This window comes from Bacillus cereus group sp. BfR-BA-01331 (assembly GCF_022663915.1).
Taxonomy (GTDB): domain Bacteria; phylum Bacillota; class Bacilli; order Bacillales; family Bacillaceae_G; genus Bacillus_A; species Bacillus_A mycoides.
In genome coordinates this window covers 1-57,671 of the sequence record NZ_JAKUGJ010000013.1, presented here as the reverse complement: position 1 = coordinate 57,671, position 57,671 = coordinate 1, and the positions used below count along the sequence as shown (strand labels likewise).

The following is a 57,671-nucleotide window of genomic DNA, read 5'->3' as shown; positions in this document are numbered from 1 at the left end:
GTTAGGTAATACGAGTGTTTCACCGATTGTAAATAAAATTACACAAATGAATAGCCAATATGGGTGTTGAAATAAAGGAATGAGTAAAAAGGAAATACTCATTAATAAAACACCGTATTTAATAATTGAAAGTGTGTTGTATTTGTGAAATAGTTTTCGGAATAAAACCATAAATATGACGCCTGTTATTGCATTCATCGTAATAACTAGTGTAGCAAGCTGGTTGCTATTACTAATGTTTTTCATATGAAGTGGAAGTGCGACGGTAAGCTGAGTAAACATAATATAGAAGAAAATCATAATAAATGAAAACAAAAGGAAAGATTTGTTTTGTAAGATAGCCTGTAGCCCTAATGTAATAGACGTGTTTTCAGTAGTGACTTGGAAGTGATTTTTAAGTAAGTAAAAGATAAAAGCGAATAACAGCATAAGAGATCCTGTTAGAGAAAAAGCATAGATTGGATCGAGTAAGAGTAAGAACCCTCCTGCAATTGGTCCGATTATTGCTCCGCAATTAAAACTAAGGTTTAAATATGTAAATAAATTTTTTCTCATATGAGCTGGTTGTGAGCCGAATATGGCGCGCGCAGCAGGTTCGTAAAATGCAGTTCCGAAGCCAATAAGTGCAGAAGAAATAGAAATTGTATAGAAATCAGAGCATATTCCTAAAGCGATAAATCCGATTCCTCTTAAAAATAATCCGGCTATCATCATAATGATATAGCCTATTTTGTCAGCAATTAATCCTGAGAATAATGGGATAACTCGTGATGTGATTGTCATAACCGTCAACACTGTTCCTACTTGAACAGCAGAAAAATGAAGAAAGCTTAATAGATAAATAGCTAAAAATGCGTATACTGCAAAGTACCCAAAAGACATAAAAAATGAAGAAATAAGCATGAAACGTATCGGTATTGAGAAACTTTTCATAGAACTCCTCCTAATATTGTAACCAGTAAAATTATTTAGTGGTTAACTATTTTATATTATAATTATACATAAAGTCAGAAAAAAGTAAATTTTAAGAAGAAGGTGGATGGAATTGAATCAAAATGCACCAAATGAATTAGAATATATTCGGGAATTTTTAAATACATGGAAAATACCAAACGATACGAGAGAGCCAATTGATATGCTGCAAACAGAAGAGGATATCATGCTCTTTATGAAAGAATATTTTCATGAAGAGGTTCCATTTCATACGATAGAGGAATTAAAAAGTTTTCGAGAAGATATTCGGTTAACGGTTGAAGGCGAAGGATCATTGCAAAAGTGGTTAGAGAAATACCCATTTCATGTACATGTAAAGGAAGATATGAAAGGTATTACATATGAGCCTGTGCACGAAGAGAATGTATATACAAAAGTATTAAGCGTTGTGTTAATGTCAATTCAAGAAAATTTGTGGGGGAGGTTAAAAGCATGCCCAGATTGTCGCTGGGTATTTTATGATCATTCGCGAAATGGAAGTAAAAGATGGTGCGGTATGTATGCTGGAGAAGAAGGAGGAAGAGCGTGCGGAACGATCGCGAAAGTGAAAAATTACCGGGCGAAGAGAAAAGGGAGATCGGGTTATAATGTTTAATTTATATTAGGGGAAGAAAATTGGATGGGGGAATGTAGAATATGAAAGGTACACAAATGTTAGCTTTAAATAAAAAGTGTTGGGATACAGTTGCACCTTATTTCTTTCAAGTGGATTGTTTACCGAAATATGGTCCATATACAGCGTCTGAAGATGATATTCACTTGTTCGATTCAATCAGAAATAAAAAGGTTCTTGATATTGGATGTGGAAGTGGGCATTCGTTGCAATATATGGCAGAACATGGGGCAGAGGAAGTATGGGGTCTTGATCTTTCAAGTGAACAAATTAAAACAGCGAATGAAACGTTAAAGTGTTGCAATCCAAAGTTAATATGTGGAGCAATGGAAGAGGAAGTGGATATTCCGAAAGGGTATTTTGATATTGTATATTCCATTTATGCATTAGGTTGGACTTCAGATTTAAGAAAAACTTTGGAACTGATTCATTCATATGTAAAGCCAGGAGGAAGCTTTGTTTTTAGTTGGGAGCATCCGGTATATTCAAATTTACAGTATGGTACAGAAGAAATTGCTTTAAAGTCTTCTTATCATGAGGAAACTCCTATTACGTTTGAAACATTTAAAGGAGAAAATGTACAAGCGACATTATATAAGAGAAAAATAAGTACATACATAAATGAGTTAAATAGAGTGGGATTTACAATTGAGAGAATAGAAGAGCCTGAACCATCTAGCTCATTTGATGAAGAACTAGCTGAGCCGTCTACGAAATATTATTCTTTATATAAAGCTAGAATGGTGCCAACGACTTTTATTATTAAGGTGAGAAAGTAAAGTGCTTTATAAAAAGAAGCCTATCATTTCAAATAAATGAAATGATAGGCTTCTTTATTTTTTAAAAAATGAGGTCAAAGATGTACTTTTCATATAAAAATGCATTTCATATAAAAAGTGTAATTATTTTGGGGAAGGGGGATTGTTGTGCGTCATCATAGAAAGTGCAAAAAATTTGGAGTGGCACTGCCTCTTCCGCTTGAAGGAGCAACTGGCCCTACTGGTAACAGTGGTCCAACAGGTCCAACTGGAGGGCATGAAGGTCCGGTCGGGCCTCCGGGAATCACTGGACCTAGAGGCGCAACTGGTCCACAAGGTCCTCAAGGTATTCAAGGAATCCAAGGTCCGCGAGGGACAACAGGAGCTCAAGGAATACAAGGTGCCGTTGGTGATACTGGAGAGCAAGGTGTAACAGGTCCAGTTGGTTTGCAAGGTCCTCAAGGATTAATTGGAGAGCAAGGTCCAGTTGGTGATATTGGATTACAAGGACTAGAAGGTATACAAGGGATTACAGGACCTACTGGTAGTCAAGGGCTACAAGGTCCCCAAGGAATACAAGGAGAGACAGGAGAGCAAGGACAAACTGGCGCACAAGGAATACAAGGAGAAATGGGGGGGACTGGGATATCAGGTGTAACAGGTCCTCAAGGTCCCCAAGGAGCGCAAGGAATACAAGGAGAGGATGGAACTACAGGCATACAAGGAGAAGAAGGCCCGCAAGGAATACAAGGAATTACTGGAGGGCAAGGACCACAAGGTGATCAAGGGCTACAAGGTGTAACTGGCCCAACTGGTTCTACTGGAATACAAGGACCTCAAGGTATAAGTGGAATAAGGGGGCTAACAGGTGTAATAGGTCCTCAAGGTCCACAAGGTGTTCAAGGAATACAAGGAATAAATGGATCCACAGGTTTTCAAGGAGCAAAAGGAGTACGAGGGATAACAGGAGCAACAGGGAGTATTGGTACGCAAGGCCTAGAAGGACCACCGGGTGGTCCAATGGGCACTACTGGTCCAATTGGTCCATCTAGTGGAGTGACTGGTCCATCTGGCCCACCCGGTCCACCTGGTGGACCAACAGGTCCAGCGGGGGAAACTGGTGCACAAGGTGTAACAGGTGTGACTGGTGCAATAGGTATACAAGGAATACAAGGGATAACTGGTCCGAGTGGTCCTCAAGGTGTAATAGGTCCTCGAGGTTCCCAAGGTGTAGTTGGAGCAGTTGGAGTACAAGGTGCACAAGGTCCACAAGGTAACCAAGGAATAACAGGAGCAACCGGTGTAGAAGGTCCACAAGGAATACAAGGTCCAAAGGGAGAAATCGGTCCAACTGGTGCAGAAGGTCCTAAAGGTATGCAAGGAATACAAGGGGGAACTGGTCCTACAGGAGCACAAGGAATACAAGGGTTACAAGGAATAATAGGTCCCACAGGCACAACAGGAGCGGCAGGAGTCCAAGGTCCCCAAGGAATACGAGGGGAAACAGGAGCAGCTGGAGCACAAGGAATACAAGGACCTCAAGGAATACGAGGAGAAACAGGAGCAGCTGGCGTTCAAGGGATACAAGGACCTCAAGGAATACAAGGGGAAAATGGATTGACTGGTCCACAAGGTTCTCAAGGAATGCAAGGAGTTCAAGGAATAACAGGTCAGGCAGGAGCAATTGGTTTGCAAGGGTCTCAAGGAATACAAGGTATAGTAGGCCCAACAGGAGCGCAAGGCTCTCAAGGTATGCAAGGAATACAAGGAGTAACAGGTCCAACAGGTGCACAAGGAATTAGAGGTCCCCAAGGGAATTTAGGAGAAAACGGGATAACAGGTCCACAAGGAGTGCAAGGTGCGCAAGGTATTCAGGGACCCGAAGGACCACAAGGAAATGTTGGGATTACTGGTGAAACTGGAGAAACAGGCCAGGCGGGAGTAACAGGAGTAGCTGGAGCACAAGGGTTGCAAGGTGTTCAAGGAATTATGGGGATACAAGGAAGTACAGGAATGACAGGACCTATCGGTGCAACTGGAGTAACCGGAATCCAAGGTGTGCAAGGTATTCAAGGAATACAAGGCCCAACTGGAGCAAGTGGAATAACAGGGGGAAGCGGTAGTCAAGGGCCAGCTGGAGCGCAAGGTAGTCAAGGGCCGATTGGAGCTGTGGGACCTACTGGAGCCATTGGTAGTCAAGGGCCTATAGGTTTTTTAGGAATTGTAGGTGCAACAGGAGCGACTGGTTTACCTAGTGGTGGCGGTTATTTCTTTTCTACTTCAACGAGTGCAATTGCAGCGAATGCGTTAATACCAATTAATTCCGGATCTACAGTTTTTGGTTCTGAGGTCAGTTTAACAAATGCAACAACTGTAACGTTAAGTACGCCGGGAATATATTTAGTCAGCTATTATTTTCAAGGTGATCCAACTGCTGGAAATGAAACGATTTCCGTGAGGCTTACGTTAAATGGTACGCAAGTCGCAGGGAGTTTTATTTTTTACGTCACGGCAGGTTTTGTATTAGAACCAGCGATTTCTAATACGATGGTCATTAATGTTGCTTCTTCAAATGCTACTTTATCTTTGCAAAATGGTCCATTAGCTATTGGTCATGTAACAACATTATCTGGTGTGATAACAGCTAGTTTAAATGTATTAAAAATAGTTTGATATGTTATAACGGGGGGAGATGCTTGTGAAGGAGCAAGATAAGTGTAGTAAGTTTCAAGCACCTATTCCTTTTCTGCCTTCAGGTATTACGGGACCAACTGGTCCAACCGGTCCGACAGGTTCTTTAGGTGGACCGACTGGACCGCAAGGAATACAAGGCGTTCAAGGGCCAATTGGTCCAACTGGTCCGGCCGGAATTCAAGGAGTGCAAGGGGTGCAGGGAGAAATCGGTCCAATAGGCCCAACAGGTTTAACTGGGCCACGAGGTTCTCAAGGGAGCCAAGGACTGATGGGGGAACAAGGTCCACAGGGAATTCAAGGTGTTCAAGGTATACAAGGAGAAAGGGGGCCAGCCGGTCCAACCGGAATTCAAGGAATCCAAGGAATACCTGGTCCAATGGGAGAAACAGGTCTAACAGGAATACAAGGCATTCAAGGTATGCAAGGTGAAATCGGGCAGGCGGGTCCAACAGGAATACAAGGTATACAAGGAGTGCAAGGCGAATTAGGTCCGACTGGTCCAACAGGAAATACTGGTATACAAGGTATGCAAGGGGATTTAGGGAGTAGTGGTTTACAAGGTGTAACAGGTATACAAGGTATTCAGGGTCCGATTGGTCCAACCGGTCCAACAGGCTCTCAAGGAATTCAAGGGGAACAAGGGCCAATGGGACCAACAGGAGCAACTGGCGTTCAAGGTTTACAAGGGTCACAAGGTGAGATGGGTCTAACTGGTCCAACAGGTTCTCAGGGGATACAAGGAGTGCAAGGTGTAATAGGCCCAACAGGAGTAACGGGCTTGCAAGGGGATCCAGGTCCAACAGGCTCAACAGGCTCAACTGGGGGAATCGGCCCAACTGGATCTGCAACCGGTCCAACAGGAGCAACCGGTCCAACCGGTCCGCCAGGAGGCCCAACCGGCCCAACTGGTCCAGCAGGATCTCCAGGAGGTCCAACTGGTCCGACGGGAGCAACTGGGGCAACCGGAGTGACAGGAGCAACTGGGACGACTGGAATCCAAGGCGTACAAGGAGTGATTGGCCCAACCGGAGTAACTGGTTTAACAGGTTTGCAAGGAGTACAGGGACCGATGGGGGCAACTGGTCCAACGGGTGACCAAGGCATTCAAGGTCCGCAAGGAGTAATGGGAGTAACCGGTCCAACTGGATTACAGGGTTTACAAGGAGTACAAGGACCGATAGGAGCAACAGGCCAGGCTGGTCCACAAGGAGTGCAAGGGGCACAAGGTCCAATTGGTCCAACAGGCCCGCAAGGAATACAAGGAATACAAGGTGAGCAAGGGGTAATGGGAGCAACCGGACCAACAGGTTTACAGGGTCTACAAGGAATGCAAGGTCAGATTGGTCCAACCGGTCCACAAGGAGTGCAAGGGATACAAGGGCCAAGTGGTATAACGGGTCCAACCGGTCCTCAAGGAATTCAAGGGATTCAGGGCCCGCAAGGAAGCATAGGTCCAACAGGTTCACAAGGAATACAAGGCGTACAAGGTCCAGAAGGTTCAACAGGTCCAACCGGTGCAACCGGACCTCAAGGAATTCAGGGAATACAAGGGATACAAGGCCCAACAGGTCCACAGGGCATTCAAGGTATACAAGGAATTCAAGGTCCGATTGGTCTAACAGGCCCAACTGGACCTCAAGGTATACAAGGAATAACCGGATCAACAGGTTCAACAGGTCCAACAGGAGTGACCGGACCGACGGGAGTAACGGGTCCACAAGGTCCACAAGGAATCCAAGGTCCACAAGGGATAACGGGGCAGGCAGGAGCAACAGGCCAGGCGGGAGTAACAGGTCCACAAGGTCCACAAGGAATTCAAGGCCCACAAGGTGCCACGGGGCAGGCTGGAGCAACCGGGGCAACTGGAGTAACAGGTTCTCAAGGAATTCAAGGAGTGCAAGGTCCACAAGGAGTGACCGGATCGACTGGAGCAACTGGATCGACTGGCTCAACAGGTGCGACTGGACCGACAGGGATACAAGGAATAAGAGGAGTAACCGGTGCAACCGGTTCAACCGGAGTAACGGGTCCAACTGGTGCAACCGGTTCAACTGGATCAACCGGTCCAACTGGATCGTCTGCAATATCAGCAGGTGGCGGCTATTTCTTTTCTACATCAACAAGTACAATTGCAGCAAATGCCAACATTCCAATTAATTCAGGATCTACTGTATATGGAACTGGTGTATCTTTAACTAGTGCTACAACTGTCACGGTATCCACACCAGGAATATATTTAGTAAGCTACTATTTTCAAGGGGACGCGAACGGTGGGAATGAGACTGTATCTGTTAGGTTACTATTAAATGGAACACAACTAACAGGGAGTTTTATACAAAACGTAACGACATCAACTGTAGTAATCGAACCAGCTATTTCAAATACACTTCTTGTGAATGTGGCGAGCGCAAATTCAACGTTAATATTACAAAATGGTCCATTAGGTGTTGGGCATGTGACCACTATTGCAGGAACAATTACGGCAAGTTTAAATGTGGTGAGGATATTATAAAGGTAGCATAGGAAATAAAAAAAACACAAGGTGTGTCAATGAAGACATTCCTTGTGTTTTTTTATTTTAAATGAACATTTTTTTATCTTTTCGGCTGAAAAATATGCTGAAAGAAGTATTTGTGATGTAAGTTATCTACAACTTTATTTGCTTGATATGTGCGGTGTTGTTCGAGTCGAAGTCTTTGCTCCATCATTTTTATTGCGTGATCTGATAAACGTAACATTGTACCAGTCTCCTTTTCTATAAATATAGTTTTCTGATTGTTATCGATTCCATATTTATAACTAAGGAGGCAAAGTGTGTAACATAGGCAAAAAGCACCTTCCTCTCCCATTACGCTTACGAGGTTAGCTGTCGGACTCGGGAAGTGAGAGTTTCCCTACTTAAAAAAGATTCGCCCCAAGTAGCATAGCTACAAAAATGGTTCCCCCGCTCCAAAATTTGGACTCAGCAAAAGGTTGTATAAAGTAAAAAATAACATAAATAAATAATTAAGTCAAACTATTTTGTGTTTTCTGTCTTTTAAGTTGCGTAAGAATCATGCCATCAGGTAGTGTTGTATCTGTTACTTCAATGAAGCTGTGTTTTTTATATAATGTGAGAGCTGGAGTATTGGCTTTACCTGTTTGTACAATGTATGTCATTGAAGACGAGAACATGTTAAATATATAAAGTAGCAGTTTCGTTGCGATTCCTTTTTGAAAAAAATCGGGCGATACAACTAATCTGTGGATATCGATTAGTTCTTCTTCTTGTATAAAAGAAATAAAGCCGACGAGTTTATTTTCAGAGAAATATCCATAGAATGTTTCATCACAATTTTGAATATCGTTTACAGTATCATATAAACGAGGTATTGCAGTACTGTTTAAAAAGTCTGCTTCAATTTTATAAGCTGGAATTTGAACATTTAAAATGGATGTTGCTACTTCATAAGAAGTGGGAAGTAATTTATGAATCATAGATAATAACGCCTCCTTTAAATATGATATATTAATATAATTGATTTGTGGGTAAGTTTGACAATTTTTTTCTTTTTTGCATATAATATATGTATCTCCATACATAAAATGTTCGTAGGTATATTTCTATAGTAGGATATGGTTAGCGTAGATAAATACGTAATCTTATATAAGAGTTTAGCTACTCTTGTATTTGATAATACAAACTATAATAGAAATGAGGGACTAAAAATGGGATGGATTATTACATTAATAGTTGGTGCTATTATAGGTATAATTGCTAGTTCTATAACGGGTAAAAATTTTCCAGCTGGTATGTTTGGAAATATAATTGCTGGTTTACTAGGAGCTTGGTTAGGTAGTAGATTATTTGGATCTTTTGGGCCATCGTTTGGTGGGATTCATGTCGTACCAGCATTATTAGGTGCAATTGTGTTAATTCTTATTGTATCATTTGTAGTAAAAGCTGCAAGGAAATAAAGGCTATTATTAATTATTTCATAAAGCCCTTTTTAGGGCTTTTCCTAATTAGAGAGGTGGTACACTTGGAGAAAGTAAATATAAGAAAAAGAGATAAGTTGAAAAAGTTTTTTAAAGAACAAAATTATTTAGCTGTACTACTTGGATTCGCGTTGCTGTTTGTAAATATATTATTACTTACAAAAATATCATTCGTTTTTACACCGTTCGTCGTATTTTTAAAAACAATCTTTTTCCCAGTATTATTAGCGGGAGTACTATTTTATATATTGCATCCATTCGTTTCTCTTTTAGAAAGAAAAGGTGTGTCGAGAATTGTGTCAATTGCCTCGATATATATAATTGTTCTTGGATTATTTGTTTTTCTTGCGGTCACGGTTATTCCAATTATTAAAGATCAAGTAAATGCTTTAATAGATAACTTACCATATTTCGGGCATGAAATCGAAAGGGCAGCACGTAAATTTGGAGAAAGTAATGTAATTGGTAGAATGCAGGAAAGTTTAAATATTGATTTTGCTAATATCGTAAAAGATTCTACAATGAACTTTACAAAATCATTATCATCAGTAACAGGAAATGTAACTGGATTTTTAAGTACAATTACTGAAGTTGTTTTAACATTTGTAATGGTTCCATTTATTTTGTTCTATCTTTTAAAAGATGGTGAGCAATTACCGAATCATTTTTTAAAGTTTATATCTGAGCAAAGACAACCAGCTGCGAAGAGAATACTAGATGATATGCATTATGCGATTAGTTCGTATATTAGAGGACAAATTATTGTTAGTTTATTTATCGGTATTATGCTATTCATTGGTTATCTAATAATCGGCATTAAATACGCTGTATTACTTGCTATTTTGGCGATGATTGTAAACATTGTTCCGTATGTAGGGCCAATTATCGCTATAACGCCAGCGTTAATTATCGCTTTTATTGACTCGCCAGCAATGATTTTAAAAGTAATTATTGTCATGATGGTTGTACAATTAGCAGAGGGGAAATTTATTTCACCACAAGTAATGGGCAAAAAGTTAGACATTCATCCAATTACTATCATTTTTATTATTTTAACGGCCGGAAATTTATTTGGAATTATGGGGATTATTTTAGCAATTCCAGGATATGCGATATTAAAAGTGTTAGTTACGCATAGTTATAGATTTGTTAAGTTGAATACGTGAAAAAAGAGCTAAAACAGATAAAACTGTTTTAGCTCTTTTTCATTAACAATTGATTTACGTATTGGCGTGCCCATTGATCAGCTTCTAATATAGCATCGAGTGAAGGATCTTTTACGTTATGATGAGCTTCAATTGTATTGTAAATTGTTTTTTCGATATCGAAAAATGCAATTTCATTTTTAAGAAATAGTGCATTTGCAATTTCGTTCGCTGCATTTAATACGGCTGGAGTTGTACCACCAATTTTTCCACATTCAAATGCATATTGTAGACAGGGGAACTTCTCTAAATTTGGTTTTTCAAAATGCAAACTACCAATTTCTAATAAATTTAATTTTTCATAGGATGAAGGTAGTCGAGTAGGGTAGTGAAACGCATATTGAATCGGCATTCTCATATCAGGAGCACCGAGCTGTGCCATGACTGATCCATCAATAAATTCCACTAAAGAGTGAATGATACTTTCTTTATGAATCATAACATCAATTTTTTCATAAGGAATATCGAATAGCCACTTAGCTTCCATCACTTCAAACCCTTTATTCATTAACGTGGCAGAATCTATCGTTAGTTTTGCGCCCATTAACCAGTTTGGGTGTTTTAAAGCATCCTTGGCTTGTAATGTTTTCATTTCTTCACGTGTTTTATCACGAAAAGCGCCGCCAGAAGCTGTAACAATTAATTTTTCGATTTCCTTATTATTTTCCCCATTTAAACATTGGAAAATAGCTGAATGTTCACTATCAACTGGAATTAGGCGGCATCCGTTTTGTTTCGCTAGTTCGGTGACGATATGCCCAGCCGCAACTAAAGTTTCTTTGTTAGCGATAGCGATATCTTTCTTCGCCTTTAGTGCTTCAATTGTTGGGAGTAAACCTGAAACACCGACAACTGAACTTAATACAAGATTTGTATCAGGATAGGTAGATACTTCAATTAAACCATCAGTTCCATATGTAATTTTTGTATTTGTTGAAATACGAGAACGTAATGTGTCCGCTAATTCTTTTGTCGCTACGCTTACAATACGAGGCTGAAAAGATTCGATTTGTTTTTCGAGAAGATCGATATTATAATTTGCGGTTAAACCGACGATTTTAAAATGTTCAGGATGAGCGGAAACGACATCTAATGCAGATGTGCCAATGGATCCTGTTGAACCTAAAATGGATATATATTTTACCATGAAAAAACCTCCAAAGTTGTTTCGAGTATTTCTGCAAACCTATATATTATTAGACAATTAAGGTAGAAATTCCTGCTATATAAAACAGAAAATTAGGGTTTAATTGGAAAGGGAATGTGATAAACTGTAAAAAATAACTAAAAAGCAATGAAAGAGAAGAGTACATATTCGAAACTTTTCAGAGAGCTGATGTGTGGTGGAAATCAGTAAGGGATGAATATGGAATGGGCTCTGGAGCTTCTCACTGAAATGAGTAGGTAAAGACGGTTACTTCACGTTATCGAAGTATGAAGTGAGCTAATGATAGCTAATTAAGGTGGTACCGCGGGAGTCTCTCGTCCTTTTTATAGGATGAGGGGTTCTTTTTATTTTTATGTTGAGGAAGGAGGAGTTAGTGTCAGTGAAAAAATAATGTTAACAGGAATTAAGCCGACAGGTTATCCGCATTTAGGAAATTATATTGGTGCAATTAAACCAGCATTACAAATGTCAAAAAATAATGAAGGAAAAGCATTATATTTTATAGCTGACTATCATGCGTTAAATGCTGTGCATGATCCGAGTCAGTTTAGTAGTTATACGAAAGAGGTAGCAGCTACTTGGTTATCACTTGGACTTGGTGAAGAAGTTATTTTTTACAGACAAACAGAAGTGCCGGAGATTTTAGAATTAGCTTGGATATTAGCTTGCCTAACTCCGAAAGGTCTTATGAATCGTGCTCATGCGTATAAAGCGAAGGTGGAGCAAAATAAAGAAGCGGGTTTAGAGGTAGATGCGGGAGTGAATTTGGGGTTATATACGTACCCGATTTTAATGGCAGCTGACATATTACTATTTCAAGCTACTCATGTACCAGTTGGAAAAGACCAAATTCAGCATATTGAAATTGCGCGTGATATTGCGACGTATTTTAATCATACATTTGGCATGACATTTACGCTTCCGGAGTATGTCATACAAGAAGAGGGTGCCATTTTACCTGGCCTTGATGGAAGAAAGATGAGTAAAAGTTACGGAAATGTAATCCCATTATTTGCAGAACAAGAAAAACTACGAAAATTAATTTTTAAAATCAAAACAGATTCTTCACTTCCGAATGAAACGAAAGAGCTAGAAACGTTATTTACAATTTATAAAGAATTTGCGACAGAAGATGAAATTCAGTCGATGCATGAAAAGTATGAGATCGGCATTGGATGGGGCGATGTGAAAAAAGAATTATTCCGTGTTGTTGACCGTGAATTAGCAGGTCCTCGGGAAAAATACGAAATGTATATGAATGAGCCGCATTTATTATATGAAGCGTTAGAGAGAGGTGCTGAGAGGGCACGAGCTATCGCGAAGGTGAATTTAGCGGAAATTAAAAAACGAATTGGATTTGAGAGGGAACGTTAAGCGTTCCCTTGTTTTTGCTGGTAATCTGTAATAATCCTATCAATAACAGGAGGGAGATTACTAGGTAATTCATCAAGTGAAAAGAAGCGCAGTTCTTTCGATTCCGTTTGATCGCATACAAGCTCACCGTGGAATTCTCGGCAAATATAAACAGCGAGTACACCGTGTACTTGATCGCCGTTTGGATAGATTTGAAAGAAATCAGGTCCTGAGTATGTACGGAATAGTTCTGGATTTTTAATGATAAGTCCGGTTTCTTCATATACTTCTCGATTTAAAGCGTCTTCTAACGTTTCGTTATATTCTAAGGCGCCACCAATAATACCCCAGCGGTTAAAATCTGTACGGAGCTGCAGTAATATTTCATTTTTCTCATTTAATATAATGGCGTGTGATCCGATTAAAATGAGTGGATGATTTCCTACTAGATTTCTCATGTCTTCAATATAGCCCATAATTCTTCTCCTTATATTTAATAATAATTAGGCAGTTCTTTTAACATTTTTTCTGTTTTACGTGCTGTAAATGCTAAGTTATGATCATCTTTTGTTCTAAAAAATAATGTGCGTAAAAAGATTTTAATGTTTGCGCATAAAATACAATACTCATTAAGGGAAAGGCGTTTTCTAATTTGAGGAAGCCTTTTTATTTTTTTATAAATAATTGAAATTAACTCATCTTGCGGGAAGTCATGATATAGCATAGATAGTAACGGTGTAACAATTCGTTCATCTTCATTATTATGAAAAAGATCCGATGGGATGAAAATTTTATTTAATAAACAATGAATTAATTCCTCGTACCATTCAAAGGTCGTATAGGAATTGTGAACAATTTCAGAAAAGGCATCAGATACGTGGGCAAGACAATGAGCCCATCCTTTATTTTCAATATAGCCTCGAAAATCCATTTCTAAGTTTGTGTATGTAATGAGTTTGTTTTTTATTTCTTCGATATCCTCCTCTGTAAAAAAGTAGTGCGAGTTAGCGAATTGGAGTATTAATGCAAGTAACGAAACAGTATAAGAACGTGTGAAAACCCCATCTGTAAGTGGGGAGTGAATGTCACAATATAAATACTCATCACTTAAACAAGTTTGTAGAAGTAATTTCAGTTGATCGTCCATAAGGAATTCATGATGAATGAAATGTGCAAAACATTTATATATAAGTTGGTAACGAACGTAACTATCAGTTGTTCCGATATATTGAAGCATATTGAGCGTTAACTCATTAATATCTATATGTTGCAGTTGCGTATAGTCATTTTGTTGTATAAGCTCTAACTGTTGTTGCAGCGCTGTAATATCCAATGGAGAACCTCCTCCGCACTTTAAAGATGCGATGTTTTCTAGTATTCTATATATTCAAGGACAATCCTGCTCATGCAAGGAGAACAAGTAGAAATTCGAGTATGACATAGATGAGGGAAGTATATGATGACTATAGAACAGTTAGAAAAACATTTTAAAATAAGAAGAAATGCTTCTTCTATCATGATAAAAGAAAATAATGCAGAGGTTTTTACAGAAGAGCAATTAGAAGAGATAATGCAATATTGCGTTGCTGAAGCTGAAAAAGATGGAATAGAAGAATTGCAATTTGAGATTTCTTCAAAAAGCCCAAACTATGATGTGTATAAGAAATGTTTCGAAACGTATTCATTTGAATATATTACTGAAAATATGATTGTATTTAAGGATATATATGAAGTAGAAGATATAGAAAGTGAAATTGATTTTAAGCTTATTGAAGAGATAGGCGAAGCCGCTTTTTATTCACTGTGGAATGAAGTGACGGGAGAACAAATCGATTATGATCAATTTGTAAATACGATGCTACAAGAAATAGGTGGGCAATGGAAAGAACATTGTTTAACAGCAAGTATCGATGAAGAGCCAATAGGAATTGTAATCCCGCATATTGAAAGAGGTACGTTAGAAGAAGGAAAACTTATGTATTTCGCAGTCGCTCCAAATATGCGAAATAAAGGGTATGAAGCCGCATTCTTTACAGGGGCAATGTTTGTCTTGAAAGAAATAGGTGCATCTTATTATATTGGCGAGACAAATGTACAAAACGAGTGGATGAAGGATGTCTTTGAAAAGAACGGATGTCAGTTGCTGAGTTGTACTGAGCGATATGTGAGGAAGTTTTAGGAGGATGAATGGTGTATACTCTCGAACTCGTATAGCGGGAGGGGACTATATATGTTAAAGCAATCCATGCATTCATTCGTTTTACTGTATCCACATGTATTGTTAGAGAATTGGAAAGTTGAAAAGGTTTCAGAACGTTATGAAGGTGAAAAGTGGGAAACTTTTTGGTTTCAGGTTGTTACTCCAACTGGAATGTTTCGTGTAAAAGAGTTTTTTCTAGATATAATGGAGCCGGTATTTCCAGATAGTTGTATTTCTCAAGCAAAAGGAGCTTGTTTTCAATATAAAGGGCTTGTGTATTGGAAAGGTGTAAATTATAAGGCAAAAGAAAGTTACGTTACATCTAAATGGAAAACACAAATTGAAATTTCTATTGATCGTGGATATGTAAACCAAGATGAAATGGAAAGATTTCTATTTGGGTTACAACCTGTAAATATGGAGTTGGCGAAAACGATATTACATACACCATTTCATTTATTAAGCTTTCAAGCGAAGAGAGGTGAAATGGGTGAGATAGGAAGATGCCGTGAGTGGAATGCTCCCGAAGACGTATCCTATGTTAAATTATCAATTCATGGAAAGTTAAGTTGGAAACTTGAATCAGTTGGTTGCGGAAATGATGAAATACAGTATGTATACTGGGATGAAGATAGTAAACTATATGCACTTTGGGTTTGTCGGCATAAAAACAAAGTGTACTATCCTGTTTCTTCTTGGACAATGAATTATGGCCCAAAACAAATTATAAATGGATTAGAGTTTTATTCGCACCCTGATCGCGGGACAGTTGTATATGAAGATTTAGGTGATGAACAAATCGCATACGTATTTCGAGGGAATCCGTGTACAAATTTTGAACAAGTAAAAGAACTTTTTGCCTATTTGTAAGATAAAAAGAAAAATGAGAACGACAAAATGGATATTTCTATAATACAATAAAGAAAGATTCGATTATATAAGAAAGCGTTGGTGAAAGAATGGAGCAGCAAAGAAATTGGTTACAAGCGACTGTAGAAAGAAATGAAGATAATACGTTATATATAAAGTGGGAAAATAATATAGAAGAAGTTCGTATTTACTGGAGTACTTCACCAGATCATATTGAAGAAAATGGAGAATTACTTGCAACAGTAAATGGAGAATCATCATGTACAATTGAAAACCCTAGTGAAAATGAGCGTCCATATTTTAGACTAGTAGGAAGTAATGGACAAGCAGTGACAGTAGCTGAGCGTAGATTGCCATTACAAGGCGCGTTTAACTTCCGTGATATGGGAGGATATGAAACGACTGAAGGCCGTAAAGTAAAATGGGGCAAGCTGTACCGTTCTGAGGAATTAGCAGGACTAACAGAGTGGGATATCGACTATTTACAAAAGTCTGGCTTAAAGCTAATTTGTGACTACCGTACAGACTTTGAAGTGAAGCATAAGCCGAATCCAGAGATTACAGGTGCTCGTCAAGTGTGTTTACCAGTTATGCAAGATTTAGCGAAAGACTTAAACATAAATGAATTTTTCCAAGTTGGTGACCTTTCTATGTTAGGGAAGCCAGGTGAGTATCTTGTGAAAATGAATCAAGATTTCGTAAGTGGTAATGAAGCATTCGTGAGTTTCTTAAACTTAGCGCAAAATCCAGAAAACTTACCATTAGTAAACCACTGTACAGCTGGAAAAGACCGTACAGGATTTGGCTCAGCATTATTATTACTTTTACTAGGTGTACCGGAAAAAACAGTAATGGAAGACTACTTACTAAGTAACGGTTTCCGTGAAAAGTTAAATGAAAAAATGATGGCGTTTTTAGGTGCGAAATTACAAAACGACGAAAGTAGAGCAATATTAGGTGCGATGTTTGAAGCTCGTGCTGAATATTTACAAGCTGCGATTGATGAAGTTAAAAAGCAATACGGATCAGTGGAAGCATACGCTGAAAAAGCTCTTGGCTTTACGAAAGAATCGCTAGAAGAAATGAAAGTGTTATTGCTAGAAGATAAAGTGAAACTTTAATCAGTGGGGGGGTTCATCCCCACTGATTATTAGCCTTCACCAATCAGGCGTTAATGCGGGATAAATAATGAGGAGGGAGGCTAATTGGATTAGCCTCCTTTTATTATTGTTGCTATAATTTTGTTTATGAGGATTGTTGTACACTGGGGAGAAAATGGATGAAAAGAACTTAAGAATCGGGGGATAAAATGATTCATACACGTGTAAAAGCAGAGGAGTTAAGAGGAAAGTTAGCAACAATACTAAGTCAAGATTATAAGGAACTAGCTGTTCAGGATTTAAAGGTGATTGGAACGGGAGTGCAAAATATTGTTTTTTGCGGAGATTCAGAAAAGGGACCTTTAGCATTTCGAGTGCCGTGGGAAAGAGAAGTAGAAAATATAAATGAAGATTTATTTAATAGTCGGATTTCATTGCAAAAGGAAACAGAGCTTTCTAAGTTTTGTTATTCAAAAGGTATTCCAGTGCCAAAGATACATGGATTGCATCTTTCTGCCGAACTTGATTTTTTAATATCGGATTATGTATCTACTGATCATATGCCAATTTCTGCATGTAAAATAGGGAAGTTAGTTAGTGAGCTTCATAGTATACCAATCGATGGTTTACAATATGAGCAGAACATTAGAGAGCCTATTAGTAAGTATATAGCGGAACGCATTGTGAAACGGATAGAAGGTTTTAATACAATTACGAACTGTGGAATTAAACTTCCAGAGACAAAAACAATTGAACATATTCTTAGTACAGCTGATCATATAAAGAGTTTATTGCATATGGACATTCGACCAGCCAATTTAATTGGATATAACGGAGAAATTAAAGCGATAGTGGATTGGGATAACGCTCTAATTGGTCATCCATTATTGGAGCTTATGAGAATAGCTGAAACGAATGAGGTGAATTGGGACGAATTTGAAGAGGGATATAAGAATGATAGTATCTTTAACGCTCCCCCGCATATTGTTAGTTTATTTTATAGGTTAGATACAGCAGTCATGCTTGCAAACTTATTTATAGCACATTTGAAAATAGAAGATAAAGGTGTATTCTATAAAGAGCGAGTCAAAGCGCTTTATAATGAAATATATAAAAGCTTATAATTAAGCTATAAGAAGTGTTTAATATAGGAATTGAGGCGAACATCATGAAATACAAAGTAATACTATTCGACGTAGACGATACATTATTAGATTTCCCTGAAACAGAAAGAAACGCATTACATAACGTGTTTGTACAATTTGGCATGCCTACAGGGTATAATGATTATCTTGCAAGTTATAAAGAGATTAGTAATGGATTATGGAGAGATTTAGAGAATAAAATGATTACGCTAAGTGAATTAGCGGTAGATCGATTTAGACAATTATTTGCTCTTCATAATATAGAAGTAGACGCGCAGCATTTTAGTGACGTATACCTTGAAAGCTTAGGAAAAGAAGTACATCTTATAGATGGTGCAGTGCAATTATGTGAGAACCTTCAAGATTGCAAGTTAGGTATCATTACGAATGGATATACAAAAGTGCAACAATCTAGAATTGGAAATTCGCCTTTATGTAACTTCTTTGATCATATTATTATTTCTGAAGAAGTCGGCCATCAAAAACCAGCGCGTGAGATTTTTGATTATGCGTTTGAAAAGCTTGGGATTACTGATAAATCAAGTGTACTAATGGTTGGAGACTCGCTAACTTCTGATATGAAAGGCGGAGAAGATTACGGTATTGATACGTGTTGGTATAATCCGAGTCTGAAAGAAAATACGGCAGGCGTTAAGCCGACCTATGAAGTGGAGAACCTGCTACAAATTTTAGAAATTGTGGAAGTGGCGGAAGAAAAGGTAGTCTCATTTTAATCTTGTTAAGATTTGTCGAATAGTTGATATATTGTAAGTTACGGTAGATGTATTTGAAAATCGTGCATATAATTTCATATACTAAGATATGAGACAAAAAAGATGGCACCAAGTCAAAATAATTTTACTGAAAGAAAACAGAAATAAAATTAGAACCATTTAAACAAGCTGGAATTGAAATTGAGGATTAATGTGGAGAAGGTTTTGGAAAACAGAAATAACACTAAATAATATATTTAGCTGTTTGTAATTGGTCATTACAAACAGCTAAAAAAAACGATTGCCTCTTAGGATCCAAGCAATCGTTTTTTTATTTTTTTGGGAGATGAAATTTGTATTTTTATACCCTATCTCCATCAAGTTTAAAAAATGTTTGTTCCCCAGTAATGAAAAAAATGAATTTAATTCTCATAAATAACTGTAAAGTGGTAAAAATTTCGTTTTGGGTGTAATTTAAAATCTCAAGTTAATGGGCATGGGGTGGAACCCTTTCCTTGTTTAGACCGGATATCCGCCTGTTGGCGGTGGCCAAGCACTAAATAATCTGCGAATCAGCACAATTTCTCCTAAATGGTAGGAGTTATGAGATGCAATATTTCGTAGAACACCGCCAGGGGTTTCATCAGGCCATTCCTCCAATGTTTTGTCCAAGTGAACAGTTTGGGCGATCGTGCATGCCTGTTCAATCCCTTGAAGAAAATACTGAATAATCTGTTGCCACTCTTCCTCACTGCCAGGGCATTCTTCTTCAGGCCAGCTCTCTTTTACATGGGCAGGCAATGCAGGTTTCTTCCCCTGAGCGGATAATAAGAGAAAATCTTGCCAATAGGTCATGTGTTTCACTAATTGATAAATAGAATAAGGCAGTTCCTCTCTGCGTTTTCCCGCAAGCGCCACGTCTATATCCGACAAAGCATTCTTGATGGGAAGATGTCCTCGTTCCCCTCTTAACGATTTTACTAATGCCTGGCTAAACGCTTTATTTGATTGCTCCATAATAACTGACTCCCATCCTGTTTTATTTTCTAATTTGCTGATTTTATGATTCCGTCTTTTTTATATGTACTAAATAAATTATAGAAGCTTTACGACTATTAAGAGAAAGTAAAATAAGGCAAGAATCACTGACTTCTTAACGTACAGGAAATCGTAGGTTTTTATTTAATTAGTACCTTAATGTACAATTGTATTAACAGATAAATCAAAGGTTCGAATGACAACATTCAGGTCTGCGTTAATATCAGCCACTTTTGATTTTAGCTTTTCCGATCCCTCCTGAATTTTATCCAATTGATTTTATTGTGAATAAACTATGAGTTGATTATAATAATTAGAGTGAACTCTAAGTCAAGAAAAAAATAATAAAAGGATAGTTATTCTATTATGAGGGAGTTCGCGAAGCAAAAATAGCGCTACTATACTAAGGTCATTCACATTTTATAATGCGATAATTAAATATTTATATATACATAGTTTCTCAGAGTGATGCGATGTCATGTATGAGCTGTGTAACAACTAGAGGTGAGTGAAGGATGTTAATGTTTTTATTTGAGTTAGACAAGGCTATCCCGCAGAAGGATGAGCCACGGTATGCCGCTTATGCAAATGGCTTTATTGAAGGGGATTTAACGATTCGCGTGAGTGACAGCGTATTTTTTCGGAAGTCATGCATGAAGGTTGCAGAGCTTGGCATTTATTTAGGACAGTGGATGGAACAAGTGCAACATGGGCAGAAAGAACAATTGAATTATGAAACGAGTGACCGTGAGGAAGTAATTCTCGGATTCGTATATGAAGAGGAAGATCAGTGGAGAGTTTTTTCCAGTTGGCAGCAATTTGAACTTCAAGAGCGTATATCAACTACAACATTAGTAGAGAGCGTCGGGCGTTATTTATATGAGCTAAATAAGGAACTGCGCGCGATAGAATATCCTGTGACGTTTGATCAGTACTTAAGAGGGGAGCGAATGATGCAGCTTTCTTATAAACGACTGTGTGATAGTAAAGCGGATACGACTTCGATAGAGGTTTACAATGGAAGCGAAGGAGTAGGCGCAGTACGGGGCTATTATAAAAATACGTTGATGAAAGTGCTAGACTTCATTCCGAAAGTCGGTAGTAATATCATTTATGAAATAAAGGATAGTAAGAACAATATTCGCGTCATTGCAAAGGATGTAAGTAGGCAGCGTCAAAGAAGGATTTTAGTAACGTACGTCGATAATAATGATGCAGAGCATGAAATAATGGTATGTGACGGAAAGTTATTGGATGCAAATTTCTTATTTACCTTTACATATAAGAGAGAAGAATATGTTGTTCACAAAAATTCACTTGGGATTGGAAAGCTATTACGAAAGGGCTATGTAATCGCAGATTGGAATATTCGTCTTGAGGAAGATATGTATTATATCGAGATGAGTGTATATGATGAGGATTATATAGAGGATCAATACTTACTGTTAGGCGTATTTCATGCGGTTTTGTATGGGTGATAAATGAAAAGTACTGGTATTCTTCATGGGAAGGATACCAGTATTTTTTTATGTGGTTCTGGAAAAAGTACAGTATTTTCGTTGCAACATACTGGTCGCTTTGATGAATGCAGTGATAAAAACCATAAAAAATAGGCGTATCAAGCAAAGTGTTGATACACCTTAAAACTACATTGTTAAACAACATGCGTCGTCTAGTATATATTTAATTACTTTAGATTCAGTATTATGTATTAAACTTGGTGCTCTTTATTAATCCTCAAAAATAAAAATCTCATCAATCGTACTATGAAGTGCCCTAGCTATATCGTGAGCAAGCTGTAAGGAAGGATTATATTTTCCTTTCTCGAGATGGCTAATTGTTTCACGGCGTACACCAACGCTTTTCGCTAAATCTTCCTGCGTCATATGTACTTTGGCACGATATTCTTTTATCTTCGTTACGAACGCCATGGTGCATCTTCCATTTCATCAACTGGTTTATCGTAAAAGAACATAGAGAAGCCGAACGTAAGAATGAGTGTGCTGAAAATAAGAGCAATATCAATCTCTTGTAGTGTAGGATTCGGAAATAACATTTCAATAAACATAATGATAGCGGTAGTTAATAACGTAACGATAAAGGCGTTGCGGCAAGATTTATTGACGATTTGTTCAAAAAGCTCATCGTGATGAACTTTTCTATACGTCGTGAAAAAGGAGAAAAAACAAAACATAGTAAACAATCCTTTTTCATAAAAAAATCCGAGAAACCCAAAGAAACCGAGAAATCCTAAATATTTTATCCAAGTCGTTTTCATGATAGATTCTCCTTTCAATGTTAGAAATAAAGTGAAACTTTAATCAGTGGGGTGTTCATCCCCCACTGATTATTAGCCTTCACCAATCGGGCGTTTACGGGCAGCAGGGCTCCCACCTAACTTCTTTGCTCCAGCCGAATTTTGAGGTGGGAGTCTTACTGCTCACAAATAGCGGGATAAATCACTATATGTTATAAATATATCACATATGGAAATTCATAGTAATAATAGTTTTACGATTTATTTCATAATAATAGTAAAAAAGGTTAAATATTCTGTAAAATAAAAAGGGAAATATCGTAAAATGGATGTAAGGAGGGGGAGGAAGAAATGTTAACTGGGATAATGATTGTTATATTACTTGTAGTTATTACTGTAATTGGAACGGTGTTAATTGGGCGAAATGGTGATGCGAATTATAGTAAAGCGACAACAGGAAATATTAAACGACTTACGATGATTTATATAATACTAGCCGTTGTTTTAATCGTTGGATTAGGAATTTATATTTATTTTAAAGGTTGAAAAAACTGAAAAATATAAAAATCTAAAAATATAAGTATGCTATAATGTTAATATAGTTAATTGGTAATTAAGGAAAGGATTGGATGTAATGATCGAAATTTTGAATGTGTCAAAAAGTTATAATGGATCTAACTATGCAGTAAAAGATTTAAGTTTATCTGTACCGAGCGGAGAAATCTTTGGGTTTTTAGGACCGAATGGTGCGGGTAAATCAACGACAATTAAGATGATTACTGGTATTCATGGGGTGGACAAAGGAACCATTACAATCAACGGTAAAGATATTATGAAAAATCCGATGGAAGCGAAGAAAACATTTGGCTATGTTCCAGATAGCCCGGATATGTTTTTACGATTAAAAGGGATTGAATATTTAAACTTTATGGCTGATATGTATGAAGTACCGAAGGAAGTAAGACAAGAACGAATAGAGTCATTAGCGAAGAAGTTTGATCTGTACAATGCTTTATCTGATCAAATTCAAAGTTATTCACACGGTATGAGACAAAAGATTGTTATTATCGGTGTGCTCGTACATGAACCAGATGTGTGGATTTTAGATGAACCGTTAACAGGTCTTGATCCGAAATCTGCCTATATTTTAAAAGAAATGATGAGAGAACATGCAGATAAAGGGAAGATTGTATTTTTCTCGACACACGTATTAGAAGTAGCTGAAAAAATATGCGACCGCGTCGCGATTATTAATAAGGGAAATCTTCAGTTTAAAGGGAATTTAAATGAAATGAGAGACCATTTTGAATCCAATGAATCACTTGAAAAAATGTTCTTGGAGATGACGGGAAATGAGTAAAATTTGGACGTTAACGAAAGTATTATTGAAATTAAATTATGCAGATTTCATAACAGATAAAAAGAAAAGATGGGCGTATTTATTTTCATTTGCAGCCATTTTATTTGTAGGTTTTTTAATATTTGGTTCGATGACCCATGGAATATATGAAGGAATGATACACCTCGGGCAGGATCCAGGAATTGTTATTGCGATGGGATTAGCAGTTGCTAGTATATGGGTATTTTTGATGAGTATTATGAACATTTTAACAGTGTTTTACTATAGTAATGATGTTGAAATGTTGCTACCGTTACCGTTAAAACCAGCGCAAATTATTTCGGCAAAGTTCTTTACAGTGTTAATTACACAATACGTAATGAGCTCGTTTATTTTATTGCCTATCTTTATTACTTACGGTTTAAAGAGTGGTGCTTTCATTACATATTACATTTATATGATTGTCATTTACTTATTCTTCCCGATCATTCCGCTAGTTTTAGCTTCGTTAATTATGACAATTATTATGAGGTATACGAATATAGCGAAAAATAAAGATCGAGGAAGTATATTTATTGGAATCGTAAGTATACTATTTATCGTCGGAATCAATGTATTTATGCAATGGAGAAATAAAAGTGCAGTATCTGGAGCTGGAGATTCGGTTGCGAATTATCTTGCAAATAATGAATCCTCACTTTTCATACAAATGACAAATTATTTTCCAACTACATATTTTGGAGCGATGGGATTAGTAGAAAATGCATCGTGGAAGGGAATATTATACGTACTAATATACATTCTTATTTCTATCGCATTTTTCGCGCTGTTTTACTACATTGCAGAGCGTACATATTTGAAAGGAGTTATTGGACTTTCAACGAGTACAGCAAAGAAAGAGGTAATTTCAGCAGAAGGTTTACAGAAATCAACGGTACAAAGTTCGCATTTAAAAGCATATGTGAAAAAAGAATTTAAAACGTTATTCCGCACGCCACAATTTTTCTTAAATTGTATTGTGCAAACTTTCGTTATGCCAATTATGCTGTTCTTTGTTTTGTTTGTACAAGATGGAAATTTGAAATGGATTACAGGGTATATTGATAATCCAGAATCAGCAGGTTTCGCAATTGGTGTTGGCCTTTGTGCATCCTTATTTTTAATGGGGAGTAACGTTATTGCAACAACGTCATTCTCACGAGATGGAAGCTCTTGGTTTGTGAATCGTTACTTACCAGTAAAGGCTTCGGATATCTTTTTTGCGAAAGCAATAACTGCTTGGTTAATTAATGTGGTCATTTTAGCAGTATTCGGTATTACGATGGCAGTTGTAGCAGGTATTTCGCCAGTCTTCATGATACTTTGGTTCTTACTAAGTGCGAACGGTTTATTGTTAATTAATTTAATAGGTACACGCTGGGATGCACAAACTGCAGATATACATTGGGATACAGAGCAGAAATTATTTAAAAGTCGATATACAACTTTGTGGAATTTTTTAGCTAATATTTTAATAGCTTTAGTTATTGTAGCAGGTGTAAGTGTATTATACTTCTTCCTTCAAGTAGGACTTTGGATTATGTTTATCGTTTTATTTGTAATGTTTACGATTGTAAATTATATCTTTATTAAAATTTTAAAATTAGGCGCTGAGCGTATATTGTCAAATATTCAATAAGAAGGTAGATGGAGGAGAAAAGGTGAGGAAAATAGCAATTGTAACAGGGGCAACTCGTCTGAATGGAATTGGTGCAGCTGTATGCAAGGTGCTTGCTCAAAAGGGGATAGACGTCTTTTTCACGTACTGGCCTCGGTATGATAAAGCGATGCCATGGGGAATGAATGATCAAGAGCCCTTTTTGTTGAAAAAGGAAATTGAAAGTTACGGCGTTCGATGTGAAATGGCAGAAATCAACTTATCGCAGTCTTATTCGCCTAATCGTGTATTGTTTATGGTATCAGAACGTTTAGGTGATCCATCTATTCTTATTAATAATGCGGCGTATTCTACTCCTACGAAAATTGAAGAGTTAGATGTAGAACAGCTAGATAAACATTATACGGTTAATGTTCGTGCTCCTATACTATTAAGTTCATTATTTATGAAACATTTTTCACTCAAAACAAGTGGTAGTATTATCAATCTTACTTCTGGGCAGTCATTAGGCCCGATGCCAGATGAACTGGCATATGTAGCGACAAAGGGAGCAATAGAAGCATTTACTAAGTCAGTTGCACCAGTAGCTATGGAGAAGGGGATTACAGTCAATGCTGTTGATCCAGGACCGACGAATACAGGATGGATTACAGAGGAATTACAGCATCATTTAGTATGGAAATTCCCGCAAGGTAGAGTTGGAGAATCGGTGGATGCGGCACGTTTAATTGCTTTTTTAGTAAGTGAAGAGGCGAAGTGGGTTACTGGGCAAGTCATTCATTCGAACGGTGGTTATTCATAAAAATGTTATGTTAACAAGTGTTGAGAAATAAAAAAATTAGTAATTATTTTGTTTTTTTTATAAATAAAATGTCAAGAAAGATAAAAAATTGATAGGAGAGTATGTTGTCATTTGTAGATTGTAAATCTTCATGTGACAACATACTCTTTTTCTTTTGCTACAGAGGAGGAAAATGTAGTAGAAAAAACTCGAATATTAAAATAAATTTATCATTTTTTGTACGTATTATTATGAAGATTACTGTCGGAAAGATGGTGATTCGTATGAAAAGGGATTTTTTAAGGGGAAATAGAATCGTAAAGAGGAGGATAAAGTGAAACTTTAATTAGTGAGGGGGTGTTTATCCCCCACTGATTATTAGCCTTCACCAATCGGGCGTTTACGGGCAGTTAATCTCGCACCTAACTTCCTTGCACTATCCGACTTCTGAGGTGGGAGTCTTACTGCCCGTTAATGCGGGATAAATTATATAAACATAGGGGGATTTATATGAAAATGAAAAAGGTCGCTATCGCATCAGTAGCAATTGGTACAATGCTTACAATGGCAGCTTGTAGTACCTCCACAGATAAAGATGCAGCAAAGAAGGATCAGGCAACTGCACAAAATGAAGAGCAATCGAAAACGACAAGTGCAGATGAAGCGTCAAAAACAACGAAAGATACTGAAAAAGACACAAATACTTCTTCGAATGAAAAAACAGATAAGGATGCAAAAAATACAAAGGAATCAACAGGAACAGAAAGTAACGGCAAAACAACTAAAGAAAAAGAAACGACAGGAAAAACGAATGATCAAACTACTAGCGGGAAAACAACAGATCAATCAACTAGCGAAAAAACGACAGACCAAACGACAAGTGGAAAGACAACGAAAGATCCGAAGAAAAGCGTAGCTGTGAAAACAAATGTAAAAGAAGTAGTTACATTAATTGAAAGCTTAGACAAGCAATTAGCTGCAAATCCTAAATTAGAAACAGTTAATAAACTTGGAAAACAAATTAATGAGAAGTGGGATGTCATTGAAAAAGAATTAGAAGCATCACATCCGACTGAATATAAAACAATTGGCCAAAGTATGTATCCGTTAATTGTAGGAGCGGAGAAAGAAAAGATAGATGTTAATAAGATGAAGTCATTAACGACGAAAACGAAAAAGGATTTAAATCAATTATTGACGAAGCTTTCATAGTTTCAAAAGCCTACTCGTGTGAGTAGGCCTTTTTAGTTTGTTGAGGTAGTATGTGAGGCTAAAGTTGTTTCAAAACAAATTAAACATGATGAAACGGTGAATGAAGATGGAAGGCAAAAATTAAATAGCGCCATTTCAAAGTTAGAGGTACTGATAAAAAACGCTATAAAATAGTTATTTAATTAAAAAGTAGTTAGCTGTTGCTAACTGCTTTGCTCCCTGAAGAGTCCTCGTTATGTAATTTAGATGAAGATATTAGCTATTAAAAATATAGCTCCTATCAAAATTAGAGATTCAAATAAAATCAAAAATTGGTTTTTCTTTGGCTTTTGAAATTCCTTTATTAAGTCAAATACTGCACTTATACCGAAAACAATATATAGACAGATTATTATGGTTTCTAACATTTTAAACACTCCTAATATATAGATATTTTAATCATACACCAAAAATAAAATTTATGTAAGATTTTAACAAAAACCTTATTTGAGGGTCATTTAAAAGGGATTAGGGATATAAAAAGGCTGTAGAGGATAAGCCAACTACAGCCTGAATATGAAAAATTTCATAAATTATCCACTTTAATTCAATATTCATAGTATGAAACATGAAGACAAAAATATATGCAGAGGTGAGGTGAATAAAGAATGTTTTTCAATTATTTTTACAATGAAACGCAAATGCGCCCTTTAGGAGGGCAGGGTCCTGCGCAAAGTACTATTCAAGCTGTTCATCATGCTATACAAGCACAGCAACAAGCATTACAAGCGCAACAAATGCAACAAATGCAACAAATGCAACAAATGCAACATAGTTATTATCCATCACAATCGTTTTATTCATTACATTCGTATTATCCATCACAATCGTATTACATGATGTAGATTGCACAGGATGGAATGTCTTTTTGATCGTTACCGTATGAAACTGTATATGTTTTATAGCGAACAATGACAAAACAGAAATAGTTCTTTGATGGGGAACAAAAACCTTTTTAACTTGATGGAGATAGGCTACAAAGACACAAATTTCATACCTAAATAACTCAAAAAAAGATTGCCTGTATCCTAAGAGGCAATCTTTTTTGAGTTGTTTGTAATGGCTAATTACAGGTTTTAAATACTATTTAGTGTTATTTCTACTTTCCAAAACCTGCTCCATATTATTGGTCGCCCATTCCATCATTAAAAGGATAATTGGACGTAGTGACTCACCGAGTTCGGTTAGCGAATATTCTACTTTAGGAGGCACTTCACGATATACCTCCCGATGTACGATGCCATCTGCTTCAAGTTCTCTAAGTTGAAGTGTTAACATTCTCTGGGTGATATTAGGTTTCAACCTTTTTAATTCATTAAATCGTTTTTTACCATCTAACAAATGATAAAGAATAACCCCTTTCCATTTCCCACCAATAACCTCGACGATAGCTTCTACGGGACAAGAATATTTATTTAAAAATGGATAATTTATATCATCTTCTTTTGAACTAATCATAAAAAGACTCTCCCTTAACAATAGTATCTTTTTTGATACTATAGCACATAAATGTGCGTACTTGTAACGTTGATACTTAAAAAATATAATTTAGTTGAGTAATAAATTAATGAAAAGAGGATTTTTTATGACTAACACAAAACAAAAAATTATAGAAGCTTTTAACTTTAGACATGCATGTAAAGAATTTGATCCTATGAAGAAAATTTCAGAAGATGATTTTAAATTTATTTTAGAAACAGGAAGATTATCTCCTTCTTCTTTTGGATATGAGCCTTGGAAATTTATTGTGGTACAAAATAAAGAATTAAGAGAAAAACTATTACCATATTCATGGGGAGCAGGTGGGCAACTTTCAACAGCAAGTCATTTTGTCATTGTTCTTTCAAGAAACATCAAAGATATGCACTATGATGCAGAGTATATTCAGCACATGATGAAAGATATTATTGGATTGCCTGAAGAAGCCCAACAAATGAGATATGAATTCTTCAAAAAATTCCAAGAATCGGATTTTAAATTGTTAGACTCCGAACGTGCTGTATTTGATTGGTCATCAAAGCAATCTTATATTGCTTTAGCTAATATGATGACTAGTGCAGCTCAAATCGGTATTGATTCTTGTCCAATGGAAGGATTCGATAAAGAAAAAGTAGATTCTTTACTTCGTCAAGAAGGAATTTTAAAAGATGATAATCTTGAGGTGTCAGTTATGGTTGCATTCGGATACCGTAAAGGAGAACCAAAATTTAATAAAACAAGACAAACTATGGATACTATTGTTGAATGGATTTAATAAGATAAATTTGTATCCATATAACGAAAAAAACGCTACCCTTTCTATAGAAAGGATAGCGTTTTTTTATGTCTGTTTTTAAATTTAGCGAGAATGCTTTGTGAATAGTTGAATTGCTTTTTCAGGGACATAGAATTTCCCGTTGCTTTCTACAACGATGCCTCCTAATTCATAATCTTTCCCACCAATATAGATAATGTTTTTATTAACAAACAATTTGGCCGCCGTATTATTGCGTTTTACTACAAGCACCGGGTTTCGTACATCTTTTTTGTCAATCGTTACAGTTGCACCAATTTGTTTAAAGGATGTTTCAGCATCTAAGAATAATTTCTTAGATAATTCTCCTAATTGAAAGCCCATTGCTTTGGCCATTATTTTCGCAACGTCTGTATTTTGGACTAAACCGTATGGCTTTTGAGGACCGTAAGAGTATAAGAATACATCTTCACCCGTATGACCACCAGTTGTAAAACCGATGTTCGCACGGTTGGCCAATAATTTAGTAAGGATTGGACCTACATCAGCTTTCTTATGTGCAGCGTTTAACTTTTCTCTTTCATCCTCAGTTAGGTCGTCTAAACCGTAAAGAGCAGCGACCTCTTTTATATTAGATAAATCATCTTTTAGTTTATTTGTAGCACCCTCAAGTGTCATTTTCGCCTTTTTCAGTGGAGCAATGTAAGCTGATACTGGTGTGGTATCATATCCTTTTGTAGTATTGCTGTTGCCAATGGAAATACCGCTATTACCATGATCCGCTAAAGCAATGACCATAGTGTCACCGTCTTTTTTCGCAAATTCTAATGCTTCTGTAACCGCATCATCAAACGCCAATATATCGCTAATCATCCCGATTGGGTCATTTGCATGTGCTGCCCAATCTGCCTTACTGCCTTCTACGAATAAGAAGAAACCATCTTTATCTTTTGATAATGTTTGAATGGCTTTTCTCGTCATCTGGGAAAGAGTTGGCTGATTAGGATTGGTTATTCTACGATCCATATCGAACGCAAGGGCAGTATTAGAGAAAGCACCCCAGATTTTATTTGATTTGGAGTTTAATAACGTATCTTTTGTTTCGACAAAGTCGTAGCCTTTGTCTTGAATCACTTTTACTAAATCTTCGTTGTCTTTACGAATTCCGTTGCTTGTCGTAGGCTGAAGTGCCGCCTTGCCACCACCTAATACAACTTCTATATTTTGATAAACTTGCTGTTCACCAAGCACTTCAAAATTCTTGCGGTTAGCATGGTGGGCAGAGAAACTAGCCGGAGTAGCATGTTGAATTTCTGATGTAGCAATGATTCCTGTCGCGCGGCCGGAACGTTTAGCGCCTTCTAAGACGTTGGCAACTGGACGAAACTTGCATTCTTCTTTAATGGGTTCTAAGCCAGGTGAGTTCACAACAGAAGGTAATACGCCCACGTAGCCTGAATTTGATTTATTTCCTGTCGCTAAAGCTGTGGCTGCTGGTGCAGAGTCCGTAATAGCTGATTCTGCCGAATACGTACGAACACCTCCGGATACAATTTGATCTAGTGCAAGAGGTGAACCTTTGTACCACCGAGCTAATGTTGTAGCGGAAGAACTTGTCCCATCTATAACCATGAAAATTACATTTTTAGGTTGCTTTCCTGCTTTTTTTACCTCAGCTTTTACCTCGTTATCGTTCATTATGCTTCCTGTTGCTAATGTAAATAGTGCTACCGTTCCCGCTAATGTTAGTCCCATTATTTTTTTTCGAAGAGTAGTCATTGTGGTTCCTCCATAGGTCGTTTTCGATATCCAAATCTAACGTTCGTATGTAAACAAGATTTATTATTAGTAGTACCCTATTGCAACGAAACTAACAATAACTATGGAGTCAAAAAGTTAAATTTAAGCTACTTACTCAGCAATCGCTTCTCCTCATATAAAACCTCTGTGCACCCTTAGTTGTACGGTCTTTCTTATAAAAAGAATCTTCTTTTTATTTTAGGGGAAACATTTAAAAAAGGATGGTGGGAACATGACAATTGATCGAGTTTGTACAATTGGGCCAGCGAGTAATAATGAAGAAACATTAGCGCAGTTAATAAACAATGGTATGAAAATTGTTCGGTTGAATTTATCACATGGAACGCATGAAAGTCATAAAGACATCATTCGTTTAGTGAAATCGTTAGACGATTCTATTAAAATTCTAGGGGATGTACAAGGTCCTAAAATAAGATTGGGTGAAATGAAAGAGGAACAAATTACACTTGAAGCAGGGGAGTTATTTATTTTACATACCCATCCAGTTGAAGGGAATAAAGAAGAAGCAAGTGTTGATTATGTGGGGATTGCGAATGACGTGAAAGTTGGAAGTAGAATTCTTATTAATGATGGAGAAGTTGAGTTAATCGTTGAAAAGGTAAGTACGGAAAAAATAGAAACGAGAATAAAAACCGGTGGAAATATTGCCTCTCATAAAGGGGTAAACTTACCAGGTGCAATTGTTAGTTTACCAGCTATTACGGAGAAAGATAAAAAAGATATTCAATTTCTTTTAGAAGAGGAAGTTGATTTTATTGCGTGTTCTTTCGTTCGAAAACCTAGTCATATAAAGGAAATACGAAGTTTTATACATGAACATAAAGAAACTTCCCCAAATTTAATTGCAAAAATAGAAACGATGGAAGCAATCGAGAATTTTCAAGACATATGCAAAGAAGCGGATGGCATTATGATCGCAAGGGGAGATTTAGGTGTGGAATTGCCGTATCAATTTATTCCACTGTTACAAAAAATGATGATTCGTGAGTGCAATCGAACGAATACATATGTCATTACAGCGACACAAATGCTTCAATCTATGGTAGATCATTCTATTCCTACAAGAGCTGAGGTGACAGATGTATTTCAAGCTGTATTGGACGGGACGAATGCTGTTATGCTTTCTGCTGAAAGTGCGTCAGGGGAGCATCCAATCGAAAGTGTGAAAACGTTACGTCTCGTTTCGGAATTCGCTGAGCATGTGAAAAAAGATGGGCCTTTTGCGATGAAAGATGTACTGGAATTGCTGCATAAGTCTCTTTAGTTTATATAGAAGGATTTATCTCTCATCCTAAAAACGTACGGAAAGGAATCAGGATAGGAGGTGCTATTTTAGTATTTACTTACAGATTGAAAGGGGGCATTTCAGCTGCCTATATGAAAGAATCATTATGGGACATGGAGGTCTTTCGGAAATCTAAAGAAGAATTTTAAATTAATTAATCCAATTATCTCATTTAAAATATGTTCATTCCTATTCATAAATGATATCCTTATAGTTGAATACTTTTGCTGAATCAGCAAGAATTTGTTGTTCTTTCTGTATGAATTCAACTTTTTTATGGAAAGATATGTTAGTAAGTGTGCAATTTGAACGTTTTATTTTTTAGAGTATGATAGGAGGAGAATGAATATGGAAGCAATTGAAGTAGGCGAAATTTTTAGTCTTACCGATGAGAATAATGAAGAACAGGAAGTTGAAGTGCTTGGAGCGATGGATGTCGAAGGTGCAGAATACATTGCGGTTGCCTTTGTAGAAGACATTCAAACAGAAACTGAGGAAGACATTGATATCTTCTTTTTAAAAATAGAAGAAGATAATGAATTCTCATACATAGAGAATGACGAGGAATTTGAAAAAGTATCTGCGGCGTTCGAGAAGATTATGGACGAGCAAGAACAAGAATAATAATAAAAAGAGTTAGACAAAAAGAGGGAGATGCATATTTGCCCTCTTTTTTTTATATGGTTGAAAAATATTTCTCTAATTTCTGTTTTAATCATAAAATTCTTTTGTGTTCACGGAAGCCGCATCTAATAGAAGGAAAATCGACGCTATAATATGTATAGCGATTTGTATATAGGGAAAGAAAGCAACTAGAATAGTGAGGATTCCTATATAATTAGCATAGGTTTTCATGCCTTCCTTTTTAGCTAATAAAATTGTAATGATATGTAAAGTAATTACTATAAGTAGTGGTATCCCGTATAAGTCAACTAGTCCTTGAAATAAATAACAAGGAATTAATAAAAGGTGGGAGATACCTGTAGTCCACTTCAATACTTTTACGACTGCCCTCAAAGTTAATTCCTCCTAAATAATATGTACGTATGAATATGTTACCAAATATAGTGGTGAATGGATATGTTTTTGTGATTCCTACTTATAGAATCTTATAATAATATTATGTAAACTGAATAGTTCTTTATTTGTGCACTAGAAAAACCACCCAAATGAGGGTGGCGCTTATTATATATAGTTATTAAATGTGTTATTTTCCAAGGAAGAGAGGGGAATCTTCACTTCAGTACCTTCCTTCATATTACGCAATACAACTGTTTCTGTAGATAGTTCCTCTTCACCAATTATTAGCACATACGGGATATTTTCTTTATTTGCATAATTAAGGGCACGTTTCAATTTACGTCCGGCTAGTTCAAGTTCGACTTTTAAGGAAGTAGTAGAACGCAATTGCTGGGCGATTTGTAAACATTGTAATTCTGTCCCGAGTGGAATGATAAAAAGATCTGCTGTAGATGATGTTGTTGCTTTCTGTGATAGAGCTGTATAAATGACATCTAATCCGAATGAAATACCGACTGTTGGATAGTTCATATTATCACCACGGAATGCTCCGATAATATTATCGTATCGACCACCGCTACCGATGCTAGATGTAATCGTGCCATCTTTTAGAAAGATTTCATACACAGTGCCTGTATACATTGTGAGTCCTCTTGCTAAAAACGGATTGAATATCGTATTTTCATTTATTCTGAGAGCGAGTAAGTATTGCTGTAGTTGTTGTAGTTCTTCTACTCCATCGGCGACAAGTGTATTATTGAAAGTGTCTTTAAAGTCGGCTATAGGGAGCTTTAGGCAAGATAAAACAGTATTACATATTGTATCGGCCATTTCTACAGTAATCCCGCGCTCCAATACATCTTTTCGTACGCCATCAATCCCAATCTTTTCGATTTTATCTAATGATAAAATTACGTCACTCGTTAGTTCAGTAGGGATGTTAATAGACTGGAGAATACCGTTTAACAATTTTCGGTTATTATATTGGATCGTTACTTCTAAGTTTAACGTTCGGAACAGCTCAAACGCCATGCTCATGAGTTCAGCTTCCGCCATGACTGATTCTACACCCACTATATCAACGTCACATTGAATGAACTCACGGAATCTTCCTTGTTTAATTGGCCCATCTCGAAATACTTTCCCAATTTCATAGCGTTTAAAGGGTAGGCGGATGTTCGGATTCATCGCCACGACTTTTGCGAATGGAATTGTTAAATCGTAACGTAAGGCACGATCGCGTTTTCCTTGATCCTTAAGTGTATATATTTCTTTTAAAATTTCATCACCACCACCGTACTTGTAAGACATAAGCTCATACATATTTAACGTTGGTGTCTCTAACGGTTTACAGCCATAACGTTCAAACGTATCTTCACAAGCTCTTTTAATTTTATTTCGTAGTACTTGTTCCTCTGGTAAATAGTCCTTTGTCCCTTTTACATTTTTCATTTCCACTATAATCACTCCTCTTTTAAATTAAAAAAAGCTATGCGGGTATAAAAATACCCACATAGCTTTATGAACGCTTCGTGGGTCAACAGGAATAGCCCTGTACCCACGAAGAAAAATTTTTCTTCGGATACACGGCGTTACGTATGATGATGAAGTTGGAAAGAAGTATTAAAAGTTCGCATTACAAATCTCTCCTTAACATAAGTTTTTCCAAATTATATCAGATGAATTTGGAAATATCAATATTTTCAGTTTTGAAGAATACGTGAAGTTATGTAGGAGAAATTGAAAAGAGTGTATAATAAAAGAAAACTTAATAATATGAAATAACTTTTTAAGGAGAACACTATGAAAAAAGATAAAACAAATGCGATGCGAATATTAGATAAAGAAAAAATTGAATATTCGATGATGTCATATGATCCGGACGATGGGAAAATTGATGGCGTATCAGTTGCTGGGAAAATTGGTAGAGAAGTGAGAGAAGTATATAAAACACTTGTCGCTCAAGGGAATAGTAAGGATTATCATGTGTTCATTATCCCAGTAGATGAGGAACTAAATTTAAAAGCAGCCGCAAAGGCGGTCGGTGAAAAGAAGATAGAAATGATTCCTGTTAAAGATATTACGAAAGTTTCAGGGTATATTCGCGGCGGTTGTTCACCAGTAGGAATGAAGAAGTTATTTTCTACATGTATTGATGCGAGTGCTCAATCGCTTGAAACGATCATTGTAAGCGGCGGGAAAATTGGCGTGCAAATTGAGCTAAAAGTTGATGACTTGGCGAAAGTGACGAGAGCGCAGTTTGGTGAAATAACGAAATAAGTATACATAGGAAAAGAAGTTCTAATTTTATTAAATTTAGATAAAGATTTATAGGATAATTAGTCGATTATGAGGGCGGATTATCCTTTTTTATTTACATAATGAATGAAACGAAAAGAGATTGAATTTTCAGTTTAATCAGTATAATATGGATGTGTAATTATAATCATTTGTTTGGCTTTAGGAGGAGTACAATGCCTCGTTGCAAGGACTTTAAATAAACAAGCAGAGTTACTCTTAAAGATAGACAAAGGACGGGAGAGTGTTTTAATGAGGGTTTAAGAAATACCCATAAGAAAGCACATATTGGGGGATGCCAGTATTTTGGAAAAACCCCCACGCTAAGAACATGCAAGATTTTATAAAGTTTTTTGGCTAATCTAGTAACAAACAAGAGCCCTAAAACCATGCCAGGATAGGAATGTATAAAAAAATGTATAGATTCATAGAACTAAAAAAGAAGGTTCCCTTGTGAGAGCAGGGTTCTCCTTTTTCCTTGCTACCGATAATGAGACGTCATGTTAACCGAGTATGTATACAATATTCAACCGAAAACAAACAACATATCAACTCTCTCAAATGGTAAAATAGGGAAAAGGACATTCTAAATAATACCTTTAGAAACCACTATTTATCACATAGGGGTTTCCGAAAAAAAGTAAAGTAAAGGGGGAGGCATAAGTGAAATATATTAATGGATTGTACATATCACTTATATTGATGATGTTCATTAATTTACTTAATATTACAATGTTTGATAATAAATACTCAGGGATAACAATGTATATCTCTTCCGTTATATTCACAATTGGAAGCGCATTTTTCATAAATGTAAAAAGACTTAAAATCAGTGAGAAAAGATAAAACCTCTTGCAACTCAAAATCACTTAAGTCCTCCAGTTAAACAATCTGAAGGACTTTTAATAGTTTTCTAAATACATTGAGTCCCGATAATAGGATGTTATGTTAACTAGAGATGTATGGAATATACATGTCACTTTTTATATCTACAACATGATACACTGGGGAAAAAGAGAAAGAAGTGATTGGATTGAAGATTAAAACATATATGTTAAACGCCTTCACTAAAAATACAAAAGGTGGGAATCCAGCTGGGGTTGTTTTAGACACAAAGGATCTTACAACAAAAGATATGCAAGCTATTGCAAACAAACTAAATTTCTCCGAAACTGCATTTGTACTTCCTTCTGTAAATTCTGATTACGAAATTAAATATTTTACACCAAATGAAGAAGTTGCCATATGTGGACATGCTACAATTGCCACTTTTTCCTTATTAGCCCAAATGAAAGAAATAAATTCAAAAGTGTATACAATAAAGACTAAAGCGGGGATGCTTAACGTAAAAATTGACGAAAATAAAATGATATCTTTACAACAAAATCTCCCTGATTTCCTTACAACACTTCCTTGTAAAGAAATTATTGAATCTTTAAATCTAGATGAAAAACAACTAATACCTGATATGCCTATTCAAATCGTATCTACAGGTTTACATGATATTATTATACCTGTCAGAAAACTTTCAGACCTGTTAAAGATTATTCCTGATATGAAGAGGATTGCTGAAATAAGTAAGAAATATAATGTAATTGGTTATCATGTATTTACACTGGAAACACTATATAATTCTACAGCTCATTGCAGAAACTTTGCACCTTTGTTTAATGTTCCAGAAGAAAGTGCCACTGGTACATCAAATGCAGCACTAGCATGTTATTTAATAAAACAAAATAAAAATTTTAAAAAACATAATACCTTCACTTTTGAGCAAGGATATGTAATGGATCAGCCTTCAGAGATTATTGTAAATGTATCAACTGATTTTAATAATATTATAGATGTTCACGTAGGAGGCTTTACTTCTAATTTTCAAGAAAAATATATTATTATTTAAGAAAAATAACTTCCACTTTCGAAAATTATGTAAATGAGCTGTCCATATGGACAGCTCATTGTATTTTTGCTTAGCGTGTTTTTTTTGATGCATGTTGATCGTTTTTATCGTTTTGGGGTAACTCGTCCTTGTTAGCTTGATGGATATGGGGTATTTGCATTTCTTATCTTGATGGCAATGTGAAACTATCCCTAATATAAAAATACTTTGTCTTTACAAATAATACTCAAACATTTTTGCAACCTTTTCTTTCATTTTTTCTTTTATAGATAATTGATTGACGTCAGAGGATGTTACTTGCTTTGAATTTTGTAAGTCTGCATTAATCACTGGTTTTATTCTCGAAATATAGTTAGGGTCATGAATATAACAGTTCATTTCTTCATTGTTCACTCAAAAAATTAAAGGTGAATGACTTTTATAAAAGTACTACTCATTCTACAATCAAACATTTCAATAATTACATAGAACAAGATCATCGCTATGTAAAGCGCCGGTTTGCTAAATCCTCAGGATTCTAACACTTTGAATAAATCTGTCCTTATAGGTCAAAATATGTAAGGTATTGTGCTGGAATGCACTTGCCTATTCTAAATAAGGAGTGAGATGAGTGGCTGATAAAAACGAACGTAACCGTGTTGATAATGATGCTGGTGAAGCGGTAGGAACTGGTGTCGGTGCTGTTGCAGGAGCTGCTTTGGGTTCTGTTCTTGGTCCACTTGGTACCGTTGCAGGAGCTGTTGCAGGAGGAGCGATGGGTAACAAAGTCGGCGAAGGTGCCGATGAGGCTAATGACAGTGTTGCGAACCGAGAAGATTAGACTTTAACCAAAGTGACACTGAATGAATTGGATTCCCAAAAAGGGAGTCCTTTTTTTTATTAAGTTAATCCAGATTTTTCGAGTAAATTACCGGTGAGATTTTGAATCAATTCACTTAAAGTAACGGGTGCGTTAGCTCAACAATCTATAAGCAGCAATCATATTCATTTTCTTGATTTTCCGCAATCGGGCGCCTGAATAAACCTTAGATTGTTATATTTTTGAGTACAGTGAAGTATCTTATATTGGAAATTAAACAACTATATTTTAACCCCGTCCTAAATTTAGAACGGGGTTATGCTTGTTTTAGCTTTTAAAATTTAATAGCACCACCTAAATGGAAGTTTTATCTCGCAACGAAGAGGTAACTCCAGTTCTAAAAGAAGGGCCTGAAGTATTTTGGAGTTTGTAGAGTTGATAGCTGCTTTAAAATATGTTTCACCAAGTCGTGATAAACCTTTTAAAGCTTATAAGCATATTACTGAAAATTGGGATGATAACTGGGATAGTGTAAATTCACAGTAGAAAAGTATAATTGGAGGATTATCAATTTCTAGTGTCCAAGGTGAAGCATTCAAGGCAGTTGCTAGTACCATAGAATGTTTCTTTAAGGAACAGGAATGACTTAATAGTCATTCCTGTTTGTTTTTTTGCGGTATCAAGTTAAGAAGCACATTCTTCCCCAAAAATCATAAAAATGAACTTCGGTGCTATAAAAAAATTCCATTTAGGGGGTACTTTAAAATCTTAGCTTGATGGGCATGTGGCGGTACCCCATCACCATCAAGCTAAGAAAAGCAAATACCCCCAAAACGAAAAAATAAGCTTTTTATTACAAGTTAGCACAAAATCTCATTGTGGGTAGTTGTATTTTTTTTACCTGATAGCAATGTGACGGTACCCCTGTAAGAAGTTCCATTACGGCCTTTTCAAACTCCTCAACGGTAATAGAATAGGCTAAAGATCATCCGTTTTTTCACGGACTTCCCTTATCATAGGAAATACAAAACTATCAAGGACTTTAAAATAACGATGCTCTAAATGATGTTAGATTTTAGCCAATTCTATAATAGAGCTCCAAGTTTATAAGTTTAGTGTTTACAAAAATATGATTTAATTCAATTTTGAATTAAATCATATTTTTGTAAATGCCCCGTTGAAAGTTTACCTATACCGATATAAGGGTTTACATTTCTGAAAATTAAATCTATTATTAAGGGTGGAAAATTAAGTAAGAAGGATGTGGTTATGTGTCGAAGAAAATCATTCTATCAGGCTGGGAGCTAATTATTCATCTATTGTTGTCGTTTGTCGGTATACTAGCGGTTGGCTCTCTACCAATTCTATTCAAAGGGCTTTCAATAGATATTCCAGGGTATTTTAGTAGTATTTATAAAATTTGCGAGAAGATAATACTACATGCTTCATCTATGCAGTATGGTATGAAGATTAAAAAGGATTTGTTCCCACAAATATTTTTTCACTATAAAGAGACGATGGTTATACTCTCAATTTCACTGATTGTTTCATTAATAGTGTCATTTATACTAGTACACGTAATCTTAAGGGTTAACGAAAAATGGCAGAATAGGATTAAAGAATTCATGTTATTTCTTCAATCTTTACCTGACATATTGTTTATTGTTGGTTCCCAATTGTTGGTGGTATGGATATTCCAGAAAACTGGTGTCATGGCAGCACAAGTAGCAGGAATTGGAGACCAGAAGGTGCGACTCTTACCGATTATCTGTTTTTGTATACCTACCGTTATCATGTTTGTTAAGTTCTTACTTCTAAGATTTGAGGATGAGTTGAGAAAGGATTATGTGTTGTTCGCTGCTTCAAAGGGTATGGATCGTCTTCATATTTTAAACCACCATGTACTAAGAAACGTTCTATTAAGTACTTTGTTCTTTGTAAAAGCTAATATATGGTTTATGCTCTCTAACTTATACATAATAGAATCGATTTTCAATACTCTCGGATTCTTTGTTTTTATTAAAGAATACCAAAGTGTTGAGGTATTCACGGTTGGATTAATATTAATTTACTTACCTATATTCTTATTTTTTAAATGTTTCCATTGGTTGGTACCTACTGCGATGAAGGAGAAAATATAATATGTGGAATTATTTAAAACGTGATAAACGGTTCTGGTTAGGTGGTTTATTTTTAACAATATTAATGGTCCTAAGTATAGGAAATACTGTTTTTAATGACGGAAATATACATAAAGTAATCCTTCAATATGATAAAACTGGTTATCCTGAAGTGCCTCCATTTCCACCTTCAATGCAATTTTTATTTGGTACCGACAGAGCGGGGTACGACTTACTCAATCTGATAATTGAAGGGGCAAAATGGACTATTGGGTTTGCAATCGTAGTAGCCATATTACGCATGGTGTTAGGCGTTATAATCGGTTTTTTACTTGGTGCATATGTTAAAAGAGGGTTTAAAAAAATTGAAGCATTTTTTGATAGTTTTACAATCGTACCAATGGTTATGATTTGTTATTTCATATTATCAGAAGTACTTATTTATGCTAATGGGACGATACCGGCTCCATTTTACCAAAGACTTCTATTCCAATTGGCTGTGATTGTTCTTTTAAGTGTTCCCACTCTATCATTATATGTTGCAAATGAAGTAAGGAAATTGCAAACTGAAGAGTTTGTTGAAGCTGCAAAGATCCTCGGTGGCGGAAAATTATACATTGTTGTTAAGCACATTCTTCCTCACCTGGTTCCAACGTTTATAATAATGCTTATGCAACAATTCGTACAAACACTAACATTGTTGCTTCATTTAGGTTTAATAAATTTGTTTTTTGGTGGAACAGTTCTTTATGGTGATGAGGCTGATTCTGTAACACATGAGTGGACTGGTTTAATTGGGATGTACTATCCTTCTCTATCTGCTGATACTTGGATTCCAATGGTTCCGATAATCTTCTTTAGTTTGACTGTTCTAGCTGCGAATAAAATAACTGATAGTATTCAAGATTCTTTAGAAAGAAACAGAACTGCCAGTATCTCTGTTAAAAATACTAATAAGAGTGTTTTGCAGGTACCTGAAAATGAATTGTTTACATTCAAACATCAAGCATAAACACAGCTTTAATTCTCACTTACAGGGGGTATCATCATATCGCTACCAAGTTAATAAAAAGAAATGCCCCCTAAAATGAAAAAATACGCTATTCTTTCTGTAGAATCATAGGAAAGGATGGCGTTTTTTATGTCTGTTTCTGTGTCTGACGAACTACAACTATTTGCTCAAGAGATTCAAAGTTTTTTATCTCCAAATATCTTACGAGATCTTGCTAGAGATGTTGGTTTTGTACAACGAACCAGTAAGTATCAAGCAAAAGATTTGGTAGCTTTATGTGTATGGGTGAGCCAAAATGTAGCTATGACTTCTTTAACTCAGTTATCTAGCTGTTTAGAAGCATCAACAGCAGTACTCATCAGTCCTGAGGGACTGAATCAACGATTTAATAAGGCGGCCGTCCAACTTTTACAACACCTACTAGCCGAACTACTAAGCAAAAAATTGGCCGCATCTATGCCGATTTCTTCTCCATACACTTCTGTTTTCAAGCGTATTCGTATTTTAGATTCAACTGCATTTCAACTCCCGGATGTATTTTCATCGGTTTATCCAGGTGCAGGAGGCTGCAGCCATACAGCTGGGATAAAAATTCAACTTGAGTATGATTTGTTAAGTGGACAGTTCCTTCATATTCATACAGGTCCAGGTAAACAACATGATCGCACTTACGGCTCTCTGTGTGCCCCAAGTGTGACAGCGAATGATTTATGTATCCGAGATTTAGGTTGTTTTCATTTAAAAGACCTTCAATATAGACAAGATAAAGAGGCCTACTATATCTCTCGTATCAAGTCGAATACACGTATGTATCAAAAAAATCCTAACCCTGATTATTTTCAAGATGGAAGAATTAAGAAAGGTACAGAGTATATACAGTTAGATATGGAGACGTTAATGAACTCCCTTCAACCAGGACAAACATGTGAAATAGCTGATGCTTATGTAGGAATGATTGATAAAGTGCCAGCCCGTGTAATTGTTCATCGATTAACAAAACAACAGCAACAAAAACGATTACAAGATCAAACTGTAAGAGAAAAAAAGAAAGGAATGAAGTATTCTCCTCGTAGTAAACGACTCAGTGGTATCAATGTATATATGACAAACACCCCTACAGATATTGTCCCGATGGGACAGGTACATGACTGGTATTCTTTGCGTTGGCAAATCGAAATTTTATTTAAAACGTGGAAGTCATTCTTTCAAATTCATCATTGTAAAAAGATAAAACCAGAACGATTGGAATGCCATTTATATGGTCAATTGATTGCCATTCTACTCTGTTCTTCTATCATGTTTCAAATGCGCCAAGTGCTCTTCATAAAGAAAAAACGAGAGCTTAGTGAGTATAAAGCCATATATATGATTAAAGACTATTTTCTTCTCCTATTCCAAACTATACAAAAAAACACCCAAGAGCTATCAAAGGTGTTACTTCGCCTGTTCAATCTCCTACAGCAAAACGGGCGGAAATCTCATCGATATGAGAAAAAAACGGTCTTTGATATATTAGGTGTCGTTTACAATTGTACCATGTCTGATAATCAAGCCGCTTAATTCAAAAAAGTGAAACCCGTTAGGGTTTCTTTCGTATGCAAATCTTTCAATCACCTACACTTGCTCTTTAGAAAAAGAAAAAATCTCGCCTAAAATTGACTTTGCATAAGCTTAGCTTGATAGCGATGTGGCGGTACCCCTTATTAAAATTAAAGTGGTTCAAGTTGGAGGAAGGCACCCTAGGCTGTCTTTTCTTTATTTTCAAAAGGACCTGCTCAATTCATGCGTAAAATCATAAAGTAATTTGAATCCGTTAAAATACATGAGTGACCCTATGTTTTACCCTCCAATCTAAAGGAGGAACTATTATGGGTTTTGGTGGTAGTTGTGGCGGAGGCTGCGGCTTTGCTGGAGGATTTGCATTACTAGTTGTATTGTTTATTTTATTAATCATCGTTGGAGCGGCTTGCTTCTGCTAAAAAACTATTAGAAAAGCCTACCTATTTCCGTAGGTGGGCTTTATCTTTATTACACAATACCAAAGTATACTCTCTTTTTCTCGTAAGCTTAATGCAATTATACATATTTGGTAAAATTACACTAAATAAATATTACATGTAGTAAAGTATAACTTGTGGACACGTTCTATAAAGCAGATTCTCCGATTAGAAGGCGTAACACATCTCAACCATATAGATGTGGGTTGCTTTAATCTAGCCAAACAAACGATCTCGATTCTCTTGTATTTGTACACTAATAATCTGGTAAAAATAAATAATTCTGTTTTATAGGACGTGTTTACTTAATGTCTAATACATATTATTAAAAGTAAAGTGGTTCAAATCGGAGGAAGGCACCTTAGGGTGTCTTTTCTTTATGGGAATTTCTTGAATTACTTATATAAAAGTTACTTCATAAGTATTAATACTTATGAAGTAACTTTTATCTGATAAGAAAGGGGCATCAGATTTATGAACAACCTTAATTTCCTTTGTGAGCAATTTGCTAAAATTCTTAATGGAAAAAGCAACATAAATCAGGGTGTTTGTTCTGTCTCCTTGCGTCGTAATATTAAAGTGTTTGTTCAAGGACGACCAAGCACCTCGGTGATACCGGTGGGGCTATCTTTTGAATCGTTAGATCAAAGTGGCAATGCGTTGAACTTTGGAGAAATCGCTATTTTACAAGAAGAAATTCCTTTGTTTATACAATCAATTGTTCAACAAGGGATTATTGTTAGCGCCTTACATAATCATTGGTTATATATGAAACCATTGATTATGTATATTCATATCCAATCTGTTGAACCACCATTAAGTTTTGCAAAAAAATTGGCAAATTCCTTTTCGGTTTTAAGTAGTTATCCAATTACTGATAACGGGAGCTAATGTTAAGTAGATCTTATTTATTCATTTCTTATATCGAGAATCATGTGAACAAAGAATGCCCTCCAGCTAAGCGATCTGGAAAGCATTTTTATAAATTTTTAGATACATTGAATTCCGATAATCGAAAATTATGTAAATAAGCTGTTCACTGGATTCTCATAGAAAACTGTGGTGAGATGAAATTTTTGATTTTGAAGCACTTCAAAATCTTAGCTAGATGGCTATGTATCGGTACCCCACAATAAAAAGGCAGGAACATATTAAATATGTTCCTGCCTTTGGTTTTATCCCGCATTAACGGGCAGTAAGACCCCCACCTCAAAATTCAGCGGAAGTAAAGAAGTTAGGTGGGGGATCAACTGCCCGTAAAAGCCCGATTGGTGAAGGCTAATAATCAGTGTGGGATGAACAAAACCCCCACTGATTAAAGTTTCACTTTATTAAGTTTAATATCTATGACCTAAATATAATAAAATTTGGAGCTTCTTTTATTTTAGAGAGATGTTTCCTAACAGTTGATTTTGTTAACGAAAGTCGACTCTAAATCCATATTCTGTATAGAATATAGTACATATAATAAAAGTATGAGGTGATACAGTGAGAGAGATTCATATTCATAAAATCATTGCGGATAAGAGAAAAGAAAAGGGAATTACACAGGAAGAGTTAGCGGCGTATATCGGTATTACGAAGGCATCTGTTTCCAAATGGGAGACGGGGCAGAGTTATCCGGATATTACATTTTTACCACTGTTAGCATCGTACTTTAACATAAGTATAGATGAATTAATCTGTTATACACCACAAATGGAACAGGAAGATATTAAAAATTTATATCATAGACTAGCGGAAGCTTTTAGTGAAGAACCGTTTGATGAAGTAATGATGGAGTGCAGAGAAATGATTAAAAAATATTATTCTTGTTTTCCATTATTACTTCAAATGGGGCTACTTTTTATTAACCACCATATGTTAACAGAGGATACGGATAAAAGAACTGAAATTTTAGAAGAGGCAATGTATCTCTTTAGCCGAGTGCAGGAAGAAAGTGAAGATGTTTCTCTTGTGAAAGAGGCGGTATCGTTTCAAGCAACTTGCTATCTTATACTCAATAGACCAAATGAGGTGCTTCAATTACTTGGCGAAACGATACGTCCTAACTTTCCAGAGGAAGATCTAATTGCGCAGGCGTATCAAATGCTTGGAAATGCTAAAAAGGCGAATGAAATGATGCAAATTAGTATGTATCAACATTTAATACAACTCGTTGCGACAATACCGAATTATGTAGTAGTAAATGCCTCAAACGCTGAAAAGGTAGAGGTAATTTTAAATAGAGCATTCATGTTAATAGACATGTATGAAATAGAAAAACTACATCCTAATATGACTTTAAAAGTATACTATGCTGCTGCACAAGTATATTGCATGCAAGAAAATTTTGAAGGTTCATTAGAAATGCTACGGAAATATGCAGCTGTTTGTACGGATAGCTTCACAGTAAATAGTCTGCATTTACACGGTGATTCATATTTTGATGCGATTGATGGATGGTTTGCAGAATTTCCACTCGGTGCTAAAACGGTTAGAAATGAAGAGATTATAAAGCGGAGTATGCTACAAAGTATTGCAGAGAACCCGATTTTCGCATCGATGAAAGACTTACTAGAGTATAAAAATATGATAGCGAGTTTGAAGTTTAAATTGGATATAAAAGAATAGAGGGAGGATAAATATAATGACTTTTGATGAATATGAAGTAGCGATAAATAGTGAATTTACTTTGTGCGGTACGATTACAAAGCCAAAAGCTGACGGGAAGTATGCAGCTGTTGTCATTATCGCTGGATCTGGAGAAGTTGATCGTGATGGAACGATAGTGCCACTGAATATGAAAGGGAATATGTATAAAGACTTGGCACATCTAATTACAAACCTCGGAGTAGTTACATTACGTTTTGATAAACGTGGTGTTGGAGCAAGTAGGGGTGAATTTATGAAAGCTGGGATGTGGGATTTAGTATCCGATATAGAAGCTGTTATTGCGTATTTGAAAGAGCAACCATTTGTTGATCCGGAAAATATCATTTTAGCTGGTCATAGTGAAGGGTGTATGTTAGCGACTGTAGTAAACGCAAGAACACCAGTTAATGGACTCATACTTCTTACAGGAGCTGCGGAATCGTTAGAAGAAGCTACTAAAAGACAAAGAGAGATTATTTATAAAGAGTTAAAAGAGCAAAAAGGAATAAAAGGAAAGTTAATGCATCTTCTCAATATTGAGAAACGGGGAGAAAAGCAGGCGCAAAAAGCAACAGAGAAAATGATAAACTCCAAAAAAGATATTGTTAAAATTGGTTTTAAGCCAATGAATGCAAAATGGCTTAGAGAGCATTTTCAGCATGACATTTATAAAGATTTAATGAAAGTAAAATGTCCAGTACTAGCAATTGCTGGTGATAAAGACTTTCAGACAAATCCTGAAAAAGCGAAGCGAATTGGTAATTATGTTAAGGGTGATTCCGAAGTATATGTAATAAAAAATATGGATCATACCTTAAAATATTTTGAAGGTGATTTTAAAGCGTTAGAATTTAAAAAGATTTATGCGGAAGGTGCAGATAAGCCGCTTCATCCGAAGCTGGAAGAAATTATTGTGAATTGGATGGATACGAATTTTACTTCGCAATATGCGGGCAGTAAGACTCTCAGCTCAATATTAGGCGAAGGTGAGGAAGTTGGAAGGGAGAGTAATTGTCCGTAAAAGATCGGTTGTTGTAGGTTAATCTAGTTTAGTATATGGGTAATAAGTTTTTTATCGTCGTTTTCCATTTGGTAATGATAAATCCTAACTATTTAAGTTGTAAAAACGAACATTCTTATTATTTTTATTAAAAATGTTAACTTTTAGATTGCGTATACACTAATAGTTTGTTATATTACCAATATAATAATTTTAAATAACATCACTCGTATATACTCGGTAATATGGTCCGAGCGTTTCTACCTAGTTCCCAATGAAAGAACTGGACTACGGGTTAAAGTATTCGGTCGTTCGGTGTATTGAGCCGCTACTGATCTATAATTTAGCAATGGCCTCATCTTTTGCTTAATTAACTTTGACTACCGTAGTTCTAGAAAGTAGAGATTCTTCTACAATTTCTAGAGCTTTTTTCTTTGGACCAAAACCTCGAGTATAGAAAACAACAAGAGAAAGAGGAGAGATTATTTATGAAGAAAAATCTGTTGAAAAAATATGGTGCCCTAGCAACTACTATCGCATTGTCATTCGCAATACTTGCAGGATGTAATGCTAGTCCAAAACAAGTAGCAGAGGCAAAAAGTAATCAAGATCCTATCTTAATTCAAGGCCCAATGCCAATAGAAGCTGAAAAATTTGCAAAAAGGTTAAAAAATGTGAAAGAAGAAAAATCTGGGAGTTTTGTATTTTATAAAGGAACTGTAGACAATTATCCTGTAATCGTTGCGAAAACAGGTAAAGGAATGGAAAATACAGCAGCCGCTACAGCAGTGGCTATTGAAAAATATAAGCCTATAGCGATTATTAACCAAGGAACATCAGGTGGACATGATCCTAATTTAAACGTATTTGATATTGTTTTAGGAAAACAAGTGGCGAATATAGGTTCGTTAAAAACAACAAATATGAATGAGAACCAAGGGATTGAGCCGGCAAAATGGATATCTATGGACCTGATGGCTTCTGAAGGAAGTGCAGGAGAAGATCCAAATGCTGAGAAAATCCGATACTACGAGGGAGATAAGGATTTACTTGCAGCAGCTAATGCAGTAAAAGACAAGTATACAAAAGGTAAAGTGGTGGAAGGTACTATAGGTTCAGCAGACGTTTGGAATAATGAAGTTGATAGAATTAAGTGGTTCCATACAAAATACGGTACATCAGTAGAAGAAATGGAAGGCGCTGCCGCAGCGCAAATTGCAAAAGCTTATGACGTACCATTTTTAGGGATTCGAGTATTATCTAACAATAAAACAAACGGCGGAAAATACAACCCAAATACAGCTGCGGCAAATCAAGAATATGTATATGAAGTAGTTAAAAAGTATATAGATTCGATACCAAATAAATAGTAGTAGTTCTGTCTCAATATAAAAATGTTATCATTACTGCACAATGTGTTGTGAACTCAGAATTACCAAAGTTTCTTTAATTAAAATAGATTGGTGCCTTACATGGTATCCAATCTATTTTTGTACTTATTTTTCAGAGGAAGAAGGGTTTTACACCAAAAAATAAAGACTGTTATAGAAAAAAGAAAAGTCGAACGATTTATCAAATATGCATGATTGCATAAAAAAATTGAAATTTATAAGTTAACATTAAACTACTTTTTAATTGTAAAGAATATTTTAATAATCTTTACTAGAGAAGGATATTCCTTGTGAAAAGTAGATAAACAAAAAGTGTGGGAATAATACAGAATCAATAGAGTTTTGTATTAAATAAAAAGAAAAGGATGGGTATGGCTTTCTAAAAGTTTTTGGGGGTTAGAAAGCATTTTTTAGTTAATAGCTTCAAATTATATTTTAAAGGGGAAATGGGTATATGAAGTTTCGAAATACAAAGCTCGCTATGGTTACACTATCTTCATTTTTTATTTTAGGTACTGCATCTCTATCATTCACAGATATCATACACGGTGAAGTAGCTTCTGCATCACCACAAGAGATTATTGTAAAAAGCTATGACGATACATATTATAATAATGCAATAGGAAAAATGGGTTTAGAATTAAAGAAGGAACTTCATAATGTTATTGATGATCATACAAAGTTATCATACAGTGCGGTTTGGGAAGCACTAAGAGATACTGATGAAGATCCAAATAATAAAAACAATGTGCTACTCTTATATACTGGGCGTTCGCAAGGGAAACTTACGAATGGTTCAGGAGTTGATAATTGGAACCGAGAGCATGTTTGGGCAAAATCTCACGGTGATTTTGGAACGACGGCAGGAGCTGGAACAGATTTGCATCATTTAAGAGCGACGGATGTATCTGTAAATAGCTCACGTGGGAATCTGGATTTTGATAATGGTGGTGTGAATCATTCAGAAGCGACAGAATGTAAGTACGATAGTGATTCTTGGGAACCTCGTGATAGTGTAAAAGGAGATATCGCTAGAATGCTATTTTACATGGCTGTTCGTTATGAAGGAGACAACGGCGAAATAGACTTAGAATTAAATGAAAAGGTGAATAACAATAAAGATCCGTACATGGGTAAACTATCCGTTTTACTAAAATGGAATGAACAAGACCCGGTAGATGATTTAGAGCGAAAGCGTAATGAAGTGATTTTTACGAAATATCAACATAATCGTAATCCTTTTATTGATCATCCAGAATGGGTAAATAAAATTTGGAATTAAAATATTTAAAGGTATTTTGCTTTGAGAGAAGGGATTGATCACTATGATCAATCCCTGTTTATATCTATACTAGAATAAGTGATTTTTATAGGATTGGAGAATAGAATAGATATTTTATTAAGTTAAGTATAATATGAGTCTTTTAATACGGTCCCCACTCAATATTCACGCCAACAATAAGAAAAATAAGTCCAATGATAAACCAAATGAATGCAAGTGGAGCCATGAAGCGAATCCATTTTCCATAAGAAATGCCGCTCGCTGCGAGAACGCCCATTAAAACACCAGAAGTTGGATTGAGGCAGTTCACTACACCTTCTCCAAGCATAACAGCCTGTACTGTAACTTGGCGTGTAATATGCATGAAATCGGCTAATGGAGCTAATATCGGAATGAAAATAACAGATTCTCCTGTCCCGGATGAAATGAGGAAATGTAATGCGGCACTACTTACATACATGCCGAGAACGCCAAATACAGGGCTATGTCCTTCGAGAGACTGTGCGAGTTGATTAACGATTGTATCAAGTAATTTGCCTTGTTCTAAAATGACTGAAATACAACGAGCCATTCCGACGATCAAAGCACCGTATATGAGATTTTGGCAGCCTGCTAGAAAAGTAGAAGCGATATCGTTTGCTTTCATACCACCTATTATTCCCGCTGTAATTGCTATGAATATAAAAGTAGCGGTCATTTCTGCGTCCGTCCAATGTAGACGAAAAGCGCCTATTAAAAATGCAATTAATGATAAAGCTGAAACGAGTAAAATTAATTTATGACGTATTGTCCAAGGAACTTCTGTTTTCTCTGTTTCTTTCTCACTTGAAAGAGCATTACTTGGAAACCAGTTATCTCCGAGTATGCTTCCTTTATTCGATTTTTTTAAGCGTTTTACATACCAATTAATATACAAAATGGTAGCAATTAAAAAAGAGATATAAATTGCCGTACGTAAACCAATTCCTGAAAACATCGGGAGTTCTGCGATTTTTTGTGAAATGCCTAAAGGTGAGGGAGATAAAATAGTAGCATTAAAACCAGCATAAGTGCCTAAATAAATAATTGCTACGCCGACGATAGCGTCCCATTTTAATGTGCGTGCAACGATGATGCCGATGGGGATAAAGCCGATAACTGAGTTCACGATAATACCAGTCGTTCCGAGAATAGAAAAGAGTGCGGCGACAATACAAATGAAAAGTAATTGCTGATTCCGAAATTTGTTAATTACATGATAGATTAAACCGTCAAGAGCACCTGTTTTTTCAAGAATTGCAATGGCTCCACCTGTAAATAAAATTAAGAAGATGATAGGAGCAGCAAGTGTCATTCCTTTTTCAATAGCGGTAAAAAAAGAAACAAACCCTACCGGCGATTGTGGAACAGAATGATAACTTCCTGGTATTGTCGTTGTAACAGTACCGTTTGTGACTCTTTTAAATTCTCCAGCAGGAACGAAATATGTAGCTATTGCACAAAGTAAGGCAATAAAAAATAGTAGTACGTACGCGTCAGGCATTTTAAACTTTCGTTTACTAGGCTGTTTTTTTGCCTCGGTTTGTAATTGCATAAAACCCCTCCTTTTTCACTTGGTTAATTTTTAATATTCTGAAATTTATCTGTGAAATAGATTATAATAAAGGTGGCTTCTTAAGGCAATAGTTTTTCTGTCCTTTTCCTGCACATACAAATTGTTGCAATATTAGACAGGGAAACGAAAAAAACCCAAGAATATGTAATATAAAAGGAAAAGAAAAGAGGGAAAGAGATGTGGAAAACTACGGATCTATGTGATGAATTTGAAAAGGAATTACAAATATGTCGCCAGTCTTTTCGGTCTTTCGGGAAGAAAAAACAATTCTATGGGAAAATCGCAACGGTAAAAGTGAAGGATGATAATGTACTAGTAAAAGAGGGGTTACAAACACTGCCGGAAGGTACAGTATTAGTTGTTGATGGCGGAGCTTCTAAAAATTGTGCGTTACTCGGTGATAATTTGGCAGCTATTGCGGAAGAGAGAAACTTAGCAGGAATTATTGTAAATGGGTATGTTCGTGATTCTAGTGAATTAAAAAATATTAATATTGGTATTGTAGCGTTAGGGACAATGCCAAATAGAAGTGTAAAAGAAGGAAAAGGAGAAAGAAATATTCCGGTGCAATTTGGTGAAGTTGAATGGAAACCGAATGAATATGTTTATGTAGATGAAGATGGAATTATTGTTAGTGATAAAAGCTTACATAGTGAGGGATGACTTCTAATAATGGAAGGCTATTAAGCTATTATTCTTAGAAAATAAATCCGATAAAGCATGGACAAAATTCTTTGTCAATAGTAAAATAATACAGAATTTAAAAATTACAGAATGTATAGGTTTATCGATTTACGATAAAGTGAAACTTTAATCAGTGGGGATTTTGTTCATCCCCACTGATTATTAGCCTTCACCAATCGGGCATTTACGGGCAGTTGATCCCCAGCTAACTTCTTTGCTTTCGCTGAATTTGAGGTGGGGGTCTTACTGCTCGGCGAATAGCGGGATAACTTGAAAAGGGAGTAAATTTTGCCTAGAAAAGTGAATGTTATCACAATGGTGCGTTCATAAACGAAATTATTTTTCCTATACAAATATAGCCGCGAATAATGCGGGTAGGAGGTGTTGTACATTTTTGTTCGACACTTACAAAAAGAGAGTGTCAACCGCATACCCTTAAAGGGTCTTTTTTTGTGTGAATGTTAGTAAAGGGAGGGAATTTTGGGATGGCAATGTTAAAGAAATGGCTGCTTACATCATTAATGGCAGTGGCACTTGTATTTGTTTCTTTTGCGAATACAGTACATATTGCGTTTGCTGAAGGAAAGACAGCGAAACTTGTAATTATTGGTGAATCACAAAAAGGAATTATGTTATGTCCGAAAGAAGTTTCCATTGAAGATGGAGAAACAGCTTTTAGTTTGCTACAAAAAGTTATGGGTGACAAAGTAACATCTGAAAGTATGTCATTTGGAACGTATATAAAGGGCATCGATGGATTAATGGCCGGAGCAACGAGCGGTTGGTTGTATGATGTAAATGATAAATCTGCAGAAGTTGGTGCGGATAGTTATAAATTAGAGTCTGGGGATGTTGTTGCATTTCGTTACGTTGCAGACTGGAGCAATATGAGTCAACAAACGTTGCAACAAACGTTAGATAAATTTGGCACTTGTAAAACTGTAGAAGAGCCAAAACCAGAAGAACCGAAAACAGAAAAACCAGATGGTAAACCAGAGGAACCGAAAACAGAAAAGCCAGATGGTAAACCAGAAGAACCGAAAACAGAAAAGCCAGATGGTAAGCCAGAAGAACCGAAAACAGAAAAGCCAGATGGTAAACCAGAGGAACCGAAAACAGAAAAACCAGAAGATAAAGTAACAGAACAACCAAAGCAAGAGAAAGTCGAAATTCCAGCAGCACAATTAAACGAAGCGATTTCTAAAACGTCAGAAAAGATGTTACAAGATGGAATTGGTAGTGATTGGGTTGCGATTGGACTTGCTCGTTCAGGTGTAAATGTTCCGCTTGAAACGAAAATAAACTATGTTAAGCCAGTAGCTGGAAAGGTTAAGAAGCGTTTAAATCGTTTTTCAGCAACAGATTTAGCTAGAACGATTATTATGATGAATGCAATGAATGTTGATCCTACAAAGGTAGAGGGACAAAATTTAGTGCAAAATTTGTTTGAATCAGATAAAGTGAATTCCGTTACAGGATACGCATTTACATTACTTGCATTAGATACAAAGAAATATGAGATTCCGGCCGAAGCAAAATGGAATCGAGCTGCTTTAGTACAAGCACTTTTACAAGCGCAGCATACAGACGGTGGCTGGACATATGATAGTTCAAGTAGTAAAGAAAGTGCTAGTAACGTTGATGTAACAAGTATGGTATTAGCAGCATTAGCTCCTTATCAAGATCAAGCAGATGTAAAGCCAGCTATTCAAAAAGCTGTTGATTATTTATACAAGCAGCAGCTAGGTAATGGTGGTTTTGCCGCTGATGGACAAGAGAATTCTAATAGTACTGCACAAGCAATTATTGGACTATCGCTAGTTAAAGATGTGGATCACGATCGTCTTAATAAAGCAGTACAAAATTTAATGTCATACCAGCTTCCAAATGGTGAGTTCAAATGGTTACCAAGTGATCAAAAAGGTAGCGGAATGGCTACAGAGCAAGCATTTTTAGCGTTACTTCAGTTTAAAGATCTTGGGAAATCGATTTATGATTGGTCAAATGTAGTAGAGAATGAAATTGATACGAAACCAATTGTAGAGCCAGAGACAACTGTAGAAGAAAAAGAAGTTGTAGAACAGCCGAAACAACAAGAAGAGTTACAAAAACAACCAAAAGATGAAAATCTAAAAGTTGTTGTAGATAACGAACGAGTTAATAAAGAAACAAACAAGAATAAGAATCAATTACCACAAACAGGAGCATCTTCTCATAGTGCAGCAACACAAGTAGGTATGGGTGTATTATGTATCGCTTCTGCATATGTATTATGGAGACGTAAAGCAGCTTAACAAAAATTAGGAGCAATCATTTGCTCCTAATTTTATTATGAAAGGTGAGGACAGCATGAGTAAGATGAAATGGTTCATTTCTTTAGTTCTTTCATTGGGATTATTAGCCGGATGTGAAGAAACGGCTGTAAAACCTGAGAAGAAGGCAGAACCGAAGCAAGAAGAGCAAAAAGAAGTAGCGAAGCAGGAAGAACAAAAAGATGTACCGAAACCGGAAGAGAAGCAAGCTGAACCGGAACAAAAACCACAAGAAGAGCAGAAAGATAAACAAGAACAAAAAGTAGAAGAGAAACCGAAAGAAGAAAAAGCGCAGGAACAGCCTGAAGTAAAGAAAGAAGAGAAACCAAAGGAACAGCCTGCTGCAAATAAACAACCGGAACAAAAAGTACAAGAAGAGAAACCTCAGCCGCCGAAAGCGCCAGAAGTAAAAGAAGAAGCAAAGGTTGTTAATCAGCCAAAAGAAACACCAAAGCAGGAGCAAAAGAAAAATCCAGAAGAGAACAATAATCTACCAGCTCCGCCACCACCACCACCAGATGTAGTACCAGTGCCAGTACCTAAAGCAAAACAAGTTACTATCTCGGTAAAAGGACATGAAGGATACTTATTAGGTGCGAAAAAGGTTGATGTACAAGAAGGCGATACAGTTTACAGTGTGCTAAAGAGTACAGGATTAGATGTTGATGCGAGTGGATCTAAAGGTGATGTTTACGTAAAAGGTATTGAAAATTTATATGAAAAAGACGTAAATGATAATAGTGGATGGAAATATCGTGTGAACGGTGCATTTCCGAACCGTAGTGCTGGTGTAGTTACAGTTAAACCAGGAGATACAGTTGAATGGGTGTATGTATACTAAATTAAGAAGGGATATTCGGTAAAGGACTATGAAAATAAGCTTTTCTTCTTTACATCCTTTTGTGAATTTTTTCTATTATATTGGGGTGATGATACTATGTATGATGTGTCTTCATCCTCTTTTTTTAATTGGAGCGATTATACTAATAGTAACCTTAAATATAGTACAGGGAAATGGTGAGAAAATAAGAAAGATGCTACCTAGTACTATCGTATTCTTTTTGATGGTTATTTTATTTAATTCTTTATTAACACATAGAGGAGCGACTACGTTATTTTATTTAGGAGATAGCCGGATTAAGCTTGAGGCCTGTATGTATGGACTTGTTATGGGTTTATTATTAGTTGCGATTATGTTTACGTTTGCTTCGTATAACGATATTATTTCGAGTCATAAATTTTTATATTTATTTTCAAGAATTTCACCGAAAGTAGCGTTGTTAACGATGATTACAGTGAGGTTTGTTCCTTTGTTTATTAGGCGGTTAAAGAAAATTACACTCGTCCAAAAAACGAAAGGTGTACAATTAGATTCAGGTTCACTCATTGAGCGTATAAAAAATGGAATGAAATTACTGCAAGTGTTATTAGTTTGTTCGTTAGAAGATGCACTACAAACAGCAGATTCTATGCAAGCTCGTGGATTTGGTGTAACGAAACGCACGACTTATATTCGGTATAGAATGGAAAGACGCGATTGGTACACGCTAAGTTATTTAAGTATTCTATTTATAGCCGCATTCATATTTAGTTATTATGGCGGAGGGAAATTGATCATTTATCCGAAAGTGGAATCAATACTGTTCCAGCAATACGATGGAATGATGTTTTTCCTATTTATGATGTTTATTAGTTTACCGATTATGATGGAAGGAAGGGAATCGATATGGTGGCGCATGCAGAAATAAAGAATTTATCATTTATATATGCTGATGAAAATGAAGAAGCGTTACAGCATATTTCTCTTTCTGTTCAAAAAGGAGAATTTATAGTACTTGCTGGCGGTTCAGGTTCTGGGAAGACAACTTTATTAAAACATTTTAAAAAGGAATTACTGCCAATTGGCACGCGTTCAGGAGAGATATTTTATGATGACGTTTTATTAGAGGAAGTACCTGATTTATTATCTGCACAAGACATTGGTATGGTATTTCAAAACCCAGAAAATCAGCTCGTAATGGATACAGTGATTCAAGAATTAGCATTTTCTTTAGAAAATATCGGGTTACCATCACATATTATTCAAAAAAGAATAGCGGAACTTATTAGCTTTTTAGGATTTCAAGATTTGTTACATCAATCTGTTCATACTTTATCTGGTGGTCAAAAACAACTAGTAAATTTAGCAGCAGTATTAGTCATGCAGCCGAAGTTATTATTACTGGATGAACCGACAGCGCAGCTAGATCCGATTGCTGCAAAAGAGTTTTTAGGATTATTAAAACGTATTAATGAAGAACTTGGAATTACGATCGTTTTAAGTGAACATCGTCTGGATGAAGTGATACCACTTGCAACACGCGTTATTTGTATGAATAACGGCCGAATCGTTTATGATGGTAGTCCTAAAACGGTTATAGCTAACATGTGGGAAGTTGAAAAGTTCCGTCCATTTATCCCGCAAATTCCAAGATTGTTTTTAGAGTGGAATGTAGAAGATATTCCGTTTACAGTGCGAGAAGCGCAAATGAAAATGAATGATTTTTCAGCGATATCATATAGGGATGGGCAAGTAGAACAGTGTGAAAAGCAAGAAGTGATCTTAAGTGCAGAACATATATCTTTTCAATATGAGAAAAATAGTCCCCTTATTTTACGAGATTTAACAGTGAACATCGAAAAAGGAAAATGGACAGCTCTAGTTGGGAAAAACGGAACCGGGAAGTCTACACTGTTAACGATTTTAGCAGGATTACAAAAAGCTAGAAGAGGGAAAGTAAAGTGGAGTGGAAAAGTGATACATAAAATTGATTCGAAAGAACGATTTAAAAGTATAGGATATGTATCGCAGCACCCATACTATCATTTTACATTTGATACAGTGTGGGAAGAAGTGTATGAACGTGCAAGTGAATTATACGGAGAACAAGGAAAAGAAATAGCAGAAAATATGCTAAAACAGTTTTGGTTATATTCGCTTAAAGAACGTCATCCGCATGATTGTAGCGGCGGGGAACAACAATTACTCGCATTATGTACAACGTTATTATCAAAGCCGACTTTATTATTGCTTGATGAACCGACAAAGGGTAACTAACTGTTACGATTTATTTAACCAATTATAACCAAAGTTAATTAAATATATCAGTAAGCCCTGCTAGTCAAGTGATTGGCTA

At 36.1% G+C, this 57,671-nt stretch carries 53 protein-coding genes, 4 pseudogenes, 2 riboswitches and 1 other annotated feature (1 of these 60 running past the window's edge); of the genes and pseudogenes, 42 read left to right on the top strand and 15 right to left on the bottom strand.

What is annotated here, in order from left to right; genetic code table 11:
• Positions 1 to 933, bottom strand: the 5' portion of a protein-coding gene (locus MR155_RS20845) for an MDR family MFS transporter (RefSeq protein WP_242310980.1). Its footprint begins 264 nt before the window's first position; 933 of the gene's 1,197 nt are visible here — the first part of the coding sequence; its start codon is at positions 931 to 933; its stop codon lies beyond the left edge, outside the window.
• A gap of 112 nt (positions 934 to 1,045) precedes the next feature.
• Here MR155_RS20845 and MR155_RS20840 point away from each other — a divergent pair, with 112 nt between their 5' ends.
• From MR155_RS20840 to MR155_RS20825, 4 genes are all read left to right on the top strand, one after another.
• Positions 1,046 to 1,588 carry a CGNR zinc finger domain-containing protein gene (locus MR155_RS20840; protein ID WP_242310979.1) on the top strand — a complete coding sequence of 181 codons (543 nt, stop codon included), beginning with the start codon at positions 1,046 to 1,048 and terminating at the stop codon, positions 1,586 to 1,588.
• A gap of 41 nt (positions 1,589 to 1,629) precedes the next feature.
• Positions 1,630 to 2,385, top strand: a complete 756-nt coding sequence (locus MR155_RS20835; protein ID WP_219303169.1) for a class I SAM-dependent methyltransferase — start codon at positions 1,630 to 1,632, stop codon at positions 2,383 to 2,385.
• A gap of 147 nt (positions 2,386 to 2,532) precedes the next feature.
• Positions 2,533 to 5,037, top strand: coding sequence for a BclA C-terminal domain-containing protein (locus MR155_RS20830; RefSeq protein WP_242310978.1), 2,505 nt, complete (start codon positions 2,533 to 2,535; stop codon positions 5,035 to 5,037).
• Positions 5,038 to 5,056: 19 nt separating this feature from the next.
• On the top strand, positions 5,057 to 7,570 hold the full coding sequence (locus MR155_RS20825; protein WP_242310977.1) for a BC_3345 family exosporium-associated protein: 2,514 nt from the start codon (positions 5,057 to 5,059) through the stop codon (positions 7,568 to 7,570).
• An 82-nt stretch (positions 7,571 to 7,652) separates the two neighbouring features.
• Here MR155_RS20825 and MR155_RS20820 read toward each other — a convergent pair whose 3' ends face one another.
• Positions 7,653 to 7,796, bottom strand: a complete 144-nt coding sequence (locus MR155_RS20820) for a hypothetical protein (RefSeq protein ID WP_000945246.1) — start codon at positions 7,794 to 7,796, stop codon at positions 7,653 to 7,655.
• A gap of 97 nt (positions 7,797 to 7,893) precedes the next feature.
• A riboswitch (cyclic di-AMP (ydaO/yuaA leader) is annotated at positions 7,894 to 8,036 on the bottom strand.
• 28 nt (positions 8,037 to 8,064) lie between these two features.
• Positions 8,065 to 8,535, bottom strand: a complete 471-nt coding sequence (locus MR155_RS20815) for a GNAT family N-acetyltransferase (protein WP_113935943.1) — start codon at positions 8,533 to 8,535, stop codon at positions 8,065 to 8,067.
• Between the two features lie 231 nt (positions 8,536 to 8,766).
• Here MR155_RS20815 and MR155_RS20810 point away from each other — a divergent pair, with 231 nt between their 5' ends.
• Positions 8,767 to 9,015, top strand: coding sequence for a GlsB/YeaQ/YmgE family stress response membrane protein (locus MR155_RS20810; RefSeq protein WP_002033357.1), 249 nt, complete (start codon positions 8,767 to 8,769; stop codon positions 9,013 to 9,015).
• A 65-nt stretch (positions 9,016 to 9,080) separates the two neighbouring features.
• Positions 9,081 to 10,202, top strand: a complete 1,122-nt coding sequence (locus tag MR155_RS20805) for an AI-2E family transporter (RefSeq protein ID WP_201065059.1) — start codon at positions 9,081 to 9,083, stop codon at positions 10,200 to 10,202.
• A 28-nt stretch (positions 10,203 to 10,230) separates the two neighbouring features.
• On the opposite strand, the gene MR155_RS20800 is transcribed toward MR155_RS20805, so the two are convergent.
• Positions 10,231 to 11,388 (bottom strand): 1-deoxy-D-xylulose-5-phosphate reductoisomerase, encoded by a 1,158-nt coding sequence (locus MR155_RS20800; RefSeq protein ID WP_242310976.1) that lies wholly within the window; start codon positions 11,386 to 11,388, stop codon positions 10,231 to 10,233.
• Between the two features lie 138 nt (positions 11,389 to 11,526).
• Positions 11,527 to 11,734: a binding site (T-box leader), on the top strand.
• A 5-nt stretch (positions 11,735 to 11,739) separates the two neighbouring features.
• Between MR155_RS20800 and MR155_RS20795 the strand changes: the two genes are divergently transcribed.
• Positions 11,740 to 12,783 (top strand): tryptophan--tRNA ligase, encoded by a 1,044-nt coding sequence (locus MR155_RS20795; RefSeq protein WP_242310975.1) that lies wholly within the window; start codon positions 11,740 to 11,742, stop codon positions 12,781 to 12,783.
• Here MR155_RS20795 and MR155_RS20790 read toward each other — a convergent pair.
• Both MR155_RS20790 and MR155_RS20785 read right to left on the bottom strand, forming a co-directional pair.
• Positions 12,780 to 13,238 carry an NUDIX hydrolase gene (locus MR155_RS20790; protein ID WP_060750676.1) on the bottom strand — a complete coding sequence of 153 codons (459 nt, stop codon included), beginning with the start codon at positions 13,236 to 13,238 and terminating at the stop codon, positions 12,780 to 12,782. The two genes, MR155_RS20795 and MR155_RS20790, sit on opposite strands and share 4 nt — an antisense overlap.
• Positions 13,239 to 13,255: 17 nt before the next feature.
• Positions 13,256 to 14,095, bottom strand: a complete 840-nt coding sequence (locus tag MR155_RS20785; protein ID WP_002013997.1) for a DUF2785 domain-containing protein — start codon at positions 14,093 to 14,095, stop codon at positions 13,256 to 13,258.
• Between the two features lie 123 nt (positions 14,096 to 14,218).
• Here MR155_RS20785 and MR155_RS20780 point away from each other — a divergent pair, with 123 nt between their 5' ends.
• The 5 genes from MR155_RS20780 to MR155_RS20760 all read left to right on the top strand — a co-directional run bounded on the left by MR155_RS20780 (position 14,219) and on the right by MR155_RS20760 (position 18,811).
• On the top strand, positions 14,219 to 14,941 hold the full coding sequence (locus tag MR155_RS20780) for a GNAT family N-acetyltransferase (protein WP_242310974.1): 723 nt from the start codon (positions 14,219 to 14,221) through the stop codon (positions 14,939 to 14,941).
• A 51-nt stretch (positions 14,942 to 14,992) separates the two neighbouring features.
• Entirely contained in the window at positions 14,993 to 15,832 is an 840-nt protein-coding gene (locus MR155_RS20775) for a hypothetical protein (protein WP_219303163.1), read from the top strand.
• 89 nt (positions 15,833 to 15,921) lie between these two features.
• Positions 15,922 to 16,953, top strand: a complete 1,032-nt coding sequence (locus MR155_RS20770) for a tyrosine-protein phosphatase (protein ID WP_219303162.1) — start codon at positions 15,922 to 15,924, stop codon at positions 16,951 to 16,953.
• A 188-nt stretch (positions 16,954 to 17,141) separates the two neighbouring features.
• Entirely contained in the window at positions 17,142 to 18,056 is a 915-nt protein-coding gene (locus MR155_RS20765) for a phosphotransferase family protein (protein ID WP_242310973.1), read from the top strand.
• Positions 18,057 to 18,100: 44 nt separating this feature from the next.
• Complete coding sequence (locus tag MR155_RS20760; protein WP_242310972.1) at positions 18,101 to 18,811, top strand: YjjG family noncanonical pyrimidine nucleotidase; 711 nt, start codon at positions 18,101 to 18,103, stop codon at positions 18,809 to 18,811.
• Positions 18,812 to 19,309: 498 nt separating this feature from the next.
• On the opposite strand, the gene MR155_RS20755 is transcribed toward MR155_RS20760, so the two are convergent.
• A complete protein-coding gene (locus MR155_RS20755) occupies positions 19,310 to 19,807 on the bottom strand; it encodes a DinB family protein (RefSeq protein WP_219303159.1) in 498 nt (165 codons plus the stop codon).
• Between the two features lie 536 nt (positions 19,808 to 20,343).
• Here MR155_RS20755 and MR155_RS20750 point away from each other — a divergent pair.
• Positions 20,344 to 21,306 carry a tubby C-terminal domain-like protein gene (locus tag MR155_RS20750; protein ID WP_242310971.1) on the top strand — a complete coding sequence of 321 codons (963 nt, stop codon included), beginning with the start codon at positions 20,344 to 20,346 and terminating at the stop codon, positions 21,304 to 21,306.
• A gap of 252 nt (positions 21,307 to 21,558) precedes the next feature.
• Here the strand turns inward: MR155_RS20750 and MR155_RS20745 are convergent, their stop codons facing one another.
• Both MR155_RS20745 and MR155_RS20740 read right to left on the bottom strand, forming a co-directional pair.
• Entirely contained in the window at positions 21,559 to 21,759 is a 201-nt protein-coding gene (locus MR155_RS20745) for a helix-turn-helix transcriptional regulator (protein WP_215551964.1), read from the bottom strand.
• Positions 21,747 to 22,106: a DUF3796 domain-containing protein gene (locus MR155_RS20740; RefSeq protein ID WP_113935929.1), complete on the bottom strand. Its 360-nt coding sequence runs from the start codon at positions 22,104 to 22,106 to the stop codon at positions 21,747 to 21,749. The genes MR155_RS20745 and MR155_RS20740 overlap by 13 nt, the downstream gene beginning before the upstream one ends.
• A gap of 330 nt (positions 22,107 to 22,436) precedes the next feature.
• Between MR155_RS20740 and MR155_RS20735 the strand changes: the two genes are divergently transcribed.
• From MR155_RS20735 to MR155_RS20710, 6 genes are all read left to right on the top strand, one after another.
• The gene (locus tag MR155_RS20735; protein ID WP_002066080.1) at positions 22,437 to 22,631 is read left to right on the top strand and encodes a hypothetical protein; all 195 of its coding nucleotides are present in this window, start codon (positions 22,437 to 22,439) and stop codon (positions 22,629 to 22,631) included.
• An 88-nt stretch (positions 22,632 to 22,719) separates the two neighbouring features.
• Positions 22,720 to 23,445 (top strand): ABC transporter ATP-binding protein, encoded by a 726-nt coding sequence (locus tag MR155_RS20730; protein ID WP_002066081.1) that lies wholly within the window; start codon positions 22,720 to 22,722, stop codon positions 23,443 to 23,445.
• The gene (locus MR155_RS20725) at positions 23,438 to 25,102 is read left to right on the top strand and encodes a putative ABC transporter permease subunit (RefSeq protein ID WP_113935928.1); all 1,665 of its coding nucleotides are present in this window, start codon (positions 23,438 to 23,440) and stop codon (positions 25,100 to 25,102) included. Before MR155_RS20730 ends, MR155_RS20725 begins: the two co-directional genes overlap by 8 nt.
• A 22-nt stretch (positions 25,103 to 25,124) precedes the next feature.
• Positions 25,125 to 25,883 (top strand): SDR family oxidoreductase, encoded by a 759-nt coding sequence (locus MR155_RS20720; RefSeq protein ID WP_242310970.1) that lies wholly within the window; start codon positions 25,125 to 25,127, stop codon positions 25,881 to 25,883.
• A gap of 489 nt (positions 25,884 to 26,372) precedes the next feature.
• A complete protein-coding gene (locus MR155_RS20715) occupies positions 26,373 to 27,074 on the top strand; it encodes a hypothetical protein (protein ID WP_242310969.1) in 702 nt (233 codons plus the stop codon).
• A 647-nt stretch (positions 27,075 to 27,721) separates the two neighbouring features.
• Positions 27,722 to 27,958, top strand: a complete 237-nt coding sequence (locus MR155_RS20710; RefSeq protein WP_242310968.1) for a hypothetical protein — start codon at positions 27,722 to 27,724, stop codon at positions 27,956 to 27,958.
• 238 nt (positions 27,959 to 28,196) lie between these two features.
• Here MR155_RS20710 and MR155_RS20705 read toward each other — a convergent pair whose 3' ends face one another.
• Positions 28,197 to 28,571 (bottom strand): winged helix-turn-helix transcriptional regulator, encoded by a 375-nt coding sequence (locus MR155_RS20705; RefSeq protein ID WP_000625800.1) that lies wholly within the window; start codon positions 28,569 to 28,571, stop codon positions 28,197 to 28,199.
• 109 nt (positions 28,572 to 28,680) lie between these two features.
• Between MR155_RS20705 and MR155_RS20700 the strand changes: the two genes are divergently transcribed.
• Positions 28,681 to 29,367, top strand: coding sequence for an NAD(P)H-dependent oxidoreductase (locus MR155_RS20700; protein WP_372585446.1), 687 nt, complete (start codon positions 28,681 to 28,683; stop codon positions 29,365 to 29,367).
• Positions 29,368 to 29,451: 84 nt separating this feature from the next.
• On the opposite strand, the gene MR155_RS20695 is transcribed toward MR155_RS20700, so the two are convergent.
• Complete coding sequence (locus MR155_RS20695) at positions 29,452 to 31,125, bottom strand: alkaline phosphatase (RefSeq protein WP_242310967.1); 1,674 nt, start codon at positions 31,123 to 31,125, stop codon at positions 29,452 to 29,454.
• 253 nt (positions 31,126 to 31,378) lie between these two features.
• Here MR155_RS20695 and MR155_RS20690 point away from each other — a divergent pair, with 253 nt between their 5' ends.
• The gene (locus MR155_RS20690; RefSeq protein ID WP_219303152.1) at positions 31,379 to 32,431 is read left to right on the top strand and encodes a pyruvate kinase; all 1,053 of its coding nucleotides are present in this window, start codon (positions 31,379 to 31,381) and stop codon (positions 32,429 to 32,431) included.
• Between the two features lie 363 nt (positions 32,432 to 32,794).
• Entirely contained in the window at positions 32,795 to 33,076 is a 282-nt protein-coding gene (locus MR155_RS20685; protein ID WP_003190466.1) for a DUF1292 domain-containing protein, read from the top strand.
• Between the two features lie 87 nt (positions 33,077 to 33,163).
• On the opposite strand, the gene MR155_RS20680 is transcribed toward MR155_RS20685, so the two are convergent.
• Together MR155_RS20680 and MR155_RS20675 are read right to left on the bottom strand one after the other, a co-directional pair.
• Positions 33,164 to 33,469 carry a hypothetical protein gene (locus MR155_RS20680; RefSeq protein WP_219303151.1) on the bottom strand — a complete coding sequence of 102 codons (306 nt, stop codon included), beginning with the start codon at positions 33,467 to 33,469 and terminating at the stop codon, positions 33,164 to 33,166.
• Positions 33,470 to 33,637: 168 nt separating this feature from the next.
• Positions 33,638 to 34,933, bottom strand: a complete 1,296-nt coding sequence (locus tag MR155_RS20675; protein ID WP_396027175.1) for a histidine--tRNA ligase — start codon at positions 34,931 to 34,933, stop codon at positions 33,638 to 33,640.
• Between the two features lie 342 nt (positions 34,934 to 35,275).
• On the opposite strand from MR155_RS20675, the gene ybaK reads away from it, so the two are divergent.
• The 3 genes from ybaK (at position 35,276) to MR155_RS20660 (ending at position 37,670) form a co-directional block, all read left to right on the top strand.
• A complete protein-coding gene (gene ybaK / locus MR155_RS20670; RefSeq protein WP_002142510.1) occupies positions 35,276 to 35,752 on the top strand; it encodes a Cys-tRNA(Pro) deacylase in 477 nt (158 codons plus the stop codon).
• A gap of 681 nt (positions 35,753 to 36,433) precedes the next feature.
• The gene (locus tag MR155_RS32065) at positions 36,434 to 36,616 is read left to right on the top strand and encodes a hypothetical protein (RefSeq protein WP_219303149.1); all 183 of its coding nucleotides are present in this window, start codon (positions 36,434 to 36,436) and stop codon (positions 36,614 to 36,616) included.
• 187 nt (positions 36,617 to 36,803) lie between these two features.
• A complete protein-coding gene (locus tag MR155_RS20660; RefSeq protein ID WP_242310965.1) occupies positions 36,804 to 37,670 on the top strand; it encodes a PhzF family phenazine biosynthesis protein in 867 nt (288 codons plus the stop codon).
• A gap of 213 nt (positions 37,671 to 37,883) precedes the next feature.
• Here MR155_RS20660 and MR155_RS20655 read toward each other — a convergent pair.
• A pseudogene (locus MR155_RS20655) lies at positions 37,884 to 38,057 on the bottom strand (cardiolipin synthase); the annotation flags it as partial.
• Between MR155_RS20655 and MR155_RS20650 the strand changes: the two are divergent.
• From MR155_RS20650 to MR155_RS20600, 12 genes and pseudogenes are all read left to right on the top strand, one after another.
• Positions 38,051 to 38,188: pseudogene (locus MR155_RS20650) on the top strand (IS6 family transposase); the annotation flags it as partial. The pseudogenes MR155_RS20655 and MR155_RS20650 overlap by 7 nt on opposite strands.
• Before the next feature lie 92 nt (positions 38,189 to 38,280).
• Positions 38,281 to 38,490 (top strand): glycine zipper domain-containing protein, encoded by a 210-nt coding sequence (locus MR155_RS20645; protein ID WP_000764044.1) that lies wholly within the window; start codon positions 38,281 to 38,283, stop codon positions 38,488 to 38,490.
• A gap of 414 nt (positions 38,491 to 38,904) precedes the next feature.
• Positions 38,905 to 39,114, top strand: a pseudogene (locus tag MR155_RS32060) (hypothetical protein).
• A gap of 626 nt (positions 39,115 to 39,740) precedes the next feature.
• Complete coding sequence (locus MR155_RS20640) at positions 39,741 to 40,610, top strand: ABC transporter permease subunit (protein ID WP_063225630.1); 870 nt, start codon at positions 39,741 to 39,743, stop codon at positions 40,608 to 40,610.
• Position 40,611: 1 nt separating this feature from the next.
• Positions 40,612 to 41,601: an ABC transporter permease gene (locus MR155_RS20635; RefSeq protein WP_113735397.1), complete on the top strand. Its 990-nt coding sequence runs from the start codon at positions 40,612 to 40,614 to the stop codon at positions 41,599 to 41,601.
• A 129-nt stretch (positions 41,602 to 41,730) separates the two neighbouring features.
• A complete protein-coding gene (locus tag MR155_RS20630) occupies positions 41,731 to 43,161 on the top strand; it encodes an IS4 family transposase (RefSeq protein WP_242310964.1) in 1,431 nt (476 codons plus the stop codon).
• 308 nt (positions 43,162 to 43,469) lie between these two features.
• On the top strand, positions 43,470 to 43,580 hold the full coding sequence (locus MR155_RS20625) for a YjcZ family sporulation protein (protein WP_000505679.1): 111 nt from the start codon (positions 43,470 to 43,472) through the stop codon (positions 43,578 to 43,580).
• A 492-nt stretch (positions 43,581 to 44,072) separates the two neighbouring features.
• Positions 44,073 to 44,489, top strand: coding sequence for a DUF1259 domain-containing protein (locus MR155_RS20620; RefSeq protein WP_001061492.1), 417 nt, complete (start codon positions 44,073 to 44,075; stop codon positions 44,487 to 44,489).
• A 597-nt stretch (positions 44,490 to 45,086) separates the two neighbouring features.
• Positions 45,087 to 46,211 (top strand): helix-turn-helix domain-containing protein, encoded by a 1,125-nt coding sequence (locus MR155_RS20615; RefSeq protein ID WP_242310963.1) that lies wholly within the window; start codon positions 45,087 to 45,089, stop codon positions 46,209 to 46,211.
• A 16-nt stretch (positions 46,212 to 46,227) separates the two neighbouring features.
• Positions 46,228 to 47,253: an alpha/beta hydrolase family protein gene (locus MR155_RS20610; RefSeq protein ID WP_242310962.1), complete on the top strand. Its 1,026-nt coding sequence runs from the start codon at positions 46,228 to 46,230 to the stop codon at positions 47,251 to 47,253.
• A gap of 186 nt (positions 47,254 to 47,439) precedes the next feature.
• A riboswitch (purine riboswitch) is annotated at positions 47,440 to 47,543 on the top strand.
• 177 nt (positions 47,544 to 47,720) lie between these two features.
• Positions 47,721 to 48,602: a 5'-methylthioadenosine/S-adenosylhomocysteine nucleosidase gene (locus MR155_RS20605; protein ID WP_242310961.1), complete on the top strand. Its 882-nt coding sequence runs from the start codon at positions 47,721 to 47,723 to the stop codon at positions 48,600 to 48,602.
• A gap of 475 nt (positions 48,603 to 49,077) precedes the next feature.
• Positions 49,078 to 49,905 (top strand): endonuclease I family protein, encoded by an 828-nt coding sequence (locus MR155_RS20600; protein ID WP_242310960.1) that lies wholly within the window; start codon positions 49,078 to 49,080, stop codon positions 49,903 to 49,905.
• Positions 49,906 to 50,047: 142 nt separating this feature from the next.
• On the opposite strand, the gene MR155_RS20595 is transcribed toward MR155_RS20600, so the two are convergent.
• Positions 50,048 to 51,478 (bottom strand): YfcC family protein, encoded by a 1,431-nt coding sequence (locus MR155_RS20595; RefSeq protein ID WP_002013955.1) that lies wholly within the window; start codon positions 51,476 to 51,478, stop codon positions 50,048 to 50,050.
• Positions 51,479 to 51,676: 198 nt separating this feature from the next.
• On the opposite strand from MR155_RS20595, the gene rraA reads away from it, so the two are divergent.
• The 5 genes and pseudogenes from rraA to MR155_RS20570 form a co-directional block, all read left to right on the top strand.
• Entirely contained in the window at positions 51,677 to 52,162 is a 486-nt protein-coding gene (gene rraA / locus MR155_RS20590) for a ribonuclease E activity regulator RraA (protein ID WP_002013954.1), read from the top strand.
• A 506-nt stretch (positions 52,163 to 52,668) separates the two neighbouring features.
• Positions 52,669 to 54,477 (top strand): DUF4430 domain-containing protein, encoded by a 1,809-nt coding sequence (locus MR155_RS20585; protein ID WP_242310959.1) that lies wholly within the window; start codon positions 52,669 to 52,671, stop codon positions 54,475 to 54,477.
• 55 nt (positions 54,478 to 54,532) lie between these two features.
• Positions 54,533 to 55,336 carry a DUF4430 domain-containing protein gene (locus tag MR155_RS20580; protein WP_242310958.1) on the top strand — a complete coding sequence of 268 codons (804 nt, stop codon included), beginning with the start codon at positions 54,533 to 54,535 and terminating at the stop codon, positions 55,334 to 55,336.
• A gap of 28 nt (positions 55,337 to 55,364) precedes the next feature.
• Positions 55,365 to 56,243, top strand: a complete 879-nt coding sequence (locus tag MR155_RS20575) for an energy-coupling factor transporter transmembrane component T (protein ID WP_242310957.1) — start codon at positions 55,365 to 55,367, stop codon at positions 56,241 to 56,243.
• Positions 56,216 to 57,586 (top strand): annotated as a pseudogene (locus MR155_RS20570) (ABC transporter ATP-binding protein); the annotation flags it as partial. The gene MR155_RS20575 and the pseudogene MR155_RS20570, both read left to right, overlap by 28 nt.
• Positions 57,587 to 57,671 lie beyond the last annotated feature (85 nt).

Excerpts from the sequence above, each read along its gene's own strand:
- MR155_RS20835 (WP_219303169.1), top strand. The coding sequence starts at position 1,630 with ATGAAAGGTACACAAATGTTAGCTTTAAATAAAAAGTGTTGGGATACA.
- MR155_RS20825 (WP_242310977.1), top strand. The coding sequence starts at position 5,057 with ATGCTTGTGAAGGAGCAAGATAAGTGTAGTAAGTTTCAAGCACCTATT.
- MR155_RS20820 (WP_000945246.1), bottom strand. The coding sequence starts at position 7,796 with ATGTTACGTTTATCAGATCACGCAATAAAAATGATGGAGCAAAGACTT.
- MR155_RS20815 (WP_113935943.1), bottom strand. The coding sequence starts at position 8,535 with ATGATTCATAAATTACTTCCCACTTCTTATGAAGTAGCAACATCCATT.
- MR155_RS20810 (WP_002033357.1), top strand. The coding sequence starts at position 8,767 with ATGGGATGGATTATTACATTAATAGTTGGTGCTATTATAGGTATAATT.
- MR155_RS20800 (WP_242310976.1), bottom strand. The coding sequence starts at position 11,388 with ATGGTAAAATATATATCCATTTTAGGTTCAACAGGATCCATTGGCACA.
- MR155_RS20795 (WP_242310975.1), top strand. The coding sequence starts at position 11,740 with ATGAGGGGTTCTTTTTATTTTTATGTTGAGGAAGGAGGAGTTAGTGTC.
- MR155_RS20790 (WP_060750676.1), bottom strand. The coding sequence starts at position 13,238 with ATGGGCTATATTGAAGACATGAGAAATCTAGTAGGAAATCATCCACTC.
- MR155_RS20780 (WP_242310974.1), top strand. The coding sequence starts at position 14,219 with ATGATGACTATAGAACAGTTAGAAAAACATTTTAAAATAAGAAGAAAT.
- MR155_RS20775 (WP_219303163.1), top strand. The coding sequence starts at position 14,993 with ATGTTAAAGCAATCCATGCATTCATTCGTTTTACTGTATCCACATGTA.
- MR155_RS20770 (WP_219303162.1), top strand. The coding sequence starts at position 15,922 with ATGGAGCAGCAAAGAAATTGGTTACAAGCGACTGTAGAAAGAAATGAA.
- MR155_RS20765 (WP_242310973.1), top strand. The coding sequence starts at position 17,142 with ATGATTCATACACGTGTAAAAGCAGAGGAGTTAAGAGGAAAGTTAGCA.
- MR155_RS20760 (WP_242310972.1), top strand. The coding sequence starts at position 18,101 with ATGAAATACAAAGTAATACTATTCGACGTAGACGATACATTATTAGAT.
- MR155_RS20755 (WP_219303159.1), bottom strand. The coding sequence starts at position 19,807 with ATGGAGCAATCAAATAAAGCGTTTAGCCAGGCATTAGTAAAATCGTTA.
- MR155_RS20750 (WP_242310971.1), top strand. The coding sequence starts at position 20,344 with ATGTTAATGTTTTTATTTGAGTTAGACAAGGCTATCCCGCAGAAGGAT.
- MR155_RS20745 (WP_215551964.1), bottom strand. The coding sequence starts at position 21,759 with ATGGCGTTCGTAACGAAGATAAAAGAATATCGTGCCAAAGTACATATG.
- MR155_RS20740 (WP_113935929.1), bottom strand. The coding sequence starts at position 22,106 with ATGAAAACGACTTGGATAAAATATTTAGGATTTCTCGGTTTCTTTGGG.
- MR155_RS20735 (WP_002066080.1), top strand. The coding sequence starts at position 22,437 with ATGTTAACTGGGATAATGATTGTTATATTACTTGTAGTTATTACTGTA.
- MR155_RS20730 (WP_002066081.1), top strand. The coding sequence starts at position 22,720 with ATGATCGAAATTTTGAATGTGTCAAAAAGTTATAATGGATCTAACTAT.
- MR155_RS20725 (WP_113935928.1), top strand. The coding sequence starts at position 23,438 with ATGAGTAAAATTTGGACGTTAACGAAAGTATTATTGAAATTAAATTAT.
- MR155_RS20715 (WP_242310969.1), top strand. The coding sequence starts at position 26,373 with ATGAAAATGAAAAAGGTCGCTATCGCATCAGTAGCAATTGGTACAATG.
- MR155_RS20710 (WP_242310968.1), top strand. The coding sequence starts at position 27,722 with ATGTTTTTCAATTATTTTTACAATGAAACGCAAATGCGCCCTTTAGGA.
- MR155_RS20705 (WP_000625800.1), bottom strand. The coding sequence starts at position 28,571 with ATGATTAGTTCAAAAGAAGATGATATAAATTATCCATTTTTAAATAAA.
- MR155_RS20700 (WP_372585446.1), top strand. The coding sequence starts at position 28,681 with ATGAAAAGAGGATTTTTTATGACTAACACAAAACAAAAAATTATAGAA.
- MR155_RS20695 (WP_242310967.1), bottom strand. The coding sequence starts at position 31,125 with ATGACTACTCTTCGAAAAAAAATAATGGGACTAACATTAGCGGGAACG.
- MR155_RS20690 (WP_219303152.1), top strand. The coding sequence starts at position 31,379 with ATGACAATTGATCGAGTTTGTACAATTGGGCCAGCGAGTAATAATGAA.
- MR155_RS20685 (WP_003190466.1), top strand. The coding sequence starts at position 32,795 with ATGAATATGGAAGCAATTGAAGTAGGCGAAATTTTTAGTCTTACCGAT.
- ybaK (WP_002142510.1), top strand. The coding sequence starts at position 35,276 with ATGAAAAAAGATAAAACAAATGCGATGCGAATATTAGATAAAGAAAAA.
- MR155_RS20635 (WP_113735397.1), top strand. The coding sequence starts at position 40,612 with ATGTGGAATTATTTAAAACGTGATAAACGGTTCTGGTTAGGTGGTTTA.
- MR155_RS20630 (WP_242310964.1), top strand. The coding sequence starts at position 41,731 with ATGTCTGTTTCTGTGTCTGACGAACTACAACTATTTGCTCAAGAGATT.
- MR155_RS20625 (WP_000505679.1), top strand. The coding sequence starts at position 43,470 with ATGGGTTTTGGTGGTAGTTGTGGCGGAGGCTGCGGCTTTGCTGGAGGA.
- MR155_RS20620 (WP_001061492.1), top strand. The coding sequence starts at position 44,073 with ATGAACAACCTTAATTTCCTTTGTGAGCAATTTGCTAAAATTCTTAAT.
- MR155_RS20610 (WP_242310962.1), top strand. The coding sequence starts at position 46,228 with ATGACTTTTGATGAATATGAAGTAGCGATAAATAGTGAATTTACTTTG.
- MR155_RS20605 (WP_242310961.1), top strand. The coding sequence starts at position 47,721 with ATGAAGAAAAATCTGTTGAAAAAATATGGTGCCCTAGCAACTACTATC.
- MR155_RS20600 (WP_242310960.1), top strand. The coding sequence starts at position 49,078 with ATGAAGTTTCGAAATACAAAGCTCGCTATGGTTACACTATCTTCATTT.
- MR155_RS20595 (WP_002013955.1), bottom strand. The coding sequence starts at position 51,478 with ATGCAATTACAAACCGAGGCAAAAAAACAGCCTAGTAAACGAAAGTTT.
- rraA (WP_002013954.1), top strand. The coding sequence starts at position 51,677 with ATGTGGAAAACTACGGATCTATGTGATGAATTTGAAAAGGAATTACAA.
- MR155_RS20585 (WP_242310959.1), top strand. The coding sequence starts at position 52,669 with ATGGCAATGTTAAAGAAATGGCTGCTTACATCATTAATGGCAGTGGCA.
- MR155_RS20580 (WP_242310958.1), top strand. The coding sequence starts at position 54,533 with ATGAGTAAGATGAAATGGTTCATTTCTTTAGTTCTTTCATTGGGATTA.
- MR155_RS20575 (WP_242310957.1), top strand. The coding sequence starts at position 55,365 with ATGAAAATAAGCTTTTCTTCTTTACATCCTTTTGTGAATTTTTTCTAT.